We start from the raw sequence: 57,671 nt of genomic DNA, 5'->3' as shown, positions 1-57,671 counted from the left end.
CGCGTCCTACGACGACCAGGGCAACTACATCTACCCCGAGGGCTTCGACCCGGAGGCCAACGACTGGCTGCCGGGCTACGAGAAGCAGCGCGAGGAGTGGGAGCGCCAGTACGCCGAGGCGCAGCAGCGCTTCGAGCAGCACCAGGCGCAGGTGCTCAAGTCCCGCGAGGCCGACGCCCAGGCCGAGGCCGAGGGTGCCGGCGGCGGTGCCCCGCAGGGCGGTGGCGGCGCCGGCGGTGGCGGCGGCTCCTACTCCTCGGAGTCGGACGACAGCTCCGGCGCCCTGGCGTCGGACGAGGCCCTGGCGGCCCTCCGCGAGAAGCTCGCGGGCGGCCAGAGCTGACCCGCCGGGCCACCGCGGCCGGCAGGCCCGCCCGCGGCGGCCCGCGGTAGCGCATGAAGCATGGCCCCCTCCCCGTCCGGGGAGGGGGCCATGTGGCGTTCCCGCCCCCTTCGCACGGCCCCCGCGGGGGAACGCGGGGAGACCCCCGGTGCCGGGGGACGCACCGAAGATGGCACGATGCGGTGCCGGAGAGGCCTTCCGGCCACCCGGTCAGGGGAATGCGCACGCGGCGGCGGATGTTGCCGACAGATGGAAGCGACACGGAGGAGCGGCGAAGGTGCTGGACCCGCAGGGTTTGTACGCATGGGACACGGCCGGCCTGGCGGAGGCCGAGGCGGTCGTCGGTGAGCCCGGCAGTGCCGGGCCCGTCATGCTCTACCACTTCGAGGGCTTCATCGACGCCGGCGAGACCGGCGGGCAGATCGTCGAGGGGCTGCTGGACGGCGGCCCGCGCACGACCGTCGCCCGCTTCGACGTGGACCGCCTCGTCGACTACCGCGCCCGCCGGCCGGTGATGACCTTCCGGCGTGACCACTGGGCGTCCTACGACACCCCCCGGCTGGAACTGCGGCTGCTGCGGGACGCCACCGGTACCCCCTTCCTGCTGCTGGCCGGCCCCGAGCCGGACGTCGAGTGGGAGCGGTTCACGGCCGCCGTGCGCGAGATCGTCGAGAGGCTCGGCGTGCGGTTGTCCGTCGGCTTCCACGGCATCCCCATGGGCGTGCCCCACACCCGCCCCGTCGGCCTCACCCCGCACGGCAACCGCCTGGACCTCACCCCCGTGCGCCAGATGCCCTTCGACGAGGCGCAGGTTCCCGGCAGCGCCGCCTCGCTGCTGGAACTGCGGCTGGCCGAGTCCGGCCATGACGTACTGGGCTTCGCCGCGCACATCCCGCACTATGTGGCCCGCTCCACCTACCCCGAGGCCGCCCTGACCGTGGTCGAGTCGATCACCGCGGCCACCGGGCTGGTGCTGCCGGAGATCACCCAGGCACTGCGCGCCGACGCGCACCGCGTGCGGGAGGAGATCGAGCGGCAGCTCGCGGAGGGGGACGGCGAACTGGTCGCGGTCGTCCGGGGGCTGGAGCAGCAGTACGACGCCGTGGCCGGGGCCGAGACCCGCGGCAGCCTGGTCGCCGAACCCGCCGAACTGCCCTCGGCGGAGGAGCTGGGGGAGGTCTTCGAGCGTTTCCTGGCCGAGCGAGAGGGCGGAGACGGGACCGGGGACGGGGACAACGGCGGCCCCCGGCCCTGATCGGCCCCGCCCACGCTTGGGTAGGGTGACGGCAGCCGCCGCGGGCGAACCCGTGTGCGGTACGCGGCCCCGCCGCCCGGCGCGGGGCGCGCTGCGGGCACGGACACAGGTGGAGGCGCGGCCATGCTCTCCGTGGGGCTGACAGGCGGAATCGGCGCGGGCAAGAGCGAGGTCTCGCGGCTGCTCGGCGCGTACGGCGCCGTGATCGTCGACGCCGACCGGATCGCCCGCGAGGTCGTCGAGCCGGGCACCGAGGGGCTCGCCGCGGTGGTCGCCGAGTTCGGCGAGGAGGTCCTCGCCCCGGACGGCACCCTGGACCGGCCCAGGCTCGGCTCGATCGTCTTCGGCGACCCCGAGAAGCTGAAGGCGCTCAACGCGATCGTCCACCCGCTGGTCGGGGTGCGCTCGGCCGAACTCCAGCGCGCGGCCGGCGAGGACGCGGTGGTCGTGCACGACGTGCCGCTGCTGGCGGAGAACGGTCTCGCGCCCCTGTACGACCTGGTGGTCGTCGTCGACGCCTCCCCGGCCACCCAGCTCGACCGGCTGGTGCGGCTGCGCGGCATGGACGAGGAGGACGCCCGGGGCCGGATGGCCGCCCAGGCGACGCGCGAGCAGCGGCTGGCGGTCGCGGACATCGTCATCGACAACGACGGCCCGCTGGAGAAGCTGGAGCCCCAGGTCGCCGAGGTATGGCGGCGGCTGGGGGAACGCGCCGGCGGGCGGGCCTGAGGACGGCGGACCGGACGCGGTGGGCGGCCGCGGCGGTGTGCTTGACGACTCCCCGCGCCGGGAAGAATCCCCGCACAAGGGCAGCGGGAATATGCCCGCGCGGCGGCGCGTTGCCGTGGCGGTACACCAGGGCGTTCCCAGGACGTTCCCGGACGTCCCGCGACGCCCCCGTAAGCACCCCCGTACCCGAAGGACCCGTGATCCCGCGGCCAGTGCGACGCGGCCGATCCCGGTCGAGGAGGCGTCGACGTGCCCGAGACCACGCCCGAAACCCATGTCATCCAGTACCGTGCCGCGGAGCAGCTGCTGGCCGCCCGCGACCCCAGGGGCGCGCTGAAGCTCCTGGAGTCCGTCGTCACGGCCTTCCCGGAGAAGACGTCCGTTCGCCTGCTGCGCGCCCGCGCGTTCTTCCTCAGCGCCCAGCTGCGCGCCGCCGAGGAGGAGTTCCTGGTCGTCCTGGAGCGCGAACCGGACAACTCCTTCGCGCACTTCGCCCTCGGCCGCACCCTGGAGCGCGCGGGCCGCGACGAGGAGGCGCTGCGCCACTTCCGCCTGGCGGCGGCGCTGGACCCCCGGCCGGACTTCTGGGAGGCGGCCCGCTTCGGCGACCGCGCCGCCTGACCGCCGCCCGGCGCCTGTCCGGGCGGTCTCCTCCCGCGAGGCCGCGCGAGCCGCTCACCGGTTTGCGCCACGGGGCATCTCCAGCCCCAGCGAGCCGGTCATGAAGAAGGCCCCCTCCACCCAGCGGCCCGCCCACCCCCGCGGTGCCGGGGCGTGCGGGAGCTGGGCATCGGCGGCGGCGACGTCCACCTCGATCCCGCCGAGCGTCCGCACCCTCAGGCGGTGGAAGACCCCGCCGCCGATCTCGCTCCCGACGCGTTCGGCGGCCACCACACCGCCCGCGAACAGGGCCCGCGCCACGGGCGCCCACTCCCGGCCCGAGTCCTCGGGGCGGAACAGCCCGGAGGGGATGAGGTACTCCGGCGCGAATCCCGGCTCGCGATCCCGCTGCGCCGCGTCGTACGCCGCCCGGTCCTCGTACAGGTCGATCCGCTCGGCGAGCGCGCTCAGCCGCACGAACCCCTCGGTGGGCGCGCCGCCCTGCCGCCTTCCCAGCGCGCGCAACTCCGCGCGGTCGGTCAGCTCCACCGGCAGCGGGCACAGCGTCCGGCCGCCCTCGCCGTCCAGCAGCTCCATGTGCGCGACCCCGTCCGGGGCCAGAACGATGCCGCGCACCGGTACCGGCGCCCCCCGGGGCGCCAGAGCGGGCAGTACATGCGTCAGGGAGCCCTCGTCGTCGATCTCCAGTTCGACACGTGCGCCGCCCGCGCCGGTCCACACCACCCGCACCGCGCCCCCGCCGACGGGCTCCGCGCGGCCGAGGGCGTACAGTCGCCGCAGCAGTTCGCCGTACTCCCGCCTGCCGCCCACCTCGAGGCCGATGGCTCCGAAGTGACTGGTCATGGCACACCCCCGTGGTGGGATCGATCGGTTCCGACAGCCCCCTACCGTCCTCCGCCCGCCGGGGGAGGGCAATCGGATTTCGCCCCGGGCGCCGGGGAATGATGGGCGGTGGGCCGGTCCTGTCCGCAGTGGCCGGCCCACCGCCCACACCCGCACCGATCCCTGGACAGCCCGTGCCGATACCAGTCCTCCGCCCGGTTTCCGCCACCGCCGTCGCGCTGAGCGCCGCCCTGTTCCTGACGGGCTGCGAGTCGATCGACCTCGAAGCCCCGTCCCCGGCGACGGAGTCCGGCGCGTCTGCCGGACGCGCCGTCAGCCCGCTGGAGAACGAGGAGGGCACCGAGCCGGGACTGGCGCCGGTGTCCTCCGCCGCGGACCGCGAGAGGGCCCGCGAGATCGTGTCGGAACTGGCGACCAGGGGACGCGGGCCCAGGACGGGGTACGACCGGGACGAGTTCGGCTACGCGTGGATGGACACCGCCGACGGGGTGCCGCTGGCGCGCAACGGCTGCGACACCCGCAACGACCTGCTCGCCCGTGACGGCGAGGAGCTGCGCTTCCGTTCCGGCTCCGACTGCGTGGTCGTCGCCATGACGCTGGCCGACCCCTACACGGGCGAGGAGATCGCCTGGAAGAAGCAGGACGCCGCCGAGGTGCAGATCGACCATGTGGTGCCGCTGTCGTACGCCTGGCAGATGGGCGCGTCCCGCTGGCCGGAGGGCAAGCGCGAACGGCTCGCCAACGACCCGCTGAACCTGCTGCCGGTCGAGGGCCGCGCCAACTCGGCCAAGGGCGACTCCGGCCCGGCCTCCTGGCTGCCGCCGAACAAGCCGGTCCGCTGCGCCTACGCGGTGCGCTTCGCGCAGGTGGCCCTGGAGTACGAGATGCCGGTCACCGCACCGGACAAGGAGACGATGCTCCGGCAGTGCGGGAGCTGAACCCCGCCGCGCGGGCGGGCGGCCGGGCCGGGCGGCGGGGCGGAGAGGGCGGTCTGGTGGAGAGGGCCGGTCTTCCCCAGCATGGGGGTACCGGCAGTATCCGCCGGCACCGTCCCCACCGGGAGGAACCATGAGACGCCCGTCCGTACCCGCGACCGTCCTGGCGTTACTGGCCGCCCTCGCCGCCGTACTCCTCGGCGCGCCCGCGGCCTCCGCCGCCCCCGCCCCGGCCGTTCCGGCGGCGCCGACCGCCGTACGCGGCGGCGACGTGCTGTACGGCAGCGACGGCCACCACTGCATGGTGGCCTTCAACGCCCGCCGCGGCACCGCGTACCACGGCCTCGTCGCGGGGCACTGCATGGGTGCGGAGCCCACCACCTGGTACGCCGACGCCGCGCGGACCGTGCCGGTCGGCATCACCGCGGCCCGGAGCTTCCCCGGCAACGACTACGGGATCATCCGCTACACCAACACCACCCTGTCCTACCCCGGAGAGGTGAGTCTGGGCGGCGGGGCCGTCCGGGACATCACCGGCGCCGCCTCCCCCCGTGTGGGCCAGTCGGTCTGTCATGTGGGCCGGACCACCGGGCTGCGCTGCGGCACGGTCACCGCGGTCAACGTCACGGTCAACTACCCCGGCGGCATCGTCTACGGGCTGTTCAGGTCGAACGCCTGCTCGGAGCCGGGTGACACCGCAGGCCCCGCCTTCTCCGGCACCACGGCCCTCGGCGTCATCGTGGGCGGCAGCGGCAACTGCGCCTACGGCGGCGCCACGTACTACCAGCCCGTCACCGAGGTCCTGGCCGCGTACGGGCTGAGCCTGTACTGAGGCCGGCGGGAGTACCCGGACGGGAGACGCCGGGCTCCCGGAGGCGTACTTGGCAGGGGATGCGACACCTTCTAATTTGACGGTGTCCATTCAAATCGGAGGTGCCGTCGCAAGCGGCGCCTCCGACTGCCGAGGAGGACCGCATGTTCGGCTGGAGAAGACCCCAGGCCCGTCGGATCACCGGCATCGCCACCGCCGTACTGACCCTGGCGGGAGCGCTGTCCCTGGCCGCCCCGGCGGGGGCCGCCGCCGGCGACCGGCAGGGCGCCGGCCCGGAGGCGGCCGTGGCCGAACGCCTCGTGGAACGCGGGCGCGCCGAGGCCGAAGTCGCGGCAGCGCACGACGCTACGCGCGTCAACGTCACCCGCGACACGGGAGGATGGGCCTTCGGCACGGCCGTGCTGGCGACCGAACCCGGCTCGCGGCGGATGCCCAGGGGCTGGCTGTTCCTCGCCGAGCGCGAGGGCGGGAGCTGGCGGGTCGCCCTGGAGGGCGAGGAGCGGTTCGCCGAGCTGTCCCGGCGCTCCCCGCTGGTCGAGCCCGAGGAGAAACCCCTGTTCGCCGGGCTCGACGGCGGGCAGGACAGGCAGGATAAGGCCCCGGGAGGCGGCGGCCCGGGCGGCGAGGTCGTCGCGTACGGCGCGGGCGACTACCGCACCGGTATGGCGCTGCCGACGACCGTCGGCGCCAGCACGGTCATGACCAGCGGCCCCCACGGCTGGGGCGGCAGCGCGGCGCCGTGGAGCTCGCTGGACTTCGCCGGGGGCGACGAGGTGGTGCGCGCCGCCCGGCAGGGAACGGCCTACACCATGTGCCGGGGCTGGATACGGGTCGTCCACGACCGCGGCTACGCCACCGACTACTACCACCTGTGGAACAACATCAACACCGACGGCGGCTGGGTCAACACCGGCGCGTTCCTCGGCTACACGGGCACGGACGTCACCTGCGGCGGCGCCGCCTACGGCCGCCACGTCCACTTCGGCCTGATCCAGAACGGCTCGTACATCCCGCTCGCGGGCCACAACCTGGGCAAATGGGTGATCTACAACGGCTCCGCCGCCTACCAGGGCTCGGCGATGCACGGCAGCAGGCGGGTGGGTGCAGGCGGGGCCCTGTACAACTACGGCGCGCTGGGCCTGAACCAGGCCGTGATCGACGCCAACGGAGGCGGTCACGTCAACAAGCGCACCGGACCGGGCACCGGTCACGCGATCGCGGGCTCGGCCGCGGACGGAGCCACGGTCACCGTCTCCTGCTCCGCCTCCGGCACCTCGCACACCGGCCGCTACGGCACCACGAGCCTGTGGAACAGGCTCAGCGACGGCACCTGGATCAGCGACGCCTATGTGTGGTCGGGTGTCAACGGTCCGATCAGCGGCTGGTGCTGAGACGCCTCGCCCGCCTCGCCCGCCGCACCGCCTCCGGGCGGTGCGGCGCGGACGCCCGGCCGAGGTCGTAGACGGCGTACGCCGACAGGAGCCCGGACGGGGAGACGAACTGACCGACTTTCCCCGCGGGGGCGGCCGCATCCCCGCACACCGCCCTCGCCGCGGTGACGGCGAAGGTACCGTGCGTCGCCGAACGAACGGACTGGAGGCGGGGGTCGTGGGCACGACACGGCGAACGGTCGCGGCCGCACTGGCGGCGACCGGTGTGCTGCTGCTGGGCGGATGCGGGCAGACGGACGGCACCGGGGGGCCGGACGGCGCAGCCGTCGGGGAGGCCGGCGCCGGCGGCCGGTCCATCCCCCCGGAGCTGGTGGGCAGTTGGAGCACCGAGCGGTCCGCCAACTTCGACACGACCGTCTTCAGCTTCTACGAGGACGGCGTCTACACCCGGGAGACCGGGACGAGTATGGTCACGGGCCGCTACGAGGTCAGGAACAGCACGCTCGTGACCTTCCCCGAGAAGGGGAAACCCGAGGAGTACACCTGGCGGACGGGGGAGGGCGGCTGCCTGAGTCTCGACGGAATCCGCCACTGCCCGTACTCCTGAACCCGCGGCCCCCGCGGCCCCCGCGGCTCTTGTGGTCCCGCGGCCGCTGTGAGCGGTGCTCAGTGGGCCGCGGGCGGCGGCAGGTGGCCGCACAGCCGCGGGCAGACGACCGTTTGTCCGGACCCCGCTCCGGCCCTGGCCGGCGGGCGCCCGTGGTGCTCCCTTCCGGCCGCCGGACGGCACCGCGCCCGCAGGGGGCGGCGGTGTAGGGATCCGTTGAAACAGCAGAGCCTGTGCGGGGACCGGGACAGAAAGCGGGGGGAAGGCAACACGCTCACACCGTATCGGCCCCGGCCCGTTTCCGGGCCTGCCGTGTGAGTGCCGGCACACCGGCCGCGGGAGGCACGGGACTTCCACCGCGTCAGCCGGACGACTGGCCGCCCGGGCGCGACTCACTCGGCCGCACGATCACGAACCCCTCGCCGTCCAGCCTGAGTTGGACCGCCTCGCCGGAGCCGCCGCGGATCATCGAGCCGAAGCTCTGCGACCGGTGCAGCGAGGTGTTCAGCCGGGCGCTCCAGCCGACGACCGCGTCGGTGTCCACGAAGACCGGGCTGTCCGGGGAGACGGGGATGACCACGGGGGTGCCCTCGCAGGCCACGCCCAGCCTGCCCTGCCCGGTGAAGACGCTGTTGAACAGGCCGCCGCCGGCCATGCCGGCGCCCTTGACCATCCTCACCTCGTACTGGAGGGTCGCGTCGAAGCAGAGGACGTTGCGCCCGTTGACGGTGAGGCTGTCGCCGGGGTCGATGTCGACGAGGAAGCAGTTGGCGGAGTCGTGGGCGAACCAGGCCTCGCCCCGGCCGCTGACGGACATCAGGGCGAGCCCCTCGCCGGTGACGGAACGTTTGAGGAAGTTCCCCACCCCCTGCCCCTTTCTCTCGAACCTCAGATCTCCCCGGAAGGCGATCATCGCGCCCTGCCGGGCGTAGCACTCGCCGTCCACCACGTACCGGATCGACTGCGGATTCTGCAGGGACATGCCGGGGGCGGTGGCCGGCCGGACCATGTTCTCGGAGGCGAAGAGGTCGCTGCGCATGGCCGTATGCTCCCCGGAACCCCGCGCCCCGCCAAGACGCCGCGCTCGGCCCGGCGTGCGGACCGCGCGGCAGGGAGTGGAGGCGGCGCCGATAGCGTGTGCCCATGGCGATGGACGGGATGAGGACGGCCGACGGAATCGGGGACGCTCCGGGAAGCCGGGGGCCGACCGCGACGACACAGGCGCGGGCGGACGAGGTGGGCGCCGTGCGGACGGTCTACGCGCCCGACCCGGACGGCGACCCCGACCCCGGAGAGATCGTCTGGACCTGGGTGCCGTACGAGGAGATGGACGGACGGGGCAAGGACCGGCCCGTCCTGGTCGTGGCGCGCGAGGCGGCCGGAACCCTGCTGGCCGTCCAGCTCTCCAGCAGGCGGCGGGACGGCGAGCACGACTGGGTGCCGCTCGGATCCGGCCCCTGGGACCGCTCCGGACGGGACTCGTGGGTGGATCTGGAGCGGGTGCTGCGCGTCCACCCGCAGGGAATGCGGCGCGAGGCGTGCGCGCTGGACCGGGCGAGGTTCAACCGGGTCGTGCACAGCCTCCAGCGGCGGTACGGCTGGCGCTGACCCGGGCGCATACTGGCCCGGTACGGCACAACCGACTCACAGCGCTGCCGCGAAGGAGGCCACCGTGGACGGCCGGCTCAGCCCCATGCCCGAGGACTGGAACCGCGCGCTCGCGATCGTCGCGCACCCCGATGACCTGGAGTACGGCGCCGCCGCCGCGATCGCCCGGTGGACCGCCGCCGGGCGGGAGGTCGCCTATCTGATGGTCACCCGTGGCGAGGCCGGGATCGACACCATGGAACCCGAGCGGGCGGCACGGGTGCGGGAGGCGGAGCAGCGGGCGAGCGCGGCCGTGGTCGGGGTGGAGAAGGTGGAGTTCCTGGACCACCAGGACGGGGTCGTCGAGGAAGGCGTCGCCCTGCGCCGCGACCTGACCGCCGCGATCCGCCGCCACCGGCCCGAACTGCTCATCACCCTCAACCACCACGAGACCTGGGGCGGCGTCAACTGGAACACCCCCGACCACCGGGCCGTCGGCCGAGCGGTGCTGGACGCGGCTGGGGACGCGGGCAACCGCTGGATCTTCACCGACCTGGCGGACCAGGGCCTGGAGCCGTGGGACGGGGTGCGCTGGGTGGCGGTCGCGGGGTCGGCGCAGCCGACGCACGCCGTGGAGGTGGCGCGGGAGGACGTGGACCGGGCCGTCGCCTCCCTCGCCGAGCACCGCGCCTACATCGGGGCGCTCAGCGACAAGGAGCCCGCCGAGTACGCCCGCGAGTTCGTCACCGGTGTGATGGACATGCTCGCCGAACACACCGGCGGGCGGCGGGCCGTGGCCTTCCAGGTGTATCCGAGGGGGTGACCGGGGCGCCCGGCCCGCGCGCCGAAGCGGTACGGCGGTGGGCGCGGTGCGCCGGTGGGCACGGCGCATCGCCGCGCCGCGGCGCGGGAGGGACGGGACGTGTCACCGGCCGTCCGGGGCCGGCGGGCGGAGCCTCAGGTGCAGGGCGAGTGCGACGACCGGCAGGAGCAGGGCCGCTCCCATCGCGTTGAGCCAGCCGTAGCCCGCCTGCGCGACGACCAGGCCCGCGAGCGCGCCGCCCGCGCCCGCGGCGGCGTTCATGGACAGGTCGGACAGCCCCTGGACGGCCGCGCGGGCGCTGTGCGGCACCGAGTCGGTGAGCAGGGTGGAACCGCCCACCAGCCCCGCCGACCAGCCCAGCCCGAGGAGGAACAGGCCCGCGGCGCTCCGGACGTGGTCGCCGTCCGCCGTACCGGCGACCAGCGCCGAGCACGCCAGCACCGCGACGCCGACCAGGACGACGGGGATCCGGCCGATCCGGTCGCACAGCCAGCCCATCAGCGGGGAGAAGGCGTACATGCCCGCGATGTGGATGCTGATCACCAGGCCGATCAGCTCGATGCCCGCGCCGTGGTGGCCGAGGTCGACCGGGGTCATCACCATGATCGAGACCATGGTGGTGTGGGAGCCCGCGACGGCCACCAGGGCCAGCCGGGCCCGCGGCGAAGCGGCCACGGCACGGAGTCCGGCGCGCAGCGAGCGGCTCTCGGCGGACTCCGGGGCGTGCCCGTCGGCGGCGGCCAGGGAGCGGGCGGTGAGCAGGGGATCCGGCCGCAGCAGGACGAACACCAGCGTCGCGGCCAGCAGGAAGACACCCGCGCCCCACAGGAACGGGCCCGCCGCCTCGGGGACACCCAGGCCCCGGACGCTCCGCCCGGCCGGGGCGGCGATGTTCGGACCGAGGACCGCGCCGACGGTCGTGGCCCACACCACCGTGGAGATGGCCCGTCCGCGGTGGGCGGGCTCGGCGAGGTCGGCGGCGGCGAAACGGGCCTGGAGGTTGGCGGCGGAGCCCGCGCCGAAGGCCGCCGTGCCCAGCAGCAGGAGGGGGAAGCTGCCCAGGACGGCGGCGAGCACCACCACGCCCCCGCCCACCGCTCCGACCAGATAGCCCAGGGTGAGGCCCGCGCGGCGGCCGCGCGCCGCGGTCAGGGCGGCGAACGGCAGGGACAGCACGGCCGTGCCCAGGACCGACGACGTCATCGCCAGACCGGACAGCCCCTCGGAACCGCTGACCTCCTCGGCCAGCACGGCGGCCAGCGCGATGCCCGTGGCCACGCCCAGCCCGCCCAGGATCTGGCCCGCCACGAGCACGGCGGTGGTGCGGCGGCGCAGAGCGGCCAGGCCGGCTCCGCGGGGGACCGCGGCGGTGCCGCGGGGGCCGGGTATGCCCGACGGGCTGTCAGCAGCTTCGGCGATTTGGGAGGTGTCCTTCACGAAAAGGCAGTCTGCCAGCCGGGGGAGAGCGGCGGGGGACGTGTGGAAAGCGAGGTTCGCCACAGGGGGGTGGGGCGAGGGGTCAGAACAGCGGCGCCGGAAGGACCCCCTCCAGCGCGAGCAGTGCCCGCTTGGTCTCCAGCCCGCCGCCGAAGCCGCCCAGCCCGCCACCGCTCTCCACCACCCGGTGGCACGGAACCACGACCGGCAGCGGGTTGGACCCCATGGCGACGCCCACCGCGCGTGCCGCGCCCGGCTCGCCGACGCGGTCGGCCAGTGCCTGGTAGCCGACGGTGCCGCCGTAGGGCACGGAGGCGGCCAGCGTCCGCAGCACCCGTTCGTTGAACCCTGAGGTCAGGGTCCAGTCCAGGGGCAGGGAGAACTCCCGCAGCCCGCCGCTGAAGTACGCGTCCAGCTCCCGGGCCGCTTCGGCCAGGACCGGGTCGTCCCCGCCGGGAGCCGGTTCGGTGCCCAGCCGCGCGGCGAGCCGGGCCAGGCACCGGCGCACCGTCCGCTCCTGGGCGTGGAAGACGACGGTCACCAGCCCCCGCCCGGTCGCCGCGAGCAGCAGCGGGCCGATCGGGGTGTCCCGTACGGTCCAGGCCGCGGTCGTGACGGCGCCCTCGGCCGGTGTCTCGGTCATGGGGCGAGTCTACGGAAACGGCCCCCGCCGCGGGCCGGTACGCGGACGCGGCCCGCGGCGGGTTCGGCGGCCGGGCGGTCAGGGAGCGGGGAAGGAGATGCCCGCCTCCCGGGCCGCCTCCCGCGCTTCCTCCACCGCCTCCTCCAGCTCTTCCTCCGGCTCCTCTTCCCGGGACTCCTCCCGTCCGCCGTCCCCGGCGCCGGACCGGGTGGCGTCCCGGACGACGTCCGGGTAGTTGGAGATGATCCCGTCCACGCCCATGGCGGCGACCCGGCGGGCCGCCTCCGCGCCGTTCACCGTCCAGGTGAAGACCTCCAGCGGCTTGCCGTGGGGGCCCTTCAGTGCCTGGACCTGCCGCACGTACTCCCCGGTCAGGGTGGTGTGGGGCGGATTGATCTGGTCGCTGAACCGCGCGTACATCGGCAGCTCCCCGACGGCGGGGGTGCCCAGGAAACCGGTCCTGACGGCCGGCGCCTGCTCGTGCACGGCCCGCACCGAGTCGGCCCCGAAGCTCTGGACGACCAGCTTGCCGCGCACGTGCCGCCGGTCCAGCCAGCCCTCGCTGCGCAGCTCGCCCAGGATGTCGGCCTCGATGCCCGGGTAGAGCTCGGGCCGCTTGATCTCCAGCAGCAGGTTCTGGCCGGTGCGGTCCAGGTGCCGCAGGTACTGCTCCAGGGTGGGCACCCGCTCGCCCGCGTACAGCGGGTCGAACCAGCTTCCCGCGTCCAGCTGCGCGATCTCGGCGGCGGTGAAGTCCGCGACCCTCCAGGGAGCGCGGTCGGGGAAGACCTCCTCGACGTCCGTGGTGCGGCTCAGGGTGGCGTCGTGCATCACGACGAGTTCGCCGTCCCTGGTGCGCTGCACGTCGTTCTCCACCCACTTGACGTCCAGGGCACGGGCGGCGTCGACGGCGGCCAGGGTGTTCTCGGGCGCGTAGCCGGAGGCCCCGCGGTGCGCGACCGGGACGGGGGTCCCGGCCGCAGGTGCGGCCTGGGCGGGGACGGCTGACAGGACGAGCGCGCAGAGGCCGGCGAGTGAACCGGTGACGGTGGCAGCGGGGCGTAGGGGCACGGGGGACTCCTCACGTCTTCGGTGCACTGACCCCAGAAGCATTCCGGCATCGGCGGCCGGTTACATGGGCGGGAAGTGGACAGAACCTGAACGCTTCAAGGAAAGCCCCCTCGCCGGTGGCGGCCGGGCCGCGCTCCGGCCGTATCCGGGCCGTGCCCCGGCGCTCCGGGCGGGGCCCGGAAGCCGTCCCCGGTTGTCAGTGAGGGGACGTAACGTGGTGGACATGCGGCCCCAGACCCAGATCGAACGCAGGACGGCGCCCTTCGAGGTCGTCAGTCCCTACCAGCCCGGCGGCGACCAGCCGGCGGCCATCGACGAGCTGGCCAGGCGCGTCACGGCCGGTGAGAAGGACGTCGTCCTGCTGGGCGCGACCGGCACCGGCAAGTCGGCGACCACCGCGTGGATGATCGAGAGGCTCCAGCGGCCGACTCTGGTGATGGCGCCGAACAAGACGCTCGCCGCGCAGCTCGCCAACGAGTTCCGCGAACTCCTGCCCAACAACGCCGTCGAGTACTTCGTGTCGTACTACGACTACTACCAGCCCGAGGCGTACGTTCCGCAGACGGACACCTACATCGAGAAGGACTCCTCCATCAACGAGGAGGTCGAGCGGCTGCGCCACAGCGCGACGAACTCGCTGCTCACCCGGCGCGACGTCGTCGTGGTCGCCTCCGTCTCGTGCATCTACGGCCTGGGCACGCCGCAGGAGTACGTCGACCGGATGGTGCCGCTGAGGGTCGGCGAGGAGATCGACCGGGACGCGCTGCTGCGCCGCTTCGTCGACATCCAGTACACCCGCAACGACATGGCGTTCACCCGCGGCACCTTCCGGGTGCGCGGCGACACGGTCGAGATCTTCCCGGTCTACGAGGAGCTGGCCGTCCGCGTCGAGATGTTCGGTGACGAGATCGAGGCCCTCTCCACGCTCCACCCCCTCACCGGCGAGGTCGTCTCCGAGGACCGGGAGCTGTTCGTCTTCCCCGCCTCCCACTACGTCGCGGGCCCCGAGCGCATGGAGCGGGCCGTCGCGGGGATCGAGGCGGAGCTGGAGGAGACCCTCGCCCGCATGGAGAAGCAGGGCAAGCTGCTGGAGGCCCAGCGGCTGCGGATGCGGACGACGTACGACATCGAGATGATGCGGCAGATCGGCACCTGCTCCGGCATCGAGAACTACTCGCTGCACATCGACGGCCGTGAGAAGGGCTCCCCGCCGCACACCCTGCTCGACTACTTCCCCGACGACTTCCTGCTGGTCATCGACGAGTCCCATGTCACCGTCCCGCAGATCGGCGCCATGTACGAGGGCGACGCCTCGCGGAAGCGGACTCTGGTCGACCACGGCTTCCGGCTGCCGTCCGCGATGGACAACCGGCCGCTGAAGTGGGAGGAGTTCCAAAAGCGCATCGGGCAGACGGTCTATCTGTCGGCGACTCCGGGGCAGTACGAGCTGTCGCGCTCGGACGGCGTGGTGGAGCAGATCATCCGCCCCACCGGCCTGGTCGACCCGGAGGTCGTGGTCAAGCCCACCGAGGGCCAGATCGACGACCTGGTGCACGAGATCCGCACCCGCACCGAGAAGGACGAGCGCGTCCTGGTCACCACGCTGACCAAGAAGATGGCCGAGGACCTGACCGACTACTTCCTGGAGCTGGGCATCCAGGTCCGCTACCTGCACAGCGACGTGGACACCCTGCGCCGGGTGGAGCTGCTGCGCGAACTGCGCGCCGGCGAGTACGACGTGCTGGTCGGCATCAACCTGCTGCGCGAGGGACTGGACCTGCCGGAGGTCTCGCTGGTGGCCATCCTCGACGCCGACAAGGAGGGCTTCCTGCGCTCGGGCACCTCCCTGATCCAGACCATCGGCCGCGCGGCGCGCAACGTCTCGGGCCAGGTGCACATGTACGCCGACAAGATCACCCCGGCGATGGCCAAGGCCATCGACGAGACCAACCGGCGCCGGGCCAAGCAGATCGCCTACAACGAGGCGAACGGCATCGACCCGCAGCCCCTGCGCAAGAAGATCGGCGACATCGTGGCGACGATCGCCCGCGAGGAGGTCGACACCCGGGAGCTGCTGGACAGCGGCTACCGCAAGGCCGGCGCGGGAGAGGAGCGCCGGGCCAAGGCCCCGGTGCCCGACCTCGGCCGAGCGGACGGCGACCGCGCACGGGGCGGGACGGGCAGGGGCCGGGAGGCCGCCCGGCCCACCGACCGGCCCGCCGCCGAACTCGCCGAACTCATCGAGGAGATGACCGAGCGCATGCGGGCCGCGGCGGCCGAGCTGAAGTTCGAGGTGGCCGCACGGCTGCGTGACGAGGTCGGCGAGCTGAAGAAGGAGCTGCGGCAGATGAAGGAGGCGGGCCTGCGGTGACGTGAGGGCGACGCGGGGCGGCGGAGCCATGAGGAAGTGTTGCAGGAACGACACAAAGCCCGGCCGCCCCGTCCGAGCCGCCGACGGCGGTGCGTAGGGTTCGTGGCAGTCGCCGGGGACGGCGGCCGATCACAATGGCTGGAAAGAGGGGAACGCACGTGACGGTCAACTTGTCCAAGGGGCAGGCGGTCAGCCTGCAGAAGTCCGACGGGGGCACCCTGACCGCGGTGCGGATGGGGCTCGGCTGGCAGGCGGCTCCCCGCCGCGGCCTGTTCGGCCGCCGCACCCAGGAGATCGACCTGGACGCCTCGGCCGTGCTCTTCGCCGGCCAGCAGCCCGTGGACGTCGTCTTCTTCCGCCACCTGGTGAGCGACGACGGCTCCGTGCGGCACACCGGCGACAACCTCGTCGGCGGCGCCGGGCAGGGAGGTGACGACGAGGCGATCCTGGTGGACCTGCAGCGGGTCCCGGTCCACATCGACCAGATCGTCTTCACCGTGAACTCCTTCACCGGCCAGACCTTCGCCGAGGTGCAGAACGCCTTCTGCCGGCTGGTGGACGAGACGAACGGCCAGGAGCTGGCGCGCTACACCCTCACCGGCGGCGGCCGGCACACCGCGCAGATCATGGCCAAGGTCCACCGCCAGGGCGAGGGCTGGCAGATGACCGCCCTGGGCACCGAGGCCAACGGCCGCACCTTCCAGGACCTGATGCCCTCGATAACCCCCCTGCTGTAGGAGGCGGCGAGCGGCCGCGGGAGGCCATGGGGGGCCTCCGGCCGGATGCGGGGCACAGCGGAACACACGCGGGAGGGGGCGCGGCCATGGCGGCCGAACTGGTCCGGGGGCAGAACCACCCACTGCCCGGGAGCCGTCTGGAGATCCGGGTGTCGGCGGGAGGGCCGGTGATCGCCGCAGTGACGCTGGGCGACGAAGCCGGGCGGCTGCGGGATCCGGGCTGGATAGCCCACCTCGGCTCTCCCCCTCTGCCCGGGCTGGAGGTCTCCCGGCAGGCCGCCGCCGACCACCGGATCGCGGTGGACCTGGAGGCGCTCCCCGAGGCCGTACACCGGGTCAACGTGCTGCTCGCCCTGTCCACCGGGGCCGGCAGGTCGCTCTCCTTCGGGGCGCTGGCCGCCCCCGTGGTGGCCGTCACCGGCCCGGACGGCACCGACGTCGCCGGCTACACCGTCACCGGGCTCGGCACCGAGTCCGCCGTCGTCGCGGTGGAGCTCTACCGCCGGCAGGGCGCCTGGAAGGTACGCGCGGTCGGCCAGGGCTACGCGGGCGGGCTCGCCGCCCTGCTGGAGGACCAGGGGCTGCCCCGGGCACGCGAGTCGGCCGCCGCCGTGGAGGAGGGCATCGCAGCGGGTGCTGCCCGTGCGCCGGCACCGCCGCCGGCCCGCGCCGGAGGCGAGGTGCGTGGCCGACGTACCGCGCCGGTCGGCGGGCCGCCCGGCGCACAGGGCACCGCACCGGAAGCGCTCCCGGAGGCGCCGCCGGAAGCCGCCGCGGCGCTCCGGCCCGCTCCCGCGGGGCCGCCCGCACCGCCCGCACCGCCCGCGCCCGCCGCTTCGGGGCCGGTGGACTACCGCCACCCCCGCCGTACGCCCCGCGCGGCGGCCGCGCCGCCACCCCCTGTGCCGCCGCCCTCTGCTCGGCCTGAAACGCCCGACCGGCCCGTGGCGGGCGACGGGCCGGGCCGGAGCATGGAGGAGCGGCTCCACAACCAGGTCTGGGGCATGTTCGAGGACCTGGCCCGCACCACCGCCGCCTACCGCGGCGCGGTCGACTTCGCCGACTCGCGCATGGAGCGGGAAATGGACGAGGCGCTGGCCGACCCGCGCTCCAGGCTCGGCCCGGGCGCGGAGGCCGCCCGCGCCCGGGCCGGGGAGCGCCGCGCCGAGCTCGTCGACCGGGCCCGGGCCGCCCTCGAGCGCGATCTCGCCCAGCTCACCGCCGAGTCCGAGGTCGTCGAACCGGCCCTGCCGCCCGCCTTCGCCCGCTGGGACAGTCCTGTCTGGGACGCCTACCGGGTGCCCGCGCAGGCGCCGATGGCGGTGCGCCTGGGCGACCTAGCTCTTCCCGAGCACAGCGGCCTGCGCGTGCCCATGCTGGTACGGCTGCCCCTGGAGCGCGGGCTGTGGATCGACGCCGGACGCGCCTCTTCGGCCGCCTCCCCCACGGCGGACCCGCACCGGACGCGCCGCCTGGCCGGTGAGCTGGCCACCGCCGTCGCCGGCCGGCTGCTCGCCGTCCACCCGGCCGGCGAGCTCACCGTGCACGTGCTCGACCCCACCGGCTCCGCGGGGCCCGCCCTGGCCCCGCTGACGGAGTCCGGCGCGCTGCGCGAGCCGCCCGCCACGGGCCCGCAGGGCGTCGCCCAGGTGCTCGCCGGGCTGACCCGCCGTGTCGATCTGGTGCGGATGGCGGAGCGCACCCGTGCCACCGACGCGCTCCCGCCGGACGTGGACCTGGCCGGGCAGCTGCTGATCGTCCACGACTTCCCGCACGGTTTCGACGACCGTGCCGTCACCCGGTTGCGCTACCTCGCGGACGAGGGGCCGTCCGCCGGGGTCCATCTGATGATGGTCGCCGACCGGGAGGAGGCGCGGGAGTACGGACCCGTGCTCGACCCGCTGTGGCGGTCGCTGCTGCGGATCACCCCCGTCCCCGACGACCACCTCGCCGACCCCTGGGTCGGCCACGCGTGGACATACGAGCCGCCGCTGGTGCCGGCCGGCAGTCAGGTCCTGTCCAGGGTGCTGGGGCGGGTGGCCGAGGCCCGCCGGCGGTACGGGCGCTGACGGGCGGGACCGCGACCCCCGGCTTTGCCTTTCCTTGGCTCTGTTTTACTCTGCCTTGAGCGGAGGGGAGTACTCCCGTATGCGGCGTTCCCGTCAGTACGGGCCGGGTGTGACCGGCCCCGGGGCGCCGGCCCGCGGGCCGGTCCGGCCCTGGGCGGAGGAGACCTCCGGCAACCGGAGCCGGAGGATTCCTGCATGGACGTTTCCACGACCACCTGGGCGCTGACCGTTGTCGGTCTGTGTGCCCTGATCGCGGTCGACTTCTTCATCGGCGGACGCAAGCCGCACGAGGTCTCCATCAAGGAGGCCGGTATCTGGACGATCGTCTGGGTCGTCCTGGCGATCCTCTTCGGCGCCGGCCTGTACGCCGCCGGGGAGAGCCGGGCCGCGGGCGAGTTCGCCGCGGGCTACATCACCGAGAAGTCGCTCAGCGTCGACAACCTCTTCGTCTTCGTCCTGATCATGGCGAAGTTCGCGGTGCCCACCATCTACCAGCAGCGCGTGCTGATGATCGGCGTGCTCATCGCCCTGGTGATGCGCGCGATCTTCATCGCGGCCGGTGCCGCCCTGATCTCCACCTTCTCCTGGGTCTTCTTCATCTTCGGCGGCTTCCTCATCTGGACGGCCTGGAAGCTGGTGCGCGAGGCCCGCGCCGAGGCAGCGGGCCATGAGGACGAGGCCTACGAGGAGAACCGCCTGCTGAAGCTGGTGGAGCGGCGCTTCCCCTCCACCTCCCAGTACCACGGCACCAAGCTGTTCGTGGTCGAGAACGGCAAGCGGCTGATGACGCCGATGCTGATCGTCATGCTGGCCATCGGCAGCACGGACCTGCTGTTCGCCCTGGACTCCATCCCGGCGATCTTCGGCCTGACCCAGGATCCGTACATCGTCTTCACCGCCAACGCCTTCGCCCTGATGGGCCTGCGCCAGCTCTACTTCCTCATCGGCGGACTGCTCAAGAGGCTGGTGCACCTGTCCTACGGGCTGTCGATCATCCTCGGCTTCATCGGCGTCAAGCTGGTGCTGCACGCCCTCCACGAACAGGGTGTGCACGTCCCGGAGATCTCCACCCCGGTGTCGCTGGCCGTCATCTGCGGCGTTCTGGTCGTCACCACGATCACCAGCCTGCGCGCCTCCCGGAAGCTGGGGCGCGAGGAGCAGGCCGCGCCGCGCGACTGAGCCGGCCCGCTCCGAAGCGGCGGTACGGCCGGGCGTGCGTCCCGGCCGCACCGCCGCCGTGCGTCACCGCACCACCGCGACCCGCCGCTGAAGCCGCTCACCGCTCACGGCCACCGCCACGGTCACCGTCCCCGGCCGCAGCCCCGTCAGGGTGCCCGCCACCGGGTCGAGGAGGGCCACGCAGCCCGCCCGTGCCCGCGCCCGCTCCGCGTCCCCGGTGCACAGGCCCCGCGAGCCGGTCCAGTCCGCGCTCAGCGGCCAGCCCACCGGCACCGTACGCGCGCCGCTCCCGTCGCCCTGGACGACCGATGCGGAGACCCTCCCCGGCGCGCCGCCCGCGGCCACGGAACCGGGCGCGGTCAGGAAGAGCCCGTCCACATGGGCGCGGGTCTGGACCGAGATCCAGTCCGGGCCGGAGCCCTTGTCGACCCCGACCAGCGACCAGCCGCTGAAGCCGCCCTCACCGGCGGGCGCGGCCGGCGCCTTGCCCGCGTTGCCGTTGACCAGATACGGCACGCCGTCCACCCGGGAGGCGTGGAAGACGCCGACGTGCGCCCCGATGAACGCCGCCCCCTTGCCGGTGCGGCGGCGGAAGTCACCGAGCCAGTCCTCCAGGAGGTCCGCCTCCAGCCGGTCGGTCAGCCTGCTGCCGCGCTGCGGGGTCGGATCGCGCGGCGGTACGTGCGCCAGCACCACGACCGAGCCGATCCCCTCGTCGCGGGCGGCGGCGTCCAGCCGTTCCCGCAGCATCCGGATCTGCTCCCAGCCGCCGCCGAGCAGGGTCAGCGAGGAGGTGTCGAGGGTGATGAAGCGCGTGCCCTCGTGGTCGAAGGAGCGGTGGGCGTCGCCGAACTCCGCGCGGAAGTTCCCGATGGAACCGCCCATCACCTCGTGGTTGCCCGGAACGTAGTACCAGGGAACGTCCTCTCCCAGCTCCTCGTCGAGCACCCGGCGGGCGAAGGCGAGATCCTCGGGTGACCCCTCGTCCACCCAGTCCCCGTTCACCACGGCGAAGTCGGGCCGGGCCGCCCTCACCTCCCGCAGGGTGCGCCGGGCCTTGCGCACCGCTTCGCCGTCCGGGTCGCGGGCGACGAACTGGGCGTCGGAGACCACCGCGAACCGCCAGTCGCGCCCGGCCGTGCCGGCGGCCGTCGAGATCAGCGGGTCCCGGTGGGGGCCGGCGGCGGGCAGATCGACGTCCGGCGGGGTCCGGGCGGTCAGCCCGTCCAGGACGACCTCGCCGCGGTACAGCTCGCCGGGCCGGGTCTCGGCCAGGTAGAACCGCCGGACCTTCAGCGGATGGGCGACGCCCTCGGGCACCTCGAAGGCGATCTGCCGCCAGCCGGTCCAGGTGACGTGCGGGCCGCGCAGTATCTGCGAGGTGCCGGCGGCGTCGGTGAGGTGGAGCGAGGGCCAGGCGCCGTGGCCGTCGCCCTTCAGCCACAGGGTGAAGCTCTGCGGCTGGCCGGTGACGGGGATCTGCTCCGGGGGACTGGCGTAGGCGGCGCGGGTCGCGGTGGAGCGGGTGAAGTCGTACTCCATCCGCAGCCCGGTGCCCTCGTGCCCGGCGGGGTCGGCGGTCAGGGAGCCGGAGGCGCGTGCGGCGCTGAAGGTCCACCGTCCGGCGTCGTCGAAGCGCGCCACGTCGCGGTCCGTCAGGCCGACGGTGACGGCCAGGACCGTCTTCTTCCCCGCGACGGTCGCCCTGACCAGCCCGGAGGCGGACCCGGTGCCGTCGGTGGCGGCGACGGTGAAGCCGCCGCGCGCCGGGTCGGGGTCGATGCGGAAGAGCGAGCGGTCGTAGTCGAGCGCCACGTCCGAGGGGGCGACGGGGGCGCTGTGCCCCTCGGCGTCGAAGCCGGTGAAGCCGAAGGGGGCCCGTGCGCCGGTCCCGGGGAGTCCGACCCGCTCCCGGGTGGGGGCGATCCGCTCCAGCGGGCCCAGCACCGTCAGGGTGGTGGAGCCGCGGGCGTGGCCGCGGCGCGCGACGACCTCGGCCGTCCCCGCCGTGCGGGCGTGGAAGACGCCGTCGCCGTCCACCCGGCCGACCTCGGGGCGGGAGCTGTGCCAGCGGGGGGCCGTTCTCTCCGGTCTTTCCGGATGCTCCGCCGGTCCGTACGTCTCGTCGTGGCCCGCGGCGGTGAGCGCACGGGTCAGACCGGGGAAGACCCGGTCCGGATGGCCGCCGGGCACATTGTCCGCCGAGGGGGCCTGGGCCGGCTCCGCGGCCGTCTCCACCCAGAAGCCCTCCAGGCTTCCGCTGCCGTCGGGGGCGGTGACGGCCAGCCCGTTGGGGACCTCCCGCTCAGAGCCGTCGGAGGGGCTGTTCTCCACCCGCGGGGTGTCCGAGCCGGGCTCGCGGGCGACCAGTGTGGAGGAGCCGCCGCCGTCGAGGTTGAGCGCGTTGTGGGCACCCAGCTCGTCCATCATCACGGCGAGTTCGGTGAGGGTGACGCCGCCGGAGGCGGCCTGGCGGCCGTCCACGGTCAGCACGTGCATCGTCGAGCCGTCCCGGGAGAAACCCACGGCGGTACGGGGGGCGGCGGTGTTGTTGGGCCGTCCGTCCCAGTTCCGCGGCTCGCCGTCCTCGACCAGCACACCGCGGCCGCCGACCGCGGTGCGGGGCGTCTCGCCGCCGTCGGTGCGCAGTTCGTACTCCCAGCTCACCGGGTCCCCCGGGGCCAGCGAGGCCAGGGCCCTCGCGCCCGCGCCCCGGCCGAGCAGCACGGTGGCGCCCTCGGGCACCGGACCGTTTCCCGGGGATTCGTCCACACCGGTGACCCGGCCTTCGGTGACGGTGACCTCGGTCACCTGCGACGCGCCGTCCACGGCCAGGGCGCGGTCGGCGGCCCCCCACCGGGCGTTGTAGGCGCCGATGCCGTCGGCGGGGACGTTCGCGGCGTTGTACGCGGCCAGCGGCTCGGTCCCGCCGGGCAGGGTGAGGGTGCCCTCGAAGTACAGATCCAGGACGCGGCCCGCGCCGTCCGCGCCGAAACCGGCCGCCTCGTGGACGCCGGGGGCGGGGGAGTGGGTGATCTCGCCGTCGTCCAGGCCCGGACCGAGCGGGGCGCCGGTTTCGTTGATGTCGAAGAAGTCGGCGTTGAAGGCGGCGACGGTGCGGCGCCCGGGGCCGGGGTCGTGCGCGGCGGCCATCTCGGAGAGGGGAGCGCGGTCGGAGACGGAGCCCGGCGACAGGTAGTCGACCTCCGCGCCGCCGTCGAGGTCGACGCTGAGGGCGTCGGCGCGCAGCCACTTGTCCGGCTCCAGCCGGTCGAACGAGGTCAGTGTGGTGCCGGGCGCCACGGGCCGTACGGTGCGGGACAGCTCCATGCCGTCGCCGGCGGGGGCGGCCGTGGGGGCGGCGGTGCGTACGGGAGGGGAGGGAGAAGCGGTGACGGGGGCGGCGGTGGCGGGGCCGGTGGCGACCGGCGGCGCCAGTCCCAGCCCGAACGCGAGGACGGCGGCGAGGCGCACCGCGGCCCGCCCGGAGGGTCTTCTGCTCTGCGACCTTCGTGACACGACATCACCCACAGACGCTGCGAGGGGACGCGCTCTCTGCGCGCCCAGCGCCACAGGGTGGCAAGGCCGACCGGTCCACACCAGAGGGCGTGCGCGAACACCGCCGGAACAACACGCGTTCCCCGTGCGTCCGTTGGACCGAACGGACGCACGGGGAACGTGTGGGAGCGGACCGGGCCGTCGGCCGCCGGGTCCGGCTGTGTTCAGTCGCCGGGTCCGGCTGTGTTCAGTCGCCGGGTCCGGCGACGAGGCGGCCGTTCTCCACTCTGACCGGGACCGAGGGAAGGGGCGCGCCCGCCGGACCCGCCAGCACCTCGCCGCTGGTGGTGTCGAAGAGGCTGCCGTGGCAGGTGCAGTCGGCCTCCAGCTCCTTCACCGAGGTCAGCACACAGCCCGCGTGGGTGCACACCGCGCTGAACGCCTTGTAATCGCCCTCGGAGGGCTGGGACACCACCAGTTTCTTCTCGCGGTACAGCCGGGCGCCGCCCACGGGTACGGCGTCGGCCGCGCCGAGGTCCACGGGCGCGGTCGGGACCGCCGGGGCCCGCCCGCCGTCCCCGCCGGAGCAGGCGGTCAGGCCGAGGCCCGCGGCCCCGGTCAGGGCCACGCCGCACAGCACGGTGCGGCGGCCGGGGGAGCCGGGAGAGCTGTCGCTCATGGTCGTGTTCTCCTCTCGGCCGCTCACGGCTTCAGCGGCAGGACGTCCTGGAGGAACTTGCCGGTGTGGCTCCCGGGAACCACCGCGACCTGCTCCGGGGTGCCCTGGGCGACGACCGTGCCGCCGCCGCTGCCGCCCTCCGGGCCCATGTCCACGACCCAGTCCGCCGTCTTGATCACATCGAGGTTGTGCTCGATGACGATCACCGTGTTGCCCTTGTCCACCAGCCCGGACAGCACCTCGATCAGTTTGCTGATGTCCTCGAAGTGCAGACCCGTGGTCGGCTCGTCCAGGACGTAGACCGTGCGGCCGGTGGAGCGCTTCTGGAGCTCCGAGGCGAGCTTCACGCGCTGCGCCTCGCCGCCGGAGAGCGTGGTGGCGGGCTGGCCGAGCCGCACGTAGCCGAGGCCGACGTCGTTGAGGGTGCGCAGATGGCGGGCGATGGCGGGCACCGCCTCGAAGAACCCCCGTGCCTCCTCGATCGGCATGTCCAGCACCTCGGCGATGGACTTGCCCTTGTAGTGCACCTCCAGGGTCTCCCGGTTGTAGCGCGCTCCGTGGCAGACCTCGCACGGCACGTACACGTCCGGCAGGAAGTTCATCTCGATCTTGATCGTGCCGTCACCGGAGCAGTTCTCGCAGCGTCCGCCCTTGACGTTGAAGGAGAAGCGCCCCGGCAGGTAGCCGCGGACCTTCGCCTCCGTCGTCTCCGCGAACAGCCGGCGCACATGGTCGAAGACGCCCGTGTACGTGGCCGGGTTGGAGCGGGGGGTGCGGCCGATGGGGGACTGGTCGACGTGCACGACCTTGTCCACGTGGTCGTCCCCCTCCACCCGCACATGCCGGCCCGGCACCGACTTCGCGCCGTTCAGCTCACGGGCCAGGTGGGTGTAGAGGATGTCGTTGACCAGGGTGGACTTGCCCGAGCCGGAGACGCCCGTGACCGCGGTGAACACGCCCAGCGGGAACGACACGTCGATGTTGCGCAGGTTGTTCTCCTTGGCGCCGCGGACGGTCAGCATCCGCTTGCGGTCCACCGGGCGGCGCTCCCCGGGCGTCGGGATGACCTTCCGCCCCGACAGGTACTGTCCGGTCACCGACTCCTCGTTGGCCAGCAGTTCCCTCAGCGGACCGCTGTGCACCACCTCGCCGCCGTGCTCGCCCGCGCCCGGACCGATGTCCACCACCCAGTCGGAGGTCTTGATGGTGTCCTCGTCGTGCTCGACGACGATCAGGGTGTTGCCCATGTCCCGCAGCCGCACCAGGGTCTCGATCAGCCGGTGGTTGTCGCGCTGGTGCAGGCCGATGGACGGCTCGTCCAGCACGTAGAGCACGCCCACCAGACCGGAGCCGATCTGGGTCGCCAGCCGGATGCGCTGCGCCTCGCCGCCCGAGAGCGTCCCGGCGGCGCGGTTGAGGGAGAGGTAGTCCAGGCCGACGTCGACCAGGAACCGCAGCCGCTCGTTGACCTCCTTCAGGACCCGCTCGGCGATGGTCTTCTCGCGCTCGCTGAGCTGCATGCCGCTCAGGAAGTCGGCGCACTCGCTGATCGACATCGCGGAGATCTCCGCGATCGACCTCCCCTGCACCGTCACGGCCAGGACGATCGGCTTGAGCCGTGTGCCCTCGCAGGAGGGGCAGGGCACCTCGCGCATGTAGCCCTCGAAGCGCTCCCGGCTGGAGTCCGTCTCCGCCTCCGAGTGCCGGCGCCGCACGAACGGGACCGCGCCCTCGAAGGCCGTGGTGTACGACCGCTCCCGGCCGTAGCGGTTGCGGTAGCGGACCTCGATCTGTGTGCGGTGGCCGTTGAGCAGGGCCTTCCTCGCGCGCTGCGGCAGTCCGCCGAAGGGGACGTCGGTGCGGAACCCGAGCGCGTCGGCCAGGGCGCCGATCAGCCGCCCGAAGTACTCCTTGCTGTGACCGTGCGACCAGGGGTGGATCGCGCCCTCGTCCAGCGACTTGTCCGGGTCGGGGACGACCAGCTCCGGATCCACCTCCATACGGGTGCCGATGCCGCTGCACTCCGGGCAGGCGCCGAAGGGGGAGTTGAAGGAGAACGAGCGCGGCTCCAGCTCCTCGAACGACAGGTCGTCGTAGGGGCAGTACAGGTGCTCGGAGTACATCCGCTCGCGCTGCGGGTCGTCCTCGTCCAGATCGACGAAGTCGAGGATCACCATGCCGCCGGACAGGCTCAGCGCGGTCTCGACGGAGTCGGTCAGCCGCCGCTTGGCGCTCTCCTTGACCGTCAGGCGGTCGACGACCACCTCGACCGTGTGCTTCTCCTGCTTCTTCAGCTTCGGCGGGTCGGAGAGCTGGACCGTGGCGCCGTCCACCCGGGCGCGGCTGTAGCCCTTGGTCTGCAGCTCGGCGAAGAGGTCGGCGAACTCGCCCTTGCGCTGGCGCACCAGCGGGGACAGGACCTGGAAGCGGCTGCCCTCCGTCAGGGAGAGCACCTTGTCCACGATCGCCTGGGGGGACTGCCGGGCGATCGGGCGCCCGCACTCGGGGCAGTGTGGCTTGCCGACCCGCGCGAACAGCAGCCGCAGGTAGTCGTAGACCTCCGTGATGGTGCCGACCGTCGAGCGGGGGTTGCGGGAGGTGGACTTCTGGTCGATGGAGACCGCCGGGGACAGACCCTCGATGAAGTCCACGTCGGGCTTGTCCATCTGCCCCAGGAACTGCCGGGCGTAGGAGGACAGCGACTCCACGTAGCGACGCTGCCCCTCGGCGAAGATGGTGTCGAAGGCGAGCGAGGACTTGCCCGACCCCGACAGCCCGGTGAAGACGATGAGGGAGTCGCGGGGGAGGTCGAGCGAGACGTTCTTGAGATTGTGCTCGCGAGCCCCACGGACGATGAGACGGTCGGCCACGCCGATTGGCACCTTTCGTGTGGGATGTAGGGGGCCGGACACCTGCCCGGAGCCCCTGCCCAAGGGTATGGGGTAGCGCAGCCCTGGCGTCGTGCCCGGGGCGCATCGCGAGCCTATAGCACGCGTATTCGATTTATGGAGCTTCCGTCTCTCCTTCACCCGAAGGAGTGGTGGCGATAGCTTTGGATCATGACTGTGCCTGCCGCCGGCTCCGCCGGTCCCGCTGCCGACCCCGTCGCCGACACCGCCGCCCTGCGGGAGTCCACCGACCGCCTCCTGGCCGCCGTCCGGAAGCTGGACGACGCCGCCCTGGCCGTCCCCTCGAAGCTGCCGGGCTGGACCCGGGGCCATGTCCTCGCCCACCTCGCCCGCAACGCCGACGCCCTGGTCAACGTGCTGGCCGGCCGCCCCATGTACCTCAGCGCCGAGGCCCGCGAGGCCGACATCGAGCGCGACGCACCCCGTCCCCTGGCGGCCCAGCTGGAGGACCTGAGCGGCAGCGCCGCCCGCCTGGACGAGGCGATGGCCCGGCTCACCGGCGAGCAGTGGGGCGCCACCGTCGAACTGCGCAACGGCGTCACCGACCTCGCCTCCTCCCTCCCCTTCCGCCGCCGGATCGAGATCGAGCTGCACCATGTCGACCTCGGCGTCGGATACGGGCTGGCGGACATGCCCGCCTCCTTCACCGACCGCGAGCTGGAGAACATGGCCCGGCGGTTCGCGGGGCACCCCGGGGTGGAGCCCGTGGAGATGAGGGTGGAGGACGGCCGGGTCCTGCGCACCGGCCGCGCGGCCGGGCAGGGGGAGCCGGCGGTGACCGTAGCCGGTTCGCCCACCGCGCTCGTCGGCTGGCTCACGGGACGCACCGACGGCGCCGGACTCACCGCCTCCGCGGCGGACCTGCCCGCGCTGCCGCCCCTCTGACACACTGATCGCCGACCGCGTCCCCCTTCCGGAAGGAGTCGCACAGCCCATGCCGTACACAGGAGAAGTCGCGGTCGGCGGTCCGCCGGACGTCCACGAGCTGACCGACCTGGTGATCTCCAAGGCCGCGGTCGGCCCGATGGAGAACAACGCCTATCTGCTGCGCTGCCGCGCCACCGGTGAACAGCTCATGATCGACGCGGCCAACGAGCCCGACACCCTGCTGGGCCTCATCGGCGAGGACGGCATCGGCTCGGTCGTCACCACCCACCGGCACGGCGACCACTGGCAGGCGCTCGACACCGTCGTCCGGGCCACCGGCGCGCGCACCTACGCCGGGCGCTATGACACCGAGGGCATCCCGGTGCCCACCGACGTGCCCCTGGAGGACGGCGACACCGTGACCGTCGGCCGCGTCACGCTCACCGCCCGCCGTCTGCGGGGACACACCCCCGGTTCCATCGCGCTCGTCTACGACGACCCCCACGGCCATCCGCACCTGTTCAGCGGCGACTGCCTCTTCCCCGGCGGAGTCGGCAACACCCGCGGCGACGCCGAGGCGTTCACCACGCTGCTGAACGATGTGGAGACCAAACTCTTCGGCGAGCTCCCCGACGAGACCTGGGTCTACCCCGGCCACGGCGCCGACACCACCCTGGGCGCCGAGCGCCCCCACCTGGCTCAGTGGCGCGAGCGCGGCTGGTGACGAACCCCGCCCGGCGGCGGGGCGTGCCGCCGCCGGCCCGGTGTGTCGCAGGCCGCCAGTAAGGTGGGCGCCATGGCAGACCCCTCCAGCTACCGCCCCAGGCCTGGAGAGATCCCCGACTCCCCGGGGGTCTACAAGTTCCGCGACGAACACGGCCGGGTGATCTACGTCGGGAAGGCGAAGAGCCTGCGCCAGCGCCTGGCCAACTACTTCCAGGACCTGACCGGCCTCCACCCGCGCACCCGCACCATGGTCACCACGGCCGCCTCCGTGGAGTGGACGGTGGTCTCCACCGAGGTCGAGGCGCTCCAGCTGGAGTACTCCTGGATCAAGGAGTTCGACCCGCGCTTCAACGTCAAGTACCGCGACGACAAGAGCTACCCGTCCCTCGCGGTGACGATGAACGAGGAGTTCCCGCGCGTGCAGGTGATGCGCGGGCCCAAGAAGAAGGGCGTGCGTTACTTCGGGCCGTACGCGCACGCCTGGGCCATCCGCGAGACCGTCGACCTGATGCTGCGCGTCTTCCCGGTGCGCACCTGCTCGGCCGGGGTCTTCAAGCGCTCCGCCCAGATCGGCCGCCCCTGCCTGCTCGGCTACATCGGCAAGTGCTCGGCGCCCTGCGTCGGCCGGGTCGACGCCGAGGAGCACCGGCGGCTGGCCGAGGAGTTCTGCGACTTCATGGCCGGCCGTACGGGCGCCCACCTGCGCCGCCTGGAGCGGGAGATGCAGCGGGCGGCCGAGGAGATGGAGTACGAGAGGGCCGCCCGGCTGCGCGACGACATCGAGGCGCTGAAGCGGGCGATGGAGAAGAACGCCGTCGTCCTCACCGATGCCACCGACGCCGATCTGGTCGCGGTCGCCGAGGACGAACTGGAGGCCGCCGTCCAGATCTTCCACGTCCGCGGCGGACGGGTGCGCGGCCAGCGCGGCTGGGTCACCGACAAGGTGGAGGAGGTCACCACCGCCGGCCTGGTCGAGCACGCCCTCCAGCAGCTCTACGGCGAGGAGAGCGGCGACGCCGTGCCCCGGGAGGTCCTGGTCCCCGCCCTGCCCGACCCGGTGGAGCCGCTCACCGCGTGGCTGGCCGGCCGGCGCGGCGCGGCCGTGGACCTGCGCGTGCCGCGGCGCGGCGACAAGCGCGCCCTGATGGAGACGGTGCGGCGCAACGCCCAGCAGGCCCTGGCCCTGCACAAGACCAGGCGCGCCTCCGACCTGACCACCCGCTCCCGCGCGCTGGAGGAGATCGCCGAGGCCCTCGGGCTGGACTCGGCCCCGCTGCGCATCGAGTGCTTCGACATCTCCCACCTCCAGGGCGAGGACGTGGTGGCCTCGATGGTGGTCTTCGAGGACGGGCTGGCCCGCAAGAGCGAGTACCGCCGCTTCCAGATCAAGGGCTTCGCAGGCCAGGACGACGTCCGCTCCATGCACGAGGTGGTCTCCCGCCGCTTCCGCCGCTACCTCCAGGAGAGGCAGCGCACGGGCGAGTGGGCCACCGGGGAGGACGGGGAGAACGGGGAGAGCCACGGGAGCGGTGGGCCCGGGGCCGCACCGGGCGGTGCGGTCGGTGCGAGCGCCGCGGACGCCGCGGACGGGCCGGACGGGCCGGCCCCGGCCGAGGAGGGAGGCCGGAGCAGGGCGCCGAAGTTCGCCTACCCGCCGCAGCTGGTCGTGGTCGACGGTGGGCAGCCGCAGGTCGCCGCCGCGCGGCGCGCCCTGGACGAACTGGGGATCGACGACGTGGCCGTGTGCGGGCTGGCCAAGCGCCTGGAGGAGGTGTGGCTGCCCGGCGAGGACGACCCGGTGGTCCTGCCCCGGACCAGCGAGGGCCTGTACATGCTCCAGCGGGTCCGCGACGAGGCGCACCGCTTCGCCATCCGCTACCAGCGCGGCAAGCGGTCGCGGGCGCTGAAGGCGAGCCCGCTGGACGCCGTCCACGGCCTCGGGGAGTCCCGCAAACAGGCCCTGGTCAAGCACTTCGGCTCGGTCAGGCGGCTGCGGGCCGCCACCGTCGAGCAGATCTGCGAGGTCCCGGGTGTCGGACGCAAGACCGCCGAGGCCGTCGCCGCGGCCCTGGCCCAGGCGGCTCCGGCCGCTCCGGCGGTGAACACCGCCACAGGTGAGATCCTGGAAGACCGGGAAGACCAGTAGGACACCGGCGATCGACAAGCGGAACGGCACAGGCGGGCGGGGGAGAGCGCGATGAACGAGCACATGGGAGACGGAGCGCAGGTGGCCACGGGTACGAGTACGGGAGCGGTCGCGGAGACCGCGGGAAACGGAGGCGACGGCACCGCCGCCATCCCCGAGCTGGTGATCATCTCCGGCATGTCCGGCGCCGGCCGCAGCACCGCCGCCAAGTGCCTGGAGGACCTCGGGTGGTTCGTGGTGGACAACCTGCCGCCCGCCCTGATCCCGACCATGGTCGACCTCGGCGCCCGCTCGCAGGGCAACGTGGCCAAGATCGCCGTCGTCGTCGACGTCCGCGGCCGTCGCTTCTTCGACAACCTGCGCGAGTCCCTCGCCGACCTCGACGCCAAGAACGTCACCCGCCGGATCGTCTTCCTGGAGGCGTCCGACGACGCCCTGGTGCGCCGTTTCGAGTCGGTGCGCCGTCCCCATCCGCTCCAGGGCGACGGGCGCATCGTGGACGGCATCGCCGCCGAGCGCGACCTGCTGCGCGAGCTGCGGGGCGACGCCGACCTGGTCATCGACACCTCCGCACTCAACGTCCACGAGCTGCGGGCCAAGCTCGACGCCCAGTTCGCCGGCGAGGAGGAGCCCGAGCTGCGGGCGACGGTGATGTCCTTCGGCTACAAGTACGGCCTCCCCGTCGACGCCGACCTCGTGGTCGACTGCCGCTTCCTGCCCAACCCGCACTGGGTGCCGGGACTGCGGCCGTACACCGGCCTCAACGAGGAGGTCTCCCAGTACGTCTTCAACCAGCCCGGCGCCAAGGAGTTCCTGGACCGCTACGCCGAACTGCTCCAGCTCATCGCCGCCGGCTACCGCCGCGAGGGCAAGCGCTATGTGACCGTCGCGGTCGGCTGCACCGGCGGCAAGCACCGCAGTGTGGCGATGTCCGAGAAGCTGGCCGCCCGGCTGGCCGCCGAGGGCGTCGAGACGGTCGTCGTACACCGGGACATGGGACGCGAGTGACCGTCCGCACCCGCAGACTGCGGCGCCTGGTCACCACCCGCAGGGCCCGTGGCGGGACCCCGAAGGTGGTGGCGCTCGGCGGCGGCATGGGCCTGTCCGCCTCGCTGGCCGCGCTGCGCCGGATCACCCGCGATCTGACCGCGGTGGTCACCGTCGCCGACGACGGCGGCTCCAGCGGGCGGCTCCGCGACGAACTGGGCGTCCTGCCCCCCGGTGATCTGCGCAAGGCCCTGGCCGCGCTGTGCGGCGACGACGAGTGGGGCCAGACCTGGGCCCGGGTCATCCAGCACCGCTTCGTCAGCAGGGGCGACCTGCACGAGCACGCGGTGGGCAACCTGCTGATCGTCGCCCTGTGGGAACAGCTCGGCGACCACGTCCAGGCCCTGGACCTGGTGGGCAGGCTGCTGGGCGCGCACGGCCGGGTGCTGCCGATGTCCGCCGTCCCGCTGGAGCTGCGGGCCCTGGTGCGCGGCCACGACCCGGCGCGCCCGCGGGAGGTCACCACCGTCCGGGGCCAGGCCACCGTCGCCCTCACCCCCGGCGAGGTGCGGCAGGTGCACCTCGTCCCGCACGATCCGCCCGCCGTCCCCGAGGCCGTCGAGGCGGTCCTCGACGCGGACTGGGTGGTACTCGGCCCCGGCTCGTGGTTCTCCTCGGTCATCCCCCACCTGCTGGTCCCCGAACTCCTCCAGGCGCTCACCGAGACCAGGGCGCGCCGGGTGCTCTCGCTCAACCTCGCGCCGCAGCCGGGAGAGACCGACGGCTTCTCCCCGCAGCGTCATTTGGAGGTTTTGGCCCGACACGCCCCTAAACTCACCTTCGACGTGGTGCTGGCCGACCGGGCCGCCGTGCCCGACGAGGAGGGCCTCCGTGACGCCGCCCGGCGTCTGGGCGGCACGGTCGAGCTGGCACCGGTGGCCGCCCCGGGCGGAGCCCCCCGGCACGACCCGGAGCTGCTGGCCGCCGCGTACGACCGGATTTTTCGAATGCATGGAAGGATCGGCCCATGGCGATGACGGCAGCGGTGAAGGACGAGATCTCCCGGCTACCCGTCACCCGGACCTGCTGCCGGAAGTCGGAGGTCTCCTCCATCCTGCGGTTCGCCGGCGGACTGCACCTGGTGAGCGGCCGCATCGTGATCGAGGCCGAGCTGGACACCGGCATCGCCGCACGCAGACTCCGCAAGGACGTCCTGGAGATCTTCGGCCATGCCTCCGACCTGGTGGTCATGGCCCCCGGCGGGCTGCGCCGCGGCAGCCGCTACGTCGTACGGGTGGTGGCGGGCGGTGATCAGCTCGCCCGGCAGACGGGGCTGGTCGACGGCCGCGGCCGCCCGGTGCGCGGTCTGCCGCCGCAGGTGGTCTCCGGGGCCACCTGCGACGCCGAGGCCGCCTGGCGCGGCGCCTTCCTGGCGCACGGCTCGCTCACCGAGCCCGGACGCTCCTCCTCCCTGGAGGTCACCTGTCCCGGCCCCGAGGCCGCCCTCGCCCTCGTCGGCGCCGCCCGCCGCCTGCAGATCGCGGCGAAGGCGCGCGAGGTGCGCGGTGTGGACCGGGTCGTCGTCCGGGACGGCGACGCCATCGGCGCGCTGCTGACCCGGCTGGGCGCCCACGAGTCGGTGCTGGCGTGGGAGGAGCGGCGGATGCGCCGCGAGGTGCGGGCCACCGCCAACCGCCTGGCCAACTTCGACGACGCCAACCTGCGCCGCTCGGCCCGCGCCGCCGTCGCGGCCGGGGCCCGGGTGCAGCGCGCGCTGGAGATCCTGGGCGACGAGGTGCCCGAGCATCTGGCCGCGGCCGGCCGGCTGCGCATGGAGCACAAGCAGGCGTCCCTGGAGGAGCTGGGCGCGCTGGCCGATCCGCCGCTGACCAAGGACGCCGTCGCCGGGCGTATCCGGCGGCTGCTGGCCATGGCCGACAAGCGCGCCGCCGACCTGGGCATCCCGGGCACCGAGTCGAACCTGACGGAGGAGATGGTCGGCTGAGCGGGTCTCGGGAGCCCCGGCCGTCCGTCCGACGCCTCTGCGCGCCGCCCCCGCGCGCCGCGCCTTTCGCGGCCCGCGGGCCGGGCGTTTCGCGGCGCGCGGCCGTGGATCCGGGTGCCGGGGATGTCTGCCGGGCGCCCTCGCGGGTACGTCCTGCCACCGGTGCGCCACACCGCACACGGCGGGTGGCCGATGTCACTCGCGGGCATCCGGCGCGGTAGGGTCGGAGGTGGTCGGGGACATCCCAAACAGCTTCGCCGGTGTCCGCACCGGCGTACCTAGCGAGGAGATCGGTTCGTGACGATCCGCGTAGGCATCAACGGCTTCGGCCGCATCGGACGGAACTACTTCCGCGCTCTTCTGGAGCAGGGCGCGGACGTCGAGATCGTCGGTGTCAACGACCTGACCGACAACGCGACCCTTGTCCACCTGCTGAAGTACGACAGCATCCTGGGCCGTCTGAAGCAGGAGGTCAGCCACACCGCCGACACCATCACGGTGGGCGGCCAGACCTTCAGGACGATGGCCGAGCGCGACCCGGCCGCCCTCCCGTGGGGCGAGCTCGGCGCCGACATCGTCATCGAGTCCACCGGCATCTTCACCAAGCGCGAGGACGCCGCCAAGCACCTGGCGGCGGGCGCGAAGAAGGTCCTCATCTCGGCCCCGGCCAAGAACGAGGACATCACCGTCGTCATGGGCGTCAACCACGAGGCCTACGACGCCGAGAAGCACCACGTCGTCTCCAACGCCTCCTGCACCACCAACTGCGTGGCGCCGATGGCCATGGTGATGGACGAGAACTTCGGCATCGTCAAGGGCATGATGACGACCGTCCACGCGTACACCAACGACCAGCGCATCCTGGACTTCCCGCACAAGGACCTGCGTCGTGCCCGCGCCGCGGCCGAGAACATCATCCCGACCTCGACCGGCGCCGCCAAGGCCACCGCCCTGGTCCTGCCGCAGCTCAAGGGCAAGCTGGACGGCATCGCCATGCGCGTCCCGGTCCCGACCGGCTCGGTCACCGACCTCGTGCTGGAGCTCGACCGCGAGGTCGGCAAGGACGAGGTCAACGCCGCCTTCCAGAAGGCCGCCGAGGGCCGGCTGAAGGGCGTCCTGGAGTACACCGAGGACCCGATCGTCTCCTCGGACATCGTCAACTGGCCGGCCTCCTGCACCTTCGACTCCTCCCTGACCATGGTCCAGGGCAAGCAGGTCAAGATCGTCGGCTGGTACGACAACGAGTGGGGCTACTCCAACCGCCTGGTGGACCTGACGGTCTACGTCGGCGAGCGGCTCTGACCACGCTGCCGGACAACAGCGCCGAGACGTGACGCGGCGGGGTTCGCGGGGCGCGATGACGCGCCCCGCGGGCCCCGCCTCGCGATGACCGGCCGCAGGGCCGGCGACCGTGCAAACCACCGAGCAGACCACCACGGAGCCACACCATGAAGACGATCGACGACCTCGGTGTCGCGGGCAGGCGGGTCTTCGTCCGCGCCGATCTGAACGTGCCGCTCGATTCAGGGGCCATCACCGACGACGGCCGCATCCGCGCCGCCGTCCCGACGATCGGCAGACTGGCCGAGGCCGGCGCCAGGGTGATCGTCGCCTCCCACCTGGGCCGCCCCAAGGGCGCCCCGGACCCGCGGTTCTCCCTCGCCCCCGTGGCCGGGCGACTGGGTGAACTGCTGGGCAGGGAGGTCGCGTTCGCCACCGACACCGTCGGCGAGTCCGCGAAGTCCACCGTCGGCGCCCTCGCCGACGGACAGGTCGCGGTACTGGAGAACCTGCGCTTCAACGCCGGCGAGACCAGCAAGGACGACGCCGAGCGCGGCGCCTTCGCCGACAGCCTGGCGGCCCTCGCCGACGTCTACGTCGGCGACGGCTTCGGCGCGGTGCACCGCCGCCACGCCTCCGTCTACGACCTCCCGGCACGGCTGCCGCACGCCGCCGGCGGCCTCATCGCCACCGAGGTCGGCGTCCTGCGCAAGCTCACCGACGACGTCGAGCGCCCCTACGCCGTGGTCCTGGGCGGCGCGAAGGTCTCCGACAAGCTCGGCGTCATCGACCACCTGCTGGAGCGCGCCGACCGCATCCTCGTCGGCGGCGGCATGGCCTACACCTTCCTGAAGGCCCAGGGGCACGAGATCGGTGCCTCGCTGCTCCAGGAGGACCAGATCCCGGCCGTCCAGGGCTACCTCAAGCGTGCCGAGGAGCGCGGCGTGGAGTTCGTCCTCCCCGTCGACGTGGTGGCCGCCGCCGGATTCCCGGACCTGAGCACCAAGGCGCCCTCCGAGCCCGTCACCGTGGCCGCGGACGCCATCCCGTCCGGCCTGATGGGGCTGGACATCGGCCCCCGCAGCCAGGAGCTGTACGCCGCCAAGCTCGCCGACGCGGCCACTGTCTTCTGGAACGGCCCGATGGGCGTCTTCGAGCACCCGGACTACGCCGAGGGCACCCGGGCCGTGGCCCAGGCACTGATCGACAGCCCGGCCTTCACCGTCGTCGGGGGCGGGGACTCCGCGGCGGCCGTCCGCATCCTGGGCTTCGACGAGGAGGCCTTCGGTCACATCTCCACCGGGGGCGGCGCCAGCCTCGAGTACCTCGAGGGCAAGACGCTCCCCGGCCTCGCCGCGCTGGAGGACTGACCCGGTGCGCCGGGTCTCCCGGCGCATCCGGGGAGCACCCGCGGCCGCCGGGCCGCGAACGACCACGATGCCCGCGCCCCCGCGCCGCGCGGGCGACAGCGACACGAGCCGCTGCCGCGGCGGAGCGAACTGAAAGGCACCTCCACCCATGGCAAACCGCACCCCGCTGATGGCGGGCAACTGGAAGATGAACCTCAACCACCTGGAGGCCATCGCCCACCTCCAGAAGCTCGCCTTCGCCCTGAACGACAAGGACCACGAGGCCGTCGAGGTCGCCGTCCTGCCGCCCTTCACCGACCTGCGCTCGGTGCAGACCCTGGTCGACGGCGACAAGCTGAAGATCCGCTACGGCGCCCAGGACATCTCGGCGCACGTCTCCGGCGCGTACACCGGCGAGGTGTCCGGGGCGATGCTGGCGAAGCTCAACTGCACCTACGTGGCCATCGGCCACTCCGAGCGGCGCCAGTACCACGGCGAGACCGACGAACTGTGCAACGCCAAGGTCAAGGCGGCCTACCTGAACGACCTGACCCCGATCCTGTGCGTCGGCGAGGGCCTGGAGGTCCGCAAGGCCGGCGACCAGGTCGCCCACACCCTCGCCCAGGTCGACGGCGCGCTGGCGGACATCCCCGCCGACCAGGCCGCCCGTATCGTGATCGCCTACGAGCCGGTGTGGGCGATCGGCACCGGCGAGGTCGCCACCCCCGAGGACGCCCAGGAGGTGTGCGGCGCGATCCGGGGCCGCCTGGCCGAGCTGTACGACCGCGAGCTGGCCGACGGGGTCCGCATCCAGTACGGCGGCTCGGTGAAGTCCGGGAACGTCGCCGCGATCATGGCTCAGCCGGACGTGGACGGCGCCCTGGTCGGCGGGGCCGCGCTGGACGTGGACGAGTTCGTGAAGATCGTCCGGTTCCGCGACCAGTAGGGCCGTCGGCGACCGCCGCCGGCGAGTGACGGCGGGCCGTCCACGTCGTACCCTGTCGGGGCCGGGAGCGAGCACGCACAGCGCCTCCCGGCCCCGTACCCTGCAAGTCCCGACAGTTCCCGTCATCCGTCCGAGAGAGTTGGTCCAGCCGTGATCCTGGGGTTCTCCATCGCCCTCATCGTCTTCAGCCTGCTGCTGATGCTGCTCGTGCTGATGCACAAGGGGAAGGGCGGCGGCCTCTCCGACATGTTCGGCGGCGGCATGCAGTCCTCCGTCGGCGGTTCCTCGGTCGCCGAGCGCAACCTCGACCGCATCACGGTCGTGGTGGGCCTGATCTGGTTCGCCATCATCGTGGCGCTCGGCATCCTGATGAAGCTCGACGGCTGAGGCCGCCGACGCCTGCCGACGCCCGCCGGCGTCTGTCGCGTGACGGCGGTCGCCGCGGTCTGACGCCGTGTCGCCTTCCCGGCCTATCATGAGGTTCGCGCCCGCAGGGTCCGAAGGGGGCCGCAACTCGGGTCTGTGGACGCGCGTTGGGCCCTACGTACACTGGGGCACCCGCAGCGGAGCGGCCTGTCGATGCTCCGCGGCACCGTGAAGGCAGGGAGTTACGACCGTGGCAAGTGGCAACGCGATCCGGGGAAGCCGGGTCGGAGCGGGGCCGATGGGGGAGGCCGAGCGAGGCGAGTCCGCGCCGCGCCTGCGCATCTCCTTCTGGTGCTCCAACGGGCACGAGACCCAACCCAGCTTCGCCAGCGACGCGCAGATCCCGGACACCTGGGACTGCCCTCGCTGCGGCTTCCCGGCCGGCAAGGACCGGGACAACCCGCCGGACCCGCCGCGCACCGAGCCGTACAAGACCCACCTCGCCTACGTGCGCGAGCGGCGCAGCGACGCCGACGGCGAGGCGATCCTCGCCGAGGCGCTGGCCAAGCTCCGCGGGGAGATCTGAACACCGGCCGGCCGGCCGGACAACGGCGCACGACGGCCCGGCCGTACGCCCTCACGGGGCGCGCGGCCGGGCCGTCGTTCCATTAGGTTGGACGCGGCGGGGTCCGTACGACAGGAATGGACTGATTTCCCAGATGAACGCTGAAGGCCGCGGCAGGCTCGACCGGATGCCGCAGTGGCAGGCGCTGGCCAGGCACCGTGAGGAACTGGGGGAGGTGCACCTGCGCGAGCTGTTCGCCGCCGACCCGCGGCGCGGCGAGCGCTACGGCGTCCGGGTCGGCGACCTGTACCTGGACTACTCCAAGAACCTGGTCACGGACGAGACCCTGCGGCTGCTGCGCGAGCTGGCCGAGGCGACCGGGGTGGCGCGGCTGCGGGACGCGATGTTCCGCGGCGAGCGGATCAACACCACCGAGGACCGGGCCGTCCTCCACACCGCCCTGCGCGCCCCGCGCGACGCGGTGATCGAGGTGGACGGGGGGAACGGGGGGAACGCCGGGGACGGGGAGGGCGGGAGAAACGTCGTGCCCGCCGTCCACGCCGTGCTCGACCGGATGTCCGCCTTCGCCGAGGCGGTGCGGGCCGGGAAGTGGGCCGGGCTCACCGGCCTGCCCGTCAGGCACATCGTCAACATCGGCATCGGCGGATCCGACCTGGGCCCGGCGATGGCCTTCGAGGCGCTGCGTGCCTACACCGACCGGGAGCTGGACGTCCGCTTCGTCTCCAACGTGGACGGCGCGGACCTGCACGAGGCGCTGCAGGGCCTGGACCCGGCCCGGACACTGTTCGTCGTCGCCTCCAAGACCTTCACCACGATCGAGACCATCACCAACGCCACCTCCGCCCGGGAGTGGCTGCTGACCGGTCTGGGCGCGGGGAGGGAGGCGGTCGCCAAGCACTTCGTGGCGCTGTCGACGAACGCCGAGGCGGTCGCGGAGTTCGGCATCGACACCACGAACATGTTCGAGTTCTGGGACTGGGTCGGCGGGCGCTACTCGTACGACTCGGCCATCGGCCTCTCCCTCATGATCGCCATCGGCCCGGACCGTTTCCGCGAGATGCTCGACGGCTTCCGCACCGTCGACGAGCACTTCCGCACCGCGCCGCCCGAGGAGAACGCCCCGCTGCTGCTGGGCCTGCTGGGCATCTGGTACGGCGCCTTCTTCGACGCGCAGTCGCACGCGGTGCTGCCCTACAGCCACTACCTGTCGAAGTTCACCGCCTACCTCCAGCAGCTCGACATGGAGTCCAACGGCAAGTCCGTGGACCGGCGGGGCGAGCCGGTGGACTGGCAGACCGGCCCGGTGGTGTGGGGCACCCCCGGTACCAACGGCCAGCACGCCTACTTCCAGCTGCTGCACCAGGGCACCAAGCTGGTCCCGGCGGACCTGATCGGCTTCGCGCGGCCCGTGGCGGGCCTGGAGCCCGCGCCGGCGGCCCAGCACGACCTGCTGATGGCCAACCTCTTCGCCCAGGGCCAGGCACTCGCCTTCGGCAAGACCGCCGAGGAGGTCCGCGCCGAGGGAGTCGCCGAGGAGCAGGTCCCGCACCGCACGTTCCGCGGCGACCGCCCCACGACGACGATCCTGGCCTCCGAGCTGACCCCGTCGGTGCTGGGGCAGCTCGTCGCGCTCTACGAGCACAAGGTGTTCGTCCAGGGCGCGGTGTGGGACATCGACTCCTTCGACCAGTGGGGCGTGGAGCTGGGCAAGGTGCTCGCCAAGCGCATCGAGCCCGCGCTGACCGAGGGCGCCGAGGTGGAGGGGCTGGACGCCTCCACGGCGGCCCTGGTGGCCCGCTACCGCTCGCTGCGCGGCCGGGACTGACCCAGCAGGTCCGGCAGAGACCGGCGGGCCCGGAGGGGCCCCCACCGTGATCACGGCGGCGGCCCCGCTCCCTCCGGCGAGTTCCGGGGGGAGCGGGGCCGCCGCGTTCGGTACGGGTCCCTGCGGCGGGCGTCAGCTCCGGACCGACTCGGGCAGGCGGGCCGCCGCCTTCTCGTCGAGGATCCACAGGGTGCGCTCGTGCCCGCGGGCGCCCGCCGCGGGGGTCCGTGCCGGATCGCCGGCGGTCAGCGCGTCGGCCGCCGCCTCGGCCTTGTCCTCGCCCGCCGCCAGCAGCCAGACCTCCCGGGCCGCCCGGAGGGCCGGGAGGGTGAGGGAGATCCGGGTCGGCGGCGGTTTGGGCGCCCGCCGTACGCCGACGACCGTTCGCCCGGTCTCCCGCACGGCCGGATGGCCGGGGAAGAGCGAGGCCACATGGGTGTCCGGGCCCAGTCCCAGCAGCAGCACGTCGAAGGCGGGTACCGCCCCGCCCGTACCGTCCCCGCCCGTACCGCCGCCGGGACCGCTCTCACCGGCGGCCGCGGCCAGCTCCGCCGCGTACGCCTCGGCGGCCGCGTCCACGTCGTCGCCGTGCGGACCGTCACCGGCGGGCATCGGGTGGACGCGCGACGGCTCCAGGGGGAGCGCGTCCAGGACCGCCTCGCGGGCCTGGGTGTGGTTGCGGTCCGGGTCGCCCTCGGGCAGGAACCGCTCGTCGCCCCACCACAGGTCGACGCGGGACCAGTCCACGCCGCTGCGTCCCGGGGCCTGCGCCAGGGCGGCGAGCAGGGCGTTACCACCCCGGCCCCCGGTCAGGGCGACATGGGCCCGGCCGCGGGCGGCCTGCGCGTCCACGATCGCGGTGATCAGGCGTGCGGCCGTGGCCCGGGCCATCCGCTCCTTGTCCGGGTGGACGACGATCTGCGGGGGAGCCTGCTCCCCGCCCGGTGCCCGCGCCGCCTCCGCCTGCGCCTGAGCCTGCGCCGCCTCGACCGCCTCCACCTGCGCGACCTGCCCGCGCACCAGGCGGTCGAGGCCGAAGCGGACGGCGCCCGCGTAGGTCTCGTCCGGGTCCAGGCGCCGCAGCTCCTCGGCGATCAGCTCGGCCGTGGAGCGCCGGTGCAGGGCCACGCTCCGGTCCGGCTGGCCCGGCACCGAGAGCGTCGCCAGCGAACCGTCGCCGCGCTCCAGGCAGATGTCGCCCTCCTCCGTCGCCAGCCGCACCGCCGTGATGCCGGGGCCGCCGGAGAGCACACGTTCGACGGGGACGCCCAGACGGTCGGCCAGCCACAGCGCCAGCAGCTCCGAGCTGGGGTTGTACTCCTCGCCCTCGACCACCGCCCGGGTCACGCGGGCCTGCTTCTGGTCCAGGGCGGCGGCCAGCACGCTGCGCCACAGGGTGACACGGGTCCAGGCCAGGTCGGTGTCGCCCGGTGCGTAGGAGGCGGCGCGCCCCCTGAGGGCCGCGACCGGGTCCTCGGTCTCCGCCGCGTCGGTGATGCGCCGCTGGGCCAGGGCGCCCAGCGGATCCTTCGAGGGGTACTCGGGCGGGTCGGCCGGCCACCACAGGACGACCGGCGCGTCCGGCAGCAGCAGGGGCAGGACGACGCTGTGGGCGTGGTTCGCCAGCTCGCCGTGGAGGCGCAGCAGGACCGTCTCCCCGGTGCCGGTCTCGCCGCCCACCCGCACCTCGGCGTCGAGCCGGGCCATGGCCCGGTCGCGGGGCGAGCGGCCCGGACGCCGCACCACGACGAGGATGCGCGAGGGATGCTCCTTCGACGCGTCGCTGGCTGCCTTCAGCGCGTCGTAGTGGCTGCCCTCGTCCGTGACGATGACGAGGGTGAGCACCATCCCGACGGCCGGGCTGCCCATCGCCCGCCGCGCTCGCACCAGAGCCGCGTTGATCCGGCCGGACGTGGTGTCCGTGAGGTCGATGTTCATGGCCGCCGCCAGCTCCGTCCGTCGCGTGCGAGCATCTCGTCGGCCGCCTGGGGGCCCCAGGTCCCGGCGGTGTACGGCTCGGGCCTGCCGTGCGCGTCCCAGTACTCCTCGACCGGGTCCAGGATCTCCCAGGAGCGCTCGACCTCCTGGTGCCGGGGGAAGAGGTTGGCGTCGCCCAGCAGCACGTCCAGGATGAGCCTCTCGTACGCCTCGGGACTGGACTCGGTGAAGGACTCGCCGTAGGCGAAGTCCATCGTGACGTCGCGGATCTCCATCGAGGTGCCGGGCACCTTGGAGCCGAACCGGATCATGACGCCCTCGTCCGGCTGCACCCGGATGACCAGGGCGTTCTGGCCCAGTTCCCGGGTGTCGGTGGCGTCGAAGGGGGAGTAGGGGGCGCGCTGGAAGACCACCGCGATCTCGGTGACCCGGCGGCCCAGCCGCTTGCCCGTGCGCAGGTAGAAGGGGACCCCCGCCCAGCGGCGGTTGTCGATCTCCAGCTTGATGGCGGCGTAGGTGTCCGTCCGGGAGGCCGGGTCGATGCCCTCCTCCTCCAGGTAGCCGGGCACCTTCTCGCCACCCTGCCAGCCCGCCCGGTACTGGCCGCGCACGGTGTGCCGGCCCAGGTCCCCGGGCAGCCGCACCGCGTTGAGCACCTTCAGCTTCTCGGTGACCAGCGCCTTGGCGTCGAAGGAGACGGGCTCCTCCATCGCGGTCAGGGCCAGCAGCTGGAGCAGGTGGTTCTGGATGACGTCGCGCGCGGCGCCGATGCCGTCGTAGTAGCCCGCGCGGCCGCCGATGCCGATGTCCTCGGCCATCGTGATCTGCACGTGGTCCACGTAGGAGCGGTTCCACAGGGGCTCGAACAGCGTGTTGGCGAAGCGCAGCGCCAGGATGTTCTGGACGGTCTCCTTGCCCAGGTAGTGGTCGATCCGGAAGACGTCGGACTGGCGGAAGACCCGGTGCACGACCCGGTTCAGCTCCTGGGCGCTGGCCAGGTCGTGGCCGAAGGGCTTCTCGATGACCGCGCGGCGCCAGGAGCCGTCGGGTGCCTCGGACAGCTGGTGCTTCTTGAGCTGTTCCAGGACGGTGGGGAAGAACTTCGGCGGTACCGAGAGGTAGAACGCGAAGTTGCCCCCGGTGCCGCGGGACTTGTCCAGCTCCTCGATGGTGGACTTCAGCCGGGCGAACGCGTCGTCGTCGTCGAAGACGCCGGGGACGAAGCGCATCCCCTCGCCGAGCTGCCGCCAGACCTCCTCGCGGAAGGGGGTGCGGGCGTACTGTTTGACCGAGTCGTGCACGACCTCGCAGAAGTCCTGGTCCTCCCACTCGCGGCGGGCGAAGCCGACGAGGGAGAAGCCCGGTGGGAGCAGGCCCCGGTTCGCCAGGTCGTAGACGGCGGGCATCAGCTTTTTTCGTGACAAATCGCCTGTGACGCCGAAGATCACCAGGCCCGACGGCCCCGCGATGCGCGGGAGCCGCCGGTCCTGTGCGTCACGCAGCGGGTTGGCTGCGCTGCTCACCTGCTCTATGCCTCCTTCGGCGCGAGGCGCTTCAGCTCGGCCTCGGTGGAGGCCAGCAGGCCGGTCCAGGCCTGCTCGAACTTCTCCACGCCCTCGACCTCGAGCTGCTCGACGACCTCGTCGTAGCCGATGCCGAGCTTCGCGATCGCGTCGAGGTCGGCGCGGGCCTGCTCATAGGTGCCGCGCACGGTGTCGCCGGTGATCTCGCCGTGGTCGCCGAAGGCCTCCAAAGTGGCCTCCGGCATGGTGTTCACCGTGTTCGGGGCGACCAGCCCGGTGACGTAGAGGGTGTCGGGGTAGCTGGGGTCCTTCACGCCGGTGGAGGCCCACAGCGGGCGCTGCCGGTTGGCGCCGGCGGACTCCAGGGCCGCCCAGCGGTCGGAGGCGACGACCTCCTCGTACGCCTGGTAGGCCAGCCGGGCGTTGGCCAGCGCCGCCTTGCCGCGCAGCGCCAGCGCCTCGTCGGTGCCCAGGGCCGTCAGTCGCTTGTCGATCTCGGTGTCCACCCGGGAGACGAAGAACGACGCCACGGAGTGGATCTCCGACAGGTCCAGCCCCTTGGCCTTCGCCTGCTCCAGACCCTCCATGTAGGCGTCCATCACCATCCGGTAGCGCTCCAGCGAGAAGATCAGCGTGACGTTGACGCTGATGCCCGCGGCGATGGTCTCCGTGATCGCCGGGAGCCCGGGGGTGGTGGCGGGGATCTTGATCAGGGTGTTGGGGCGGTCCACCAGCCAGGCGAGCTGCTTGGCCTCGGCGACCGTGGGCCGTGTGGCGTGGGCCAGCCGCGGGTCCACCTCGATGGAGACCCGGCCGTCCTGCCCGTTCGTGGCCTCGAAGACCGGGCGCAGGATGTCGGCGGCGTCGCGGACGTCGGCGGTGGTGATCATCCGGATCGCCTCCTCCACCGTCACACCGCGGGAGGCGAGGTCGGTGAGCTGCCGGTCGTAGCCGTGCCCCTCGGAGATCGCCTTCTGGAAGATCGACGGGTTGGTGGTGACACCCACGACGTGCTGCTCGTTCAGCAGCTCGGCGAGGTTGCCGGACGTGATGCGCCGGCGGGACAGGTCGTCCAGCCAGATCGCCACGCCTTCGTCACTCAGGCGCTTGAGTGCGTCTGTCATGAGGGATGCATCTCCTGATCTCGTTGCCTGTGGGCGTCAGCGTGCGGCGGCCGCGATGGATTCCCGGGCGGCGGCCGCGACCGCCTCGCCGGTCAGGCCGAACTCGCGGTAGAGCACCTTGTAGTCGGCCGAGGCGCCGAAGTGCTCCAGGGAGACGATCCGGCCGGCGTCGCCGACGTAGCGGTGCCAGGTCAGGCCGACACCGGCCTCGACGGCCACGCGCGCCCGGACCGACGGCGGCAGCACGCGCTCGCGCCAGGTGAGGTCCTGCTCCTCGAACCACTCCAGGCACGGCATCGACACCACCCGGGCGGGCACGCCCTCGGCCTGGAGCGACTCGCGCGCGGCGACGGCGAGCTGCACCTCCGAGCCGGTGGCGATGAGGACGACCTGCGGCTCGCACTCGCGCCCCTGGGAGTCCGCGGCCTCGAACATCACGTATCCGCCGCGGGCGGCGTCCTCGTTGGGCTCGTAGGTCGGCACGTTCTGGCGGGTCAGCGCGATGCCGTGCGGAGCCGGGCGGTCGCCGTGGCGGCGCATGATCTCGCGCCAGGCGATCGCGGTCTCGTTGGCGTCGGCGGGGCGCACCATGTTCAGGCCCGGGATGGCGCGCAGCGCCGCCAGGTGCTCGACCGGCTGGTGGGTCGGACCGTCCTCGCCCAGGCCGATGGAGTCGTGCGTCCACACGTAGGTGACCGGCAGCCTCATCAGGGCCGCCAGCCGCACCGCCGGGCGCATGTAGTCGGAGAACACCAGGAAGGTGCCGCCGTAGATCCGGGTGTTGCCGTGCAGCGCGATGCCGTTCATGGTCGAGCCCATGGCGTGCTCGCGGATGCCGAAGTGCACCGTGCGGCCGTACGGGTCCGCCTCCGGCAGCGGGTTGTCCGCCGGGAGGAAGGACGAGGAGGCGTCGATGGTGGTGTTGTTGGAGCCCGCGAGGTCGGCGGAGCCGCCCCACAGCTCGGGGATCACACCGCCCAGCTCCTTGAGCACCGCGCCGGACGCCTTGCGGGTGGCCATGTCCTTGCCGGCGGGGAAGGAGGGCAGCGCCTTCTCCCAGCCCTCGGGCAGCTTCCCGGCGCTGATCCGGTCGAAATCGGCGGCGCGGCCGGGGTTGGCCCCGCGCCACTTGGTGAGCCCGTCCTCCCAGGCCCGGCGTGCCTCACGGCCCCGGTCCACGACCTTGCGGGCGTGCCGAAGGACCTCGTCGGCCACCTCGAAGTCCTTCTCCGGGTCGAAGCCCAGCACCCGCTTGGTGGCCGCGACCTCCTCCTCGCCCAGCGCGGAGCCGTGCGAGGCCTCGGTGTTCTGGGCGTTCGGCGCGGGCCAGGCGATGATCGTGCGGGCGGCGATCAGGGAGGGCCGCCCGGTCTCCTCCCGCGCCGCCTTCAGCGCCGCGTACAGCGCCTGGACGTCGAAGTCGCCGCTGGGCGCCTGCTCGATGCGCTGGACGTGCCAGCCGTAGGCCTCGTAGCGCTTCAGGACGTCCTCGGACAGCGCGGTCGCGGTGTCGCCCTCGATGGAGATGTGGTTGTCGTCGTACAGGGCGACGATGTTGCCCAGCTTCTGGTGGCCGGCCAGCGAGGAGGCCTCGGCCGAGACCCCCTCCTCCAGGTCGCCGTCGGAGACGATCGTCCAGACGGTGTGGTCGAAGGGGGAGGTGCCCGGGGCGGCGTCCGGGTCGAACAGGCCGCGCTCGTAGCGGGCGGCCATCGCCATGCCCACGGCGTTGGCGATGCCCTGGCCCAGCGGGCCGGTGGTGGTCTCGACCCCGACCGTGTGGCCGTGCTCCGGGTGGCCCGGGGTCCTGCTGTCCCAGGTGCGGAAGGCCTTCAGGTCCTCCAGCTCCAGCCCGTAGCCGGACAGGTACAGCTGGATGTACAGCGTCAGGCTGGTGTGGCCGGGGGAGAGGACGAACCGGTCCCGGCCCGTCCACCGCGCGTCGGACGGGTCGTGCCGCATCAGCTTCTGGAAGAGCAGGTACGCCGCCGGAGCGAGGCTCATGGCGGTACCGGGGTGTCCGTTACCGACTTTCTGCACGGCGTCCATCGCCAGGACCCGTACGGTGTCGACAGCCCGCTGATCCAGTTCGGTCCACTCGAGATCTGTGGTGGTCGGCTTGGTGCTCACCCTGCGTCAGGGCTCCTCTCCACATGTCGAAGGCCGGTGTCTGTCAGGTCACACCGGGCGGTGTCGAGCGTACCCCCGCCAGGGTTCCCCCTTTCGGTCCGCTCACCCTTTGGGAAGCCGGTGGAGCAAACCGGGTCGAGCCGGGCGCTCGATGGGTCTCACCTGGGCATCTGTGGAACACCCGGCGCACATGAGCGCGGCCTTCCGGCGCCCCGTTAGGCCCTGTGCATCCCCTGCCCGCACCCCGCCGGAGCACCCCCCGGCGGGGTGCACCGACACGGGCGACCCCCGGGGCGAGCGGCGTATGGCCAGCGTCTACAGTGGCGTGGTACGTGCGAGTCGTGAGGGGACCTTTCGAAGGTCCGGACTCGCTTGTTCCCACGCGGCGCGAGCCGCGCATGTCGCATCGTGATCAGGGGTGTCCGTGACGGCCGTCGAATCCCGTCCCGCGGGTGGGGATACCGCCCACACCCGAGGGGTCGTGGGGGAGCTCGATCAGAGCCCAGCACACCGGCCGCTCGGGGCCCGTATCAAGGGCTATGTGGCGCTGACCAAGCCGCGGATCATCGAGCTGCTGCTGATCACCACCATTCCGGTGATGTTCCTCGCCGAACAGGGCGTCCCCGACCTGTGGCTGGTCCTGGCCACCTGTCTGGGCGGCTATCTGTCGGCGGGCGGCGCCAACGCGCTGAACATGTACATCGACCGGGACATCGACGCGCTGATGCACCGCACCGAGCAGCGCCCCCTGGTCACCGGTGTGCTGACCCCGCGCGAGGCCCTGGTCTTCGGTATCACGCTGGCCGTGGTCTCCACGCTGTGGTTCGGCTGGACGGTCAACCGGCTCTCGGCGGCGCTGTCCCTGGGCGCACTGCTGTTCTACGTCGTCGTCTACACGATGATCCTCAAGCGGCGCACCGCCCAGAACATCGTCTGGGGCGGCATCGCCGGCTGCATGCCCGTGCTCATCGGCTGGTCGTCGGTGAAGAACGAGGTGAGCTGGGCCGCCGTCGTCCTCTTCCTGGTCATCTTCTTCTGGACGCCGCCGCACTACTGGCCGCTGTCGATGAAGGTCAAGGACGACTACGCCCGTGTCGGGGTGCCGATGCTCCCGGTCGTCGCGGGCAACCGCGCGGTGGCCCGGCAGATCGTGGTCTACAGCTGGATCATGGTGGCCGTCTCGCTGGCCCTGTGGCCGCTGGGCTACGTCGGCTGGTTCTACCCGCTGGTCGCGCTCGCCGCGGGCGGCTGGTGGCTGTGGGAGGCGCACGCCCTCCAGTCCAGGGCCAAGGCCGGGGTCACGGGCGCCAAGCTCAAGGAGATGCGGCTGTTCCACTGGTCCATCACCTATGTGTCGCTGCTGTTCGTGGCGGTGGCGGTGGACCCCTTCCTGCGCTGATCCCGCACCGGCTCCGTACCGCTCCTGGGCCGGGCGCGGGGTCGGCGCCGGGCGTGGCGCAGGCCACCCGGAGCCGCGGTCGCCAGGCGATCTACCCATCGGTAGCATCCTGTTCATGGACAGCACACAGCAGGCGGAAGAGACCGGGCCCGACGCCAAGGCCCAGCGCTGGGTGACCAAGCTCGCCAAGGAGATCACCGCGTTCGTCAAGGAGCGCGGCGGCAGCGCCGACGCCCAGATCTCCTACATCGGCGAGCGCGGCGTGCGCATCGTCCTCGTCGGCGAGGACGGCGGCTGGGGCGATCTGGTGGCCCCCTCCCGCGAGGTCGCGCAGGAGGCCGCGCAGAAGGCGGGGGTCACCGTCCACGAGACCCTCGACGGGGACCTCGCCGCCCGGATCCGCACCGGCCCCTACGAGTGGGAGCGGATGGCGGGCATCCAGGTCGGAGGACCCAAGGACCGCTGACGCGCCCGAGAGCCACTGACGCGCCCGAGAGCCGCTGACGCGGGAGCCGCTGCGGGACGGCCGCGAGGGCCTGTGCCGGGCGCCCTTCGGCCACCGTGTTCCGCCGCCGCCTCCCGTGCTCGTCCGCCGCCCGGCACAGGCGCGCGAGGCCCCGGTGCGGCCCAAGCCGCACCGGGGCCTCGCCGCGTCCGGCCGCGGTCCCCGGGAGGCCGCGGCCCGCGCGTCCTGCAGAGCGGGGGAAACGCTGTGGGGGCCGGGCGGGAGGAACGCTGTGGGGGCCGGGCGGGGACTCCCCGCCCGGCCCCCACCGTCGAGGTCCTACGGGCCGGACACGGCCGGAGCCGGAGCCGGCCGGTCGGCGGGCGCGGCCGCCGCGGCGCCGGTGCCCGCCACCGGCGGCAGACCGCGCTCGCGCAGCGACAGCAGCACCCGCAGGGTGGCGACCCACACCAGGCAGGAGCCCAGCAGGTGCGCCGCGACCAGCACCTCCGGCAGTTCGGTGAAGTACTGGACGTAGCCGATGACGCCCTGCGCCAGCAGGACCAGGAAGAGGTCCCGGGTGCGGACGAGAGGGCGCCGGGGCGCGTCCACGGCCCGCAGCGCCAGCCACAGCAGCACGGTCAGGGCCACCACGGCCCAGGCCAGCAGGGCGTGCACCCTGGCGGTCGTCTCCCAGTCCACGCCCATCCGCGGCACATCGCTGCTGTCGCCCGCGTGAGGGCCCGCGCCCGTCACCATGGTGCCGACGACGATCAGCACCACGGACACGGCGGTCAGCGCCGCCGCGAGCTGCCGGATCCGCGCTCCGGCCAGCGGGCGCGGCACGTCGTCGCCCTCGCGGGCGCGCAGCCAGGTGACGGTGGTGACCGTGATGAGCACACTGGCGAGCAGGAAGTGCGCGGCGACGGTGTACGGGTTCAGCCGCAGCAGCACCGTCACGCCGCCCAGCAGGCCGTTGGCGACGACCAGCCAGAACTGCGACCAGGCCAGCCGCGACAGGCCCCGGCGGCGCGGCTTCGCCGAGCGGACCGCGACGATCGCCCAGCCGACGGCGGCGCACAGCACGTACGTCAGCAGGCGGTTGCCGAACTCGATGGCGCCGTGCAGCCCCATCTCGGGTGTGGCGACCAGGCTGTCCCCGCTGCACTTGGGCCAGGTGTCGCACCCCAGTCCCGAACCGGTCAGCCGCACCACCCCGCCGGTGACCACGATGAGCACGCTCAGGACGAGCGCGGTCAGGGTGGCGCGCTCCACGGTGCGCTGGGCGGGGGTCCAGCGCCTGGCGACGTACGCGACGGGGTTTCGCGCGAATTCGAGCAGATTGGGCACGGGCACCATGGTAGGCGGGCGCTTGTGCAAGCTTTCACGAGGGGCGCGGAAGCGGTCATTCCCACCGGAAGAAGCGGGCCGCGGCGGCCAGGCCCGCCACCGCCCACACGCCCAGGACCGCCAGGTTCGCCCAGGGCATCCCGGCCCCGTCCCGCAGCACCTCGCGCAGCCCCTCGGAGAGCGCGGAGATCGGCAGCAGCTCCAGCACCGCGCGCACCGGCTCGGGGAACTTCTCCAGCGGCACCACCACCCCGCCGCCGACCAGCAGCAGGACGAAGACGAGGTTGGCGGCCGCCAGCGTCGCCTCGGCCCGCAGCGTCCCGGCCATCAGCAGTCCGAGACCGGAGAACGCCGCCGTCCCGGCGACCAGCAGCAGCGCCACGGCGAGCGGGCTGCCGTGCGGCGACCACCCCAGCGCCAGGGCCACCGACGTCAGCAGCACCACCTGCAGCACCTCGGTGACCAGCACCGCGCATGTCTTGGCGGCCATCAGAGCCCAGCGGGGCAGCGGGGAGGCGGCCAGCCGCTTGAGGACGCCGTAGCGCCGCTCGAAGCCGGTGGAGATCGCCTGGCCGGTGAAGGCGGTCGAGAGCACGGCCAGCGCCAGCACGCCCGGAGCCAGGAAGTCCACGCGCCCGCCTCCGCCGCCCTCCTCCCCGGCCAGGTCCACGATGTCCACCGCGCTGAACAGCACCAGCAGCAGGGTGGGGATGACGATCGTCAGCAGCAGCTGCTCGCCGTGCCGCAGCAGCAGCCGCGTCTCCAGCGCGGCCTGCGCGGCGATCATCCGCGGCAGCGGGGCCGCGCCGGGGGCGGGGGCGTAGGTGCCCGGCCCGGTGTTCTCCGTACTCACGACCGCAGCTCCCTGCCCGTCAACTCCAGGAAGACGTCCTCCAGCGTGTGCCGCTCCACCGCGATGCCGTCCGGCATCACCCCGTTCTGCGCGCACCAGGACGTCACCGTGGCCAGGAGCTGGGGATCGACCGTACCGGTCAGGCGGTACGAGCCCGGGGCCGTCTCGGCGGCGGCGGTGTCCGGCGGCAGCGCCTTGAGCAGGGAGGCCAGGTCGAGGCCGGGGCGCCCGGTGAAGCTCAGGGTGTTCTCGGCGCCGCCGCGGCACAGCTCCTCGGGGCTGCCCCGTGCGATCACCCGGCCCTCGTCGATGATCGCGACGTCGTCGGCCAGGGTCTCGGCCTCGTCCATGAAGTGGGTGCTCAGCACCACCGTCACACCGTCCGCGCGCAGCTCCCGCACCAGGTCCCAGGCGGAGCGGCGGGCCTGCGGGTCCAGGCCCGCGGTCGGCTCGTCCAGGAAGACCAGCTCGGGCCGCCCGACGACGGCCATGGCCAGCGCCAGGCGCTGCTGCTGGCCGCCGGACAGCCGCCGGTAGGGGGTGCGGCCGCAGCCGGCCAGCCCCAGCCGTTCGATCAGCGCGCCGGTGTCCAGCGGGTGGGCGTGCAGCGCGGCCGTGTGGCGCAGCATCTCCGCGGCGCGGACGGTGGGGTAGATCCCGCCGCTCTGGAGCATCACCCCGATCCGGGGCCGCAGCGCGGCGGCGTCGGCGACCGGGTCCAGACCCAGGACGCGGACGGTGCCGGCGTCCGCGCGGCGGTAGCCTTCACAGGTCTCGATGGTGGTGGTCTTGCCGGCCCCGTTGGGGCCGAGGACGGCGGTGACGGTGCCGCGTCCGACGGTGAGGTCCAGCCCGTCCACCGCCGTTTTGCTCCCGTACCGCTTCACCAGTCCCGCGACCTCGACGGCCGCCGTGTCTCGCATACGGGCGAGTCTAGGAGCCCGCGGGCGCGCCGCCCCCGCCGGGCCGCACCGTCGCCGGACCGTGCCGCCGGGCCGTACCGACGGCGTTCCGGGTAAGGCACGCCTTACGTGACGCACCCCATCCGGGCCGGTCAGGGTGTGGCTTGCCCGCCTCCCCGGAATTACGCAACAATGGCGTTGTGAAAAAGCGCACCCGCCGAGCCCGCGGCCCGGCCGCGGCGGGCGGGAGCGCCGCGGAACCCGGACGGAGCGAGGAGGCGCGAGAGCACATGGCGGCCCACCACGGCGGCGGTGACACCCGCACCCCCGGCCATCCGGCCCCGGACGAGCACCACGGCACCCGCAACAAGGTCGCGCGCTCCATCCTCGACCACGGCCCGTCCACCGCGGCCGAACTGGCCCAGCGACTGGAGCTCACCCAGGCGGCGGTACGGCGCCATCTGGACGCCCTCGTCTCCGAAGGCGTGGTCGAGCCCCGCGAGAAGCGGGTCTACGGCTCACGCGGCAGGGGTCGCCCCGCCAGGGCCTTCGCGCTCACCGACTACGGGCGCACCGCCTTCGACCAGGCCTACGACCAGCTCGCCGTCGACGCCATGAACTGGATAGCCCAGGCCGCCGGCGGCGGGGAGAAGGGGCGGGCCGCGGTCGCGGACTTCGCCCGCGCCCGGGTCGCCGCCCAGGCCGAGCGGTACCGCGCCGAGCTGGAGAGGGCCGCGCCCGGGGAGAGGGCCAGGGCCTTGGCCGAGGCCCTGTCCAGGGACGGGTACGCTGCCACCGCGCGCGGCGCGCCCGCCTCCGGCGGAGAGCAGCTCTGCCAGCACCACTGCCCGGTGGCGCATGCCGCCGAGCGGTTCCCGCAGCTGTGCGAGGCGGAGACGGAGGTCTTCTCCCGCCTGCTCGGCACCCATGTGCAGCGTCTGGCCACCATCGCCCACGGCGACGGGGTGTGCACGACGTTCATCCCCAAAGCGGCTTCCGGGCCGGTATCCGGGACACCCAAGACATCCAAGACCACCGCAGCGACAGCATCTGCAAGCACAGCCGGGAGGAACCCCGCATGACTCTCCCCACGGAGACTGCCCACCCTGAGCTGGAGGGCCTGGGCAAGTACGAGTACGGCTGGGCCGACTCGGACGCCGCCGGCGCCTCGGCCAAGCGCGGCCTCTCCGAGGCGGTCGTCCGCGACATCTCGGACAAGAAGTCCGAGCCGGAGTGGATGCTGAAGCTCCGCATGAAGGGCCTGAAGCTCTTCGAGAAGAAGCCCATGCCGAACTGGGGCTCGGACCTGAGCGGCATCGACTTCGACAACATCAAGTACTTCGTGCGGTCCACCGAGAAGCAGGCCCAGAGCTGGGAGGACCTGCCGGAGGACATCAAGAACACCTACGACAAGCTGGGCATTCCCGAGGCCGAGAAGCAGCGCCTGGTCGCCGGCGTCGCCGCCCAGTACGAGTCCGAGGTGGTCTACCACCAGATCCGCGAGGACCTGGAGAAGCAGGGCGTCCTCTTCCTGGACACCGACACCGCGCTCAAGGAGCACCCGGAGCTGTTCCAGGAGTACTTCGGCACCGTCATCCCGGCCGGCGACAACAAGTTCGCCGCGCTGAACACCGCGGTGTGGTCCGGCGGTTCGTTCATCTACGTGCCCAAGGGCGTCCACGTGGACATCCCGCTCCAGGCCTACTTCCGGATCAACACCGAGAACATGGGCCAGTTCGAGCGGACGCTGATCATCGTCGACGAGGACGCCTACGTCCACTACGTCGAGGGCTGCACGGCGCCGATCTACCAGTCCGACTCGCTGCACTCGGCGGTCGTGGAGATCATCGTCAAGAAGGGCGCCCGCTGCCGCTACACGACCATCCAGAACTGGTCGAACAACGTGTACAACCTGGTCACCAAGCGCGCCGTGGCCTACGAGGGCGCGACGATGGAGTGGGTCGACGGCAACATCGGCTCCAAGGTGACCATGAAGTACCCGGCCGTCTACCTGATGGGCGAGCACGCCAAGGGCGAGACCCTCTCGATCGCCTTCGCGGGCGAGGGCCAGCACCAGGACGCCGGCGCCAAGATGGTGCACATGGCGCCCAACACCTCCTCCAACATCGTCTCCAAGTCGGTGGCGCGGGGCGGCGGCCGCACCTCCTACCGCGGTCTGATCGAGATCGGCGAGGGCGCCGAGAACTCCAAGTCCAACGTGCTGTGCGACGCGCTGCTGGTGGACACCATCTCGCGCTCGGACACCTACCCCTACGTCGACGTCCGCGAGGACGACGTGACGATGGGACACGAGGCGACGGTCTCCAAGGTCAGCGACGACCAGCTGTTCTACCTGATGCAGCGCGGTCTGTCCGAGGACGAGGCGATGGCGATGATCGTGCGCGGCTTCGTCGAGCCGATCGCCAAGGAGCTGCCCATGGAGTACGCCCTGGAGCTCAACCGGCTGATCGAGCTGCAGATGGAGGGCGCGGTCGGCTGACCGCCCGGCCGCCCGTCCTCCCCCCTCCGTGACCGTGAGCCGGTTCCCGGGCTCCCAGAAGCCCGGGAACCGGCGAACACAGAAGACAGAGAGTGAGCAACACGACAGCCATGGCTGAGGCTCAGAACATCCCGGCCGGGTCCACGACCGCCGGATCGATCGCGGTGGCGGCCGAGTCCACCGTCGCCACCCGGATGAGTGCCCCGCCGTCCTTCGACGTGGGGGACTTCCCGGTGCCGCACGGCCGCGAGGAGGAGTGGCGCTTCACCCCGCTGGAGCGGCTGCGGGGCCTGCACGACGGCACCGCCGAGGCGGGCGGCGGCGTGAAGGTCGACGTCTCGGCGCCCGACGGCGTGACGGTGGAGACCGTCGGCCGCGACGACGCCCGGCTGGGCCGGGCCGGCAAGCCCGTCGACCGGGTCGCCGCCCAGGCCTACAGCGCCTTCGAGAAGGCCGCCGTCGTCACCGTGCCCAAGGAGACCGTGCTCACCGAGCCGATCCGGGTGAGCATCCAGGGCCAGGGCGGGGTCTCCTTCGGGCACACCGTCTTCGAGCTGGGCGCCTTCGCCGAGGCCGTCGTCGTCATCGACCACACCGGCGACGGCGTGCGTGCCGCCAATGTCGAGTACGTGCTGGGCGACGGCGCGAAGCTGACGGTCGTCTCCGTGCAGGACTGGGACGACACGGCCGTGCACTGCTCCCAGCACAACGCGCTGGTCGGCCGGGACGCCACCTTCAAGTCCGTGGTCGTCACCTTCGGCGGCGACGTGGTGCGCCTCCACCCGCGCGTCAACTACGCCGGCCCCGGCGGCGAGGCCGAGCTGTACGGCCTGTACTTCACCGACGACGGCCAGCACCAGGAGCACCGCCTCTTCGTCGACCACGAGGCGTCGAACTGCCGCAGCAACGTGGTCTACAAGGGCGCCCTCCAGGGCCAGGACGCGCACGCGGTGTGGATCGGCGACGTACTGATCCGCGCCTCGGCCACCGGCACCGACACCTACGAGCTCAACCGCAACCTCGTCCTCACCGACGGCGCGCGGGTGGACTCGGTGCCCAACCTGGAGATCGAGACCGGCGAGATCGTCGGAGCCGGCCACGCCTCGGCCACCGGCCGCTTCGAGGACGAGCAGCTGTTCTACCTGATGGCGCGCGGCATCCCGGAGCAGGACGCCCGCCGCCTGGTGGTGCGCGGCTTCTTCGCCGAGCTGGTCCAGCAGATCGGCCTGCCCGACCTGCAGGAACGCCTCATCGCCAGGATCGATGAGGAACTGGAGGAGTCGGTCGTATGAGCACCGGCGAAAGCACGGTGGGCAGCGCGGGCTTCGTCCGCGTCGCCTCGCTCGGCGAGCTGGAGGAGGACACCCCCAGGCGGGTGGAGATCGGCGGTGTTCCGGTCTCGCTCGTCCGCACGCAGGGAGAGGTCTTCGCGATCAACGACATCTGCTCGCACGCGAACGTCTCGCTCTCCGAGGGCGAGGTGGAGGACTGCCACATCGAGTGCTGGCTGCACGGGTCCAGCTTCGACCTGCGCACCGGCAAGCCCGACGGACCGCCCGCCACGCGCCCCGTCCCCGTATACCCCGTCAAGATCGAAGGAGACGGCCCCGACGCGGCCGTGCTCGTCTCCACCACCCAGGAGTCCTGAAGCCCCATGGCAACGCTTGAGATCCACGACCTGCACGTCTCCGTCGAAGCAGAGAACGGCCCCACTGAGATCCTGCGCGGCGTCGACCTGACCGTGAAGCAGGGCGAGACACACGCCATCATGGGCCCGAACGGCTCCGGCAAGTCCACCCTCGCCTACTCGCTGGCGGGCCACCCGAAGTACACGATCACCGGCGGCACCGTCACCCTGGACGGCGAGGACGTCCTGGAGATGAGCGTCGACGAGCGCGCCCGCGCCGGCGTCTTCCTCGCCATGCAGTACCCGGTCGAGGTTCCCGGCGTGTCCGTCTCCAACTTCCTGCGCACCGCCGCCACCGCCATCCGCGGCGAGGCCCCCAAGCTGCGCACCTGGGTGAAGGAGGTCAAGGAGGCCATGGAGCGCCTCAACATCGACCCCGCCTTCGCCGAGCGCAACGTCAACGAGGGCTTCTCCGGCGGTGAGAAGAAGCGCCACGAGATCCTCCAGCTGGAGCTGCTCCGGCCGAGGATCGCGATCCTCGACGAGACCGACTCGGGCCTGGACGTCGACGCGCTGCGCATCGTCTCCGAGGGCGTCAACCGCGTCCGTGAGAGCGGTGAGGTCGGCACCCTGCTGATCACCCACTACACGCGTATCCTGCGCTACATCAAGCCCGACCACGTCCACGTCTTCGCGGCCGGCCGGATCGCCGAGTCCGGTGGCCCGGAGCTGGCGGACAAGCTGGAGGAAGAGGGCTACGAGGCCTACGTCAAGGGCGACCGGGCGGCGTGAGCCCTATCCGCGGGGCCGCCCCGGCGGCCCCGCGCACCGACTGCGCCCCCGGCCCGGCCGGACGGGCGCGCAATGGGGTACCGCCGGGGCGTGGGGCCCCGGGGGAGAACGGAGAAACACGAGCGTGACACAGCTGCCGGGCCTTCTCGACACGGACGCGATCCGCAAGGACTTCCCGCTGCTGGACCGCACGGTCCACGACGGGAAGAAGGTCGTGTACCTGGACAACGCGGCGACCTCCCAGAAGCCGAACCAGGTGCTCGACGCGCTGAACGACTACTACGTGCGGCACAACGCCAACGTCCACCGCGGCGTCCACGTGCTCGCCGAGGAGGCCACGGCGCTGTACGAGGGCGCGCGCGACAAGGTCGCCGCCTTCGTCAACGCCCCGAGCCGCGACGAGGTGATCTTCACCAAGAACGCCTCGGAGTCGCTCAACCTCGTGGCGAACATGCTCGGCTGGGCCGACGAGCCCTACCGCGTCGACGACCGGACCGAGATCGTCATCACGGAGATGGAGCACCACTCCAACATCGTGCCCTGGCAGCTGCTGGCGCAGCGCACGGGCGCGAAGCTGAAGTGGTTCGGCCTCACCGACGACGGCCGCCTGGACCTGTCGAACATCGACGAGATCATCACCGAGCGGACCAAGGTCGTCTCCTTCGTGCTGGTCTCCAACATCCTGGGCACGGTCAACCCGGTCGAGACGATCGTCCGCCGCGCCCAGGAGGTCGGCGCGCTGGTGGTGGTCGACGCCTCCCAGGCCGCCCCGCACATGACGGTGGACGTCCAGGCGCTCCAGGCCGACTTCGTGGCCTTCACCGGCCACAAGATGTGCGGGCCGACCGGCATCGGCGTGCTGTGGGGCCGCCAGGAGCTGCTGGAGGACCTGCCGCCGTTCCTCGGCGGCGGCGAGATGATCGAGACCGTCTCGATGCACTCCTCCACCTACGCCCCCGCACCCCACAAGTTCGAGGCGGGCACCCCGCCGATCGCGCAGGCCGTCGGGCTGGGCGCCGCCGTGGACTACCTGACCGCGATCGGCATGGACCGCATCGCGGCCCACGAGCACGCGATCACCGAGTACGCGGTGCGCAGGCTCCAGGAAGTCCCCTCCCTGAGGATCATCGGCCCGGACACGGCCGAGGACCGGGGCGCCGCGATCTCCTTCGCGCTCGGCGACATCCACCCCCACGACGTGGGCCAGGTGCTCGACGAGCAGGGCATCGCCGTCCGGGTCGGCCACCACTGCGCCCGGCCCGTCTGCCTCAGGTACGGAATTCCCGCGACCACCCGGGCGTCGTTCTATCTGTACTCCACTCCGGCGGAAGTCGACGCCCTGGTGGAGGGACTGGAACACGTACGGAACTTCTTCGGTTGATGTTCCGTGACCGACGACGGACGACCGCAGCGGCTGAAGGTGACTCGTGAAGCTTGACTCCATG

At 72.8% G+C, this 57,671-nt stretch carries 49 protein-coding genes and 1 pseudogene (2 of these 50 only partly in view); 35 read left to right on the top strand and 15 right to left on the bottom strand.

Translation table 11 applies throughout. The features are described 5' to 3' along the window. The 4 genes from rpsA to BM237_RS05460 form a co-directional block, all read left to right on the top strand. On the top strand, positions 1-343 hold the final stretch of the coding sequence (rpsA, locus tag BM237_RS05475) for a 30S ribosomal protein S1 (RefSeq protein WP_093848364.1). Its footprint begins 1,166 nt before the window's first position; the window shows 343 of its 1,509 coding nt (coding positions 1,167-1,509); the start codon falls outside the window, past its left edge; the stop codon is at positions 341-343. A 277-nt stretch (positions 344-620) separates the two neighbouring features. Further along, entirely contained in the window at positions 621-1,598 is a 978-nt protein-coding gene (locus tag BM237_RS05470) for a PAC2 family protein (RefSeq protein WP_093848363.1), read from the top strand. 123 nt (positions 1,599-1,721) lie between these two features. Beyond that, positions 1,722-2,327: a dephospho-CoA kinase gene (gene coaE / locus BM237_RS05465; RefSeq protein ID WP_093848362.1), complete on the top strand. Its 606-nt coding sequence runs from the start codon at positions 1,722-1,724 to the stop codon at positions 2,325-2,327. 249 nt (positions 2,328-2,576) lie between these two features. Beyond that, positions 2,577-2,948, top strand: coding sequence for a tetratricopeptide repeat protein (locus BM237_RS05460; RefSeq protein WP_093848361.1), 372 nt, complete (start codon positions 2,577-2,579; stop codon positions 2,946-2,948). A 54-nt stretch (positions 2,949-3,002) separates the two neighbouring features. Here BM237_RS05460 and BM237_RS05455 read toward each other — a convergent pair whose 3' ends face one another. Next, on the bottom strand, positions 3,003-3,791 hold the full coding sequence (locus BM237_RS05455) for a hypothetical protein (RefSeq protein ID WP_093848360.1): 789 nt from the start codon (positions 3,789-3,791) through the stop codon (positions 3,003-3,005). A 173-nt stretch (positions 3,792-3,964) separates the two neighbouring features. On the opposite strand from BM237_RS05455, the gene BM237_RS05450 reads away from it, so the two are divergent. The 4 genes from BM237_RS05450 (at position 3,965) to BM237_RS05435 (ending at position 7,556) form a co-directional block, all read left to right on the top strand. Beyond that, positions 3,965-4,729: an HNH endonuclease family protein gene (locus tag BM237_RS05450; protein ID WP_425443651.1), complete on the top strand. Its 765-nt coding sequence runs from the start codon at positions 3,965-3,967 to the stop codon at positions 4,727-4,729. A 130-nt stretch (positions 4,730-4,859) separates the two neighbouring features. Further along, positions 4,860-5,558, top strand: a complete 699-nt coding sequence (locus tag BM237_RS05445; protein ID WP_093848359.1) for a S1 family peptidase — start codon at positions 4,860-4,862, stop codon at positions 5,556-5,558. Between the two features lie 143 nt (positions 5,559-5,701). Beyond that, positions 5,702-6,949 carry a peptidoglycan DD-metalloendopeptidase family protein gene (locus tag BM237_RS05440; RefSeq protein WP_107415202.1) on the top strand — a complete coding sequence of 416 codons (1,248 nt, stop codon included), beginning with the start codon at positions 5,702-5,704 and terminating at the stop codon, positions 6,947-6,949. 217 nt (positions 6,950-7,166) lie between these two features. Then, on the top strand, positions 7,167-7,556 hold the full coding sequence (locus tag BM237_RS05435) for a hypothetical protein (protein ID WP_093848358.1): 390 nt from the start codon (positions 7,167-7,169) through the stop codon (positions 7,554-7,556). A gap of 361 nt (positions 7,557-7,917) precedes the next feature. Here BM237_RS05435 and BM237_RS05430 read toward each other — a convergent pair whose 3' ends face one another. Continuing rightward, on the bottom strand, positions 7,918-8,595 hold the full coding sequence (locus tag BM237_RS05430; protein WP_093848357.1) for an AIM24 family protein: 678 nt from the start codon (positions 8,593-8,595) through the stop codon (positions 7,918-7,920). Positions 8,596-8,705: 110 nt separating this feature from the next. Here BM237_RS05430 and BM237_RS05425 point away from each other — a divergent pair, with 110 nt between their 5' ends. Both BM237_RS05425 and BM237_RS05420 read left to right on the top strand, forming a co-directional pair. Next, positions 8,706-9,164 carry a type II toxin-antitoxin system PemK/MazF family toxin gene (locus BM237_RS05425; protein WP_245793441.1) on the top strand — a complete coding sequence of 153 codons (459 nt, stop codon included), beginning with the start codon at positions 8,706-8,708 and terminating at the stop codon, positions 9,162-9,164. Between the two features lie 85 nt (positions 9,165-9,249). Continuing rightward, positions 9,250-9,966 carry a PIG-L deacetylase family protein gene (locus BM237_RS05420; RefSeq protein WP_093848547.1) on the top strand — a complete coding sequence of 239 codons (717 nt, stop codon included), beginning with the start codon at positions 9,250-9,252 and terminating at the stop codon, positions 9,964-9,966. A gap of 102 nt (positions 9,967-10,068) precedes the next feature. Here the strand turns inward: BM237_RS05420 and BM237_RS05415 are convergent, their stop codons facing one another. The 3 genes from BM237_RS05415 to BM237_RS05405 form a co-directional block, all read right to left on the bottom strand. After that, entirely contained in the window at positions 10,069-11,355 is a 1,287-nt protein-coding gene (locus tag BM237_RS05415) for an MFS transporter (RefSeq protein WP_245793440.1), read from the bottom strand. A gap of 130 nt (positions 11,356-11,485) precedes the next feature. Further along, entirely contained in the window at positions 11,486-12,046 is a 561-nt protein-coding gene (locus BM237_RS05410; RefSeq protein WP_093848356.1) for a methylated-DNA--[protein]-cysteine S-methyltransferase, read from the bottom strand. A gap of 78 nt (positions 12,047-12,124) precedes the next feature. Further along, positions 12,125-13,117: a glycerophosphodiester phosphodiesterase gene (locus tag BM237_RS05405; protein WP_245793421.1), complete on the bottom strand. Its 993-nt coding sequence runs from the start codon at positions 13,115-13,117 to the stop codon at positions 12,125-12,127. Positions 13,118-13,340: 223 nt separating this feature from the next. On the opposite strand from BM237_RS05405, the gene uvrB reads away from it, so the two are divergent. From uvrB to BM237_RS05385, 4 genes are all read left to right on the top strand, one after another. Beyond that, the gene (gene uvrB, locus BM237_RS05400; protein ID WP_093848545.1) at positions 13,341-15,488 is read left to right on the top strand and encodes an excinuclease ABC subunit UvrB; all 2,148 of its coding nucleotides are present in this window, start codon (positions 13,341-13,343) and stop codon (positions 15,486-15,488) included. Positions 15,489-15,646: 158 nt separating this feature from the next. After that, on the top strand, positions 15,647-16,225 hold the full coding sequence (locus BM237_RS05395; protein ID WP_093848354.1) for a TerD family protein: 579 nt from the start codon (positions 15,647-15,649) through the stop codon (positions 16,223-16,225). An 86-nt stretch (positions 16,226-16,311) separates the two neighbouring features. After that, the gene (locus BM237_RS05390) at positions 16,312-18,294 is read left to right on the top strand and encodes a TerD family protein (RefSeq protein ID WP_093848353.1); all 1,983 of its coding nucleotides are present in this window, start codon (positions 16,312-16,314) and stop codon (positions 18,292-18,294) included. A 195-nt stretch (positions 18,295-18,489) separates the two neighbouring features. Then, positions 18,490-19,473, top strand: a complete 984-nt coding sequence (locus BM237_RS05385; RefSeq protein ID WP_093848352.1) for a TerC family protein — start codon at positions 18,490-18,492, stop codon at positions 19,471-19,473. Positions 19,474-19,536: 63 nt separating this feature from the next. Here the strand turns inward: BM237_RS05385 and BM237_RS05380 are convergent, their stop codons facing one another. The 3 genes and pseudogenes from BM237_RS05380 to uvrA all read right to left on the bottom strand — a co-directional run. Continuing rightward, entirely contained in the window at positions 19,537-22,803 is a 3,267-nt protein-coding gene (locus tag BM237_RS05380) for a phosphodiester glycosidase family protein (RefSeq protein ID WP_093848544.1), read from the bottom strand. Between the two features lie 415 nt (positions 22,804-23,218). Next, the gene (locus BM237_RS05375; protein WP_093848351.1) at positions 23,219-23,650 is read right to left on the bottom strand and encodes a Rieske (2Fe-2S) protein; all 432 of its coding nucleotides are present in this window, start codon (positions 23,648-23,650) and stop codon (positions 23,219-23,221) included. A gap of 38 nt (positions 23,651-23,688) precedes the next feature. Beyond that, positions 23,689-26,520: pseudogene (gene uvrA / locus BM237_RS05370) on the bottom strand (excinuclease ABC subunit UvrA); the annotation flags it as partial. 189 nt (positions 26,521-26,709) lie between these two features. On the opposite strand from uvrA, the gene BM237_RS05365 reads away from it, so the two are divergent. The 12 genes from BM237_RS05365 (at position 26,710) to pgi (ending at position 39,643) form a co-directional block, all read left to right on the top strand. Next, complete coding sequence (locus BM237_RS05365; RefSeq protein ID WP_093848349.1) at positions 26,710-27,444, top strand: maleylpyruvate isomerase family mycothiol-dependent enzyme; 735 nt, start codon at positions 26,710-26,712, stop codon at positions 27,442-27,444. Positions 27,445-27,493: 49 nt separating this feature from the next. Beyond that, entirely contained in the window at positions 27,494-28,150 is a 657-nt protein-coding gene (locus BM237_RS05360) for an MBL fold metallo-hydrolase (RefSeq protein WP_093848348.1), read from the top strand. Between the two features lie 72 nt (positions 28,151-28,222). Further along, positions 28,223-30,298, top strand: a complete 2,076-nt coding sequence (gene uvrC / locus BM237_RS05355) for an excinuclease ABC subunit UvrC (protein ID WP_093848347.1) — start codon at positions 28,223-28,225, stop codon at positions 30,296-30,298. Between the two features lie 51 nt (positions 30,299-30,349). Further along, the gene (gene rapZ, locus BM237_RS05350) at positions 30,350-31,306 is read left to right on the top strand and encodes an RNase adapter RapZ (protein ID WP_093848346.1); all 957 of its coding nucleotides are present in this window, start codon (positions 30,350-30,352) and stop codon (positions 31,304-31,306) included. Beyond that, positions 31,303-32,322 carry a gluconeogenesis factor YvcK family protein gene (locus tag BM237_RS05345; RefSeq protein WP_093848345.1) on the top strand — a complete coding sequence of 340 codons (1,020 nt, stop codon included), beginning with the start codon at positions 31,303-31,305 and terminating at the stop codon, positions 32,320-32,322. Before rapZ ends, BM237_RS05345 begins: the two co-directional genes overlap by 4 nt. Beyond that, the gene (gene whiA, locus BM237_RS05340) at positions 32,313-33,290 is read left to right on the top strand and encodes a DNA-binding protein WhiA (RefSeq protein ID WP_093848344.1); all 978 of its coding nucleotides are present in this window, start codon (positions 32,313-32,315) and stop codon (positions 33,288-33,290) included. The genes BM237_RS05345 and whiA overlap by 10 nt, the downstream gene beginning before the upstream one ends. Positions 33,291-33,587: 297 nt before the next feature. Then, entirely contained in the window at positions 33,588-34,592 is a 1,005-nt protein-coding gene (gene gap, locus BM237_RS05335; protein WP_093848343.1) for a type I glyceraldehyde-3-phosphate dehydrogenase, read from the top strand. 146 nt (positions 34,593-34,738) lie between these two features. Beyond that, positions 34,739-35,941, top strand: coding sequence for a phosphoglycerate kinase (locus BM237_RS05330; RefSeq protein WP_093848342.1), 1,203 nt, complete (start codon positions 34,739-34,741; stop codon positions 35,939-35,941). Positions 35,942-36,089: 148 nt separating this feature from the next. Then, complete coding sequence (gene tpiA, locus BM237_RS05325) at positions 36,090-36,866, top strand: triose-phosphate isomerase (RefSeq protein WP_093848341.1); 777 nt, start codon at positions 36,090-36,092, stop codon at positions 36,864-36,866. 150 nt (positions 36,867-37,016) lie between these two features. After that, entirely contained in the window at positions 37,017-37,253 is a 237-nt protein-coding gene (secG, locus tag BM237_RS05320) for a preprotein translocase subunit SecG (RefSeq protein ID WP_093655373.1), read from the top strand. A 229-nt stretch (positions 37,254-37,482) separates the two neighbouring features. Further along, positions 37,483-37,818 carry an RNA polymerase-binding protein RbpA gene (locus BM237_RS05315; RefSeq protein WP_076971064.1) on the top strand — a complete coding sequence of 112 codons (336 nt, stop codon included), beginning with the start codon at positions 37,483-37,485 and terminating at the stop codon, positions 37,816-37,818. A gap of 133 nt (positions 37,819-37,951) precedes the next feature. Further along, the gene (gene pgi, locus BM237_RS05310) at positions 37,952-39,643 is read left to right on the top strand and encodes a glucose-6-phosphate isomerase (RefSeq protein WP_093848340.1); all 1,692 of its coding nucleotides are present in this window, start codon (positions 37,952-37,954) and stop codon (positions 39,641-39,643) included. Positions 39,644-39,775: 132 nt separating this feature from the next. Here the strand turns inward: pgi and opcA are convergent, their stop codons facing one another. Genes opcA through tkt form a run of 4 tightly spaced genes read right to left on the bottom strand, consistent with a single transcriptional unit; the run spans position 39,776 to position 46,358 of the window. Continuing rightward, a complete protein-coding gene (gene opcA / locus BM237_RS30490) occupies positions 39,776-41,581 on the bottom strand; it encodes a glucose-6-phosphate dehydrogenase assembly protein OpcA (protein WP_093848339.1) in 1,806 nt (601 codons plus the stop codon). Next, positions 41,578-43,104: a glucose-6-phosphate dehydrogenase gene (gene zwf, locus BM237_RS05300; protein ID WP_093848338.1), complete on the bottom strand. Its 1,527-nt coding sequence runs from the start codon at positions 43,102-43,104 to the stop codon at positions 41,578-41,580. Before zwf ends, opcA begins: the two co-directional genes overlap by 4 nt. Before the next feature lie 5 nt (positions 43,105-43,109). Continuing rightward, positions 43,110-44,228 (bottom strand): transaldolase, encoded by a 1,119-nt coding sequence (gene tal, locus BM237_RS05295; protein WP_093848337.1) that lies wholly within the window; start codon positions 44,226-44,228, stop codon positions 43,110-43,112. A 36-nt stretch (positions 44,229-44,264) separates the two neighbouring features. Further along, on the bottom strand, positions 44,265-46,358 hold the full coding sequence (gene tkt, locus BM237_RS05290; RefSeq protein ID WP_093848336.1) for a transketolase: 2,094 nt from the start codon (positions 46,356-46,358) through the stop codon (positions 44,265-44,267). 424 nt (positions 46,359-46,782) lie between these two features. Between tkt and BM237_RS05285 the strand changes: the two genes are divergently transcribed. Beyond that, positions 46,783-47,757 carry a heme o synthase gene (locus BM237_RS05285; protein ID WP_093848543.1) on the top strand — a complete coding sequence of 325 codons (975 nt, stop codon included), beginning with the start codon at positions 46,783-46,785 and terminating at the stop codon, positions 47,755-47,757. A gap of 115 nt (positions 47,758-47,872) precedes the next feature. Next, complete coding sequence (locus BM237_RS05280; RefSeq protein ID WP_093848335.1) at positions 47,873-48,223, top strand: hypothetical protein; 351 nt, start codon at positions 47,873-47,875, stop codon at positions 48,221-48,223. A gap of 318 nt (positions 48,224-48,541) precedes the next feature. On the opposite strand, the gene BM237_RS05275 is transcribed toward BM237_RS05280, so the two are convergent. From BM237_RS05275 to BM237_RS05265, 3 genes are all read right to left on the bottom strand, one after another. Beyond that, positions 48,542-49,561 carry a COX15/CtaA family protein gene (locus BM237_RS05275; protein WP_093848334.1) on the bottom strand — a complete coding sequence of 340 codons (1,020 nt, stop codon included), beginning with the start codon at positions 49,559-49,561 and terminating at the stop codon, positions 48,542-48,544. Positions 49,562-49,607: 46 nt separating this feature from the next. Next, positions 49,608-50,339: an ABC transporter permease gene (locus tag BM237_RS05270; RefSeq protein WP_093848542.1), complete on the bottom strand. Its 732-nt coding sequence runs from the start codon at positions 50,337-50,339 to the stop codon at positions 49,608-49,610. 62 nt (positions 50,340-50,401) lie between these two features. Beyond that, a complete protein-coding gene (locus BM237_RS05265) occupies positions 50,402-51,328 on the bottom strand; it encodes an ABC transporter ATP-binding protein (RefSeq protein WP_093848333.1) in 927 nt (308 codons plus the stop codon). A gap of 269 nt (positions 51,329-51,597) precedes the next feature. Here BM237_RS05265 and BM237_RS05260 point away from each other — a divergent pair, with 269 nt between their 5' ends. From BM237_RS05260 to sufU, 7 genes are all read left to right on the top strand, one after another. After that, positions 51,598-52,389, top strand: coding sequence for a helix-turn-helix transcriptional regulator (locus BM237_RS05260; RefSeq protein ID WP_093848332.1), 792 nt, complete (start codon positions 51,598-51,600; stop codon positions 52,387-52,389). After that, positions 52,386-53,807, top strand: a complete 1,422-nt coding sequence (gene sufB / locus BM237_RS05255) for a Fe-S cluster assembly protein SufB (RefSeq protein WP_093848331.1) — start codon at positions 52,386-52,388, stop codon at positions 53,805-53,807. Before BM237_RS05260 ends, sufB begins: the two co-directional genes overlap by 4 nt. Positions 53,808-53,917: 110 nt before the next feature. After that, the gene (gene sufD / locus BM237_RS05250) at positions 53,918-55,099 is read left to right on the top strand and encodes a Fe-S cluster assembly protein SufD (RefSeq protein ID WP_093848330.1); all 1,182 of its coding nucleotides are present in this window, start codon (positions 53,918-53,920) and stop codon (positions 55,097-55,099) included. Then, positions 55,096-55,455 (top strand): non-heme iron oxygenase ferredoxin subunit, encoded by a 360-nt coding sequence (locus tag BM237_RS05245; RefSeq protein WP_093848329.1) that lies wholly within the window; start codon positions 55,096-55,098, stop codon positions 55,453-55,455. The genes sufD and BM237_RS05245 overlap by 4 nt, the downstream gene beginning before the upstream one ends. Before the next feature lie 6 nt (positions 55,456-55,461). Continuing rightward, on the top strand, positions 55,462-56,226 hold the full coding sequence (sufC, locus tag BM237_RS05240; RefSeq protein ID WP_093848328.1) for a Fe-S cluster assembly ATPase SufC: 765 nt from the start codon (positions 55,462-55,464) through the stop codon (positions 56,224-56,226). Between the two features lie 124 nt (positions 56,227-56,350). Next, positions 56,351-57,607 carry a cysteine desulfurase gene (locus BM237_RS05235; RefSeq protein WP_093848327.1) on the top strand — a complete coding sequence of 419 codons (1,257 nt, stop codon included), beginning with the start codon at positions 56,351-56,353 and terminating at the stop codon, positions 57,605-57,607. Between the two features lie 46 nt (positions 57,608-57,653). Further along, positions 57,654-57,671 carry the 5' end (the start) of a Fe-S cluster assembly sulfur transfer protein SufU gene (gene sufU, locus BM237_RS05230; RefSeq protein ID WP_093848326.1) on the top strand. It continues 483 nt past the right edge of the window, so the window shows 18 of its 501 coding nt (coding positions 1-18); its start codon is at positions 57,654-57,656; its stop codon lies beyond the right edge, outside the window.

It is taken from the genome of Streptomyces mangrovi (assembly GCF_900114215.1).
GTDB lineage: Bacteria > Actinomycetota > Actinomycetes > Streptomycetales > Streptomycetaceae > Streptomyces > Streptomyces barkulensis.
The sequence above is the reverse complement of the archived record's forward strand: the minus strand, read 5'-3'. Positions and strand labels throughout refer to the sequence as shown.

Bases quoted from the DNA above. Each gene is read 5' to 3' on its own strand.
- uvrB (WP_093848545.1), top strand. From the start codon at position 13,341: ATGCGGCCCCAGACCCAGATCGAACGCAGGACGGCGCCCTTCGAGGTC.
- BM237_RS05270 (WP_093848542.1), bottom strand. From the start codon at position 50,339: ATGATCGCCGCGCAGGCCGCGCTGGAGACGCGGCTGCTGCTGCGGCAC.
- BM237_RS05245 (WP_093848329.1), top strand. From the start codon at position 55,096: ATGAGCACCGGCGAAAGCACGGTGGGCAGCGCGGGCTTCGTCCGCGTC.
- BM237_RS05260 (WP_093848332.1), top strand. From the start codon at position 51,598: ATGGCGGCCCACCACGGCGGCGGTGACACCCGCACCCCCGGCCATCCG.
- BM237_RS05420 (WP_093848547.1), top strand. From the start codon at position 9,250: ATGCCCGAGGACTGGAACCGCGCGCTCGCGATCGTCGCGCACCCCGAT.
- tpiA (WP_093848341.1), top strand. From the start codon at position 36,090: ATGGCAAACCGCACCCCGCTGATGGCGGGCAACTGGAAGATGAACCTC.
- uvrC (WP_093848347.1), top strand. From the start codon at position 28,223: ATGGCAGACCCCTCCAGCTACCGCCCCAGGCCTGGAGAGATCCCCGAC.
- tal (WP_093848337.1), bottom strand. From the start codon at position 44,228: ATGACAGACGCACTCAAGCGCCTGAGTGACGAAGGCGTGGCGATCTGG.
- BM237_RS05275 (WP_093848334.1), bottom strand. From the start codon at position 49,561: ATGGTGCCCGTGCCCAATCTGCTCGAATTCGCGCGAAACCCCGTCGCG.
- BM237_RS05385 (WP_093848352.1), top strand. From the start codon at position 18,490: ATGGACGTTTCCACGACCACCTGGGCGCTGACCGTTGTCGGTCTGTGT.
- rapZ (WP_093848346.1), top strand. From the start codon at position 30,350: ATGAACGAGCACATGGGAGACGGAGCGCAGGTGGCCACGGGTACGAGT.
- BM237_RS05455 (WP_093848360.1), bottom strand. From the start codon at position 3,791: ATGACCAGTCACTTCGGAGCCATCGGCCTCGAGGTGGGCGGCAGGCGG.
- BM237_RS05360 (WP_093848348.1), top strand. From the start codon at position 27,494: ATGCCGTACACAGGAGAAGTCGCGGTCGGCGGTCCGCCGGACGTCCAC.
- sufD (WP_093848330.1), top strand. From the start codon at position 53,918: ATGGCTGAGGCTCAGAACATCCCGGCCGGGTCCACGACCGCCGGATCG.
- BM237_RS05430 (WP_093848357.1), bottom strand. From the start codon at position 8,595: ATGCGCAGCGACCTCTTCGCCTCCGAGAACATGGTCCGGCCGGCCACC.
- pgi (WP_093848340.1), top strand. From the start codon at position 37,952: ATGAACGCTGAAGGCCGCGGCAGGCTCGACCGGATGCCGCAGTGGCAG.
- BM237_RS05365 (WP_093848349.1), top strand. From the start codon at position 26,710: ATGACTGTGCCTGCCGCCGGCTCCGCCGGTCCCGCTGCCGACCCCGTC.
- BM237_RS05265 (WP_093848333.1), bottom strand. From the start codon at position 51,328: ATGCGAGACACGGCGGCCGTCGAGGTCGCGGGACTGGTGAAGCGGTAC.
- BM237_RS05280 (WP_093848335.1), top strand. From the start codon at position 47,873: ATGGACAGCACACAGCAGGCGGAAGAGACCGGGCCCGACGCCAAGGCC.
- BM237_RS05390 (WP_093848353.1), top strand. From the start codon at position 16,312: ATGGCGGCCGAACTGGTCCGGGGGCAGAACCACCCACTGCCCGGGAGC.
- sufB (WP_093848331.1), top strand. From the start codon at position 52,386: ATGACTCTCCCCACGGAGACTGCCCACCCTGAGCTGGAGGGCCTGGGC.
- BM237_RS05380 (WP_093848544.1), bottom strand. From the start codon at position 22,803: ATGGAGCTGTCCCGCACCGTACGGCCCGTGGCGCCCGGCACCACACTG.
- opcA (WP_093848339.1), bottom strand. From the start codon at position 41,581: ATGAACATCGACCTCACGGACACCACGTCCGGCCGGATCAACGCGGCT.
- BM237_RS05440 (WP_107415202.1), top strand. From the start codon at position 5,702: ATGTTCGGCTGGAGAAGACCCCAGGCCCGTCGGATCACCGGCATCGCC.
- BM237_RS05410 (WP_093848356.1), bottom strand. From the start codon at position 12,046: ATGACCGAGACACCGGCCGAGGGCGCCGTCACGACCGCGGCCTGGACC.
- BM237_RS05330 (WP_093848342.1), top strand. From the start codon at position 34,739: ATGAAGACGATCGACGACCTCGGTGTCGCGGGCAGGCGGGTCTTCGTC.
- sufC (WP_093848328.1), top strand. From the start codon at position 55,462: ATGGCAACGCTTGAGATCCACGACCTGCACGTCTCCGTCGAAGCAGAG.
- BM237_RS05425 (WP_245793441.1), top strand. From the start codon at position 8,706: ATGGACGGGATGAGGACGGCCGACGGAATCGGGGACGCTCCGGGAAGC.
- BM237_RS05375 (WP_093848351.1), bottom strand. From the start codon at position 23,650: ATGAGCGACAGCTCTCCCGGCTCCCCCGGCCGCCGCACCGTGCTGTGC.
- whiA (WP_093848344.1), top strand. From the start codon at position 32,313: ATGGCGATGACGGCAGCGGTGAAGGACGAGATCTCCCGGCTACCCGTC.
- BM237_RS05445 (WP_093848359.1), top strand. From the start codon at position 4,860: ATGAGACGCCCGTCCGTACCCGCGACCGTCCTGGCGTTACTGGCCGCC.
- coaE (WP_093848362.1), top strand. From the start codon at position 1,722: ATGCTCTCCGTGGGGCTGACAGGCGGAATCGGCGCGGGCAAGAGCGAG.